55 protein-coding genes are annotated in these 55,267 nt (G+C 65.3%); 27 read left to right on the top strand and 28 right to left on the bottom strand.

Features of this window, described 5'->3' with window-relative positions; genetic code table 11:
* Positions 1–47 precede the first annotated feature (47 nt).
* The gene (locus QJT82_RS15375) at positions 48–1,451 is read right to left on the bottom strand and encodes a TAXI family TRAP transporter solute-binding subunit (RefSeq protein ID WP_245288719.1); all 1,404 of its coding nucleotides are present in this window, start codon (positions 1,449–1,451) and stop codon (positions 48–50) included.
* A gap of 211 nt (positions 1,452–1,662) precedes the next feature.
* On the opposite strand from QJT82_RS15375, the gene QJT82_RS15370 reads away from it, so the two are divergent.
* Both QJT82_RS15370 and QJT82_RS15365 read left to right on the top strand, forming a co-directional pair.
* On the top strand, positions 1,663–1,968 hold the full coding sequence (locus QJT82_RS15370; RefSeq protein ID WP_016847224.1) for a 4a-hydroxytetrahydrobiopterin dehydratase: 306 nt from the start codon (positions 1,663–1,665) through the stop codon (positions 1,966–1,968).
* Positions 1,969–2,059: 91 nt separating this feature from the next.
* Complete coding sequence (locus QJT82_RS15365) at positions 2,060–2,458, top strand: YkvA family protein (protein ID WP_028340892.1); 399 nt, start codon at positions 2,060–2,062, stop codon at positions 2,456–2,458.
* Positions 2,459–2,527: 69 nt separating this feature from the next.
* On the opposite strand, the gene QJT82_RS15360 is transcribed toward QJT82_RS15365, so the two are convergent.
* The 3 genes from QJT82_RS15360 to QJT82_RS15350 form a co-directional block, all read right to left on the bottom strand.
* The gene (locus tag QJT82_RS15360; RefSeq protein WP_028340891.1) at positions 2,528–3,700 is read right to left on the bottom strand and encodes a TAXI family TRAP transporter solute-binding subunit; all 1,173 of its coding nucleotides are present in this window, start codon (positions 3,698–3,700) and stop codon (positions 2,528–2,530) included.
* Between the two features lie 18 nt (positions 3,701–3,718).
* On the bottom strand, positions 3,719–4,540 hold the full coding sequence (locus QJT82_RS15355; protein WP_051447872.1) for a hypothetical protein: 822 nt from the start codon (positions 4,538–4,540) through the stop codon (positions 3,719–3,721).
* A 503-nt stretch (positions 4,541–5,043) separates the two neighbouring features.
* Positions 5,044–6,024, bottom strand: coding sequence for an NADPH:quinone oxidoreductase family protein (locus QJT82_RS15350; protein WP_028340889.1), 981 nt, complete (start codon positions 6,022–6,024; stop codon positions 5,044–5,046).
* Positions 6,025–6,129: 105 nt separating this feature from the next.
* On the opposite strand from QJT82_RS15350, the gene QJT82_RS15345 reads away from it, so the two are divergent.
* The 7 genes from QJT82_RS15345 (at position 6,130) to argG (ending at position 12,053) form a co-directional block, all read left to right on the top strand.
* Positions 6,130–6,966, top strand: coding sequence for an SDR family oxidoreductase (locus QJT82_RS15345; RefSeq protein WP_028340888.1), 837 nt, complete (start codon positions 6,130–6,132; stop codon positions 6,964–6,966).
* 154 nt (positions 6,967–7,120) lie between these two features.
* Positions 7,121–7,714 carry an invasion associated locus B family protein gene (locus QJT82_RS15340; RefSeq protein ID WP_051447874.1) on the top strand — a complete coding sequence of 198 codons (594 nt, stop codon included), beginning with the start codon at positions 7,121–7,123 and terminating at the stop codon, positions 7,712–7,714.
* 75 nt (positions 7,715–7,789) lie between these two features.
* Positions 7,790–9,004, top strand: coding sequence for a 23S rRNA (adenine(2503)-C(2))-methyltransferase RlmN (gene rlmN / locus QJT82_RS15335; protein ID WP_035631609.1), 1,215 nt, complete (start codon positions 7,790–7,792; stop codon positions 9,002–9,004).
* A gap of 4 nt (positions 9,005–9,008) precedes the next feature.
* Positions 9,009–9,494, top strand: coding sequence for a hypothetical protein (locus QJT82_RS15330; protein ID WP_028340885.1), 486 nt, complete (start codon positions 9,009–9,011; stop codon positions 9,492–9,494).
* Between the two features lie 19 nt (positions 9,495–9,513).
* Positions 9,514–9,816, top strand: coding sequence for a hypothetical protein (locus QJT82_RS15325; RefSeq protein ID WP_028340884.1), 303 nt, complete (start codon positions 9,514–9,516; stop codon positions 9,814–9,816).
* Positions 9,817–9,853: 37 nt separating this feature from the next.
* Complete coding sequence (locus QJT82_RS15320) at positions 9,854–10,636, top strand: phosphatase PAP2 family protein (protein ID WP_028340883.1); 783 nt, start codon at positions 9,854–9,856, stop codon at positions 10,634–10,636.
* 79 nt (positions 10,637–10,715) lie between these two features.
* Entirely contained in the window at positions 10,716–12,053 is a 1,338-nt protein-coding gene (argG, locus tag QJT82_RS15315; protein ID WP_028340882.1) for an argininosuccinate synthase, read from the top strand.
* A 168-nt stretch (positions 12,054–12,221) separates the two neighbouring features.
* On the opposite strand, the gene QJT82_RS15310 is transcribed toward argG, so the two are convergent.
* The gene (locus QJT82_RS15310) at positions 12,222–12,809 is read right to left on the bottom strand and encodes a TetR/AcrR family transcriptional regulator (protein WP_028340881.1); all 588 of its coding nucleotides are present in this window, start codon (positions 12,807–12,809) and stop codon (positions 12,222–12,224) included.
* A 95-nt stretch (positions 12,810–12,904) separates the two neighbouring features.
* Between QJT82_RS15310 and QJT82_RS15305 the strand changes: the two genes are divergently transcribed.
* Positions 12,905–13,270: a hypothetical protein gene (locus tag QJT82_RS15305; RefSeq protein ID WP_028340880.1), complete on the top strand. Its 366-nt coding sequence runs from the start codon at positions 12,905–12,907 to the stop codon at positions 13,268–13,270.
* A gap of 101 nt (positions 13,271–13,371) precedes the next feature.
* On the top strand, positions 13,372–15,129 hold the full coding sequence (locus QJT82_RS15300; RefSeq protein WP_028340879.1) for an alkaline phosphatase: 1,758 nt from the start codon (positions 13,372–13,374) through the stop codon (positions 15,127–15,129).
* Between the two features lie 256 nt (positions 15,130–15,385).
* Here QJT82_RS15300 and QJT82_RS15295 read toward each other — a convergent pair whose 3' ends face one another.
* From QJT82_RS15295 to QJT82_RS15270, 6 genes are all read right to left on the bottom strand, one after another.
* Complete coding sequence (locus QJT82_RS15295; RefSeq protein ID WP_080686755.1) at positions 15,386–17,665, bottom strand: OmpA family protein; 2,280 nt, start codon at positions 17,663–17,665, stop codon at positions 15,386–15,388.
* Between the two features lie 230 nt (positions 17,666–17,895).
* Entirely contained in the window at positions 17,896–18,129 is a 234-nt protein-coding gene (locus QJT82_RS15290; protein WP_080686756.1) for a hypothetical protein, read from the bottom strand.
* Positions 18,130–18,238: 109 nt separating this feature from the next.
* Entirely contained in the window at positions 18,239–18,625 is a 387-nt protein-coding gene (locus QJT82_RS15285) for a VOC family protein (RefSeq protein ID WP_028340876.1), read from the bottom strand.
* Between the two features lie 191 nt (positions 18,626–18,816).
* Positions 18,817–19,674, bottom strand: coding sequence for an FkbM family methyltransferase (locus QJT82_RS15280; RefSeq protein ID WP_155258503.1), 858 nt, complete (start codon positions 19,672–19,674; stop codon positions 18,817–18,819).
* A gap of 30 nt (positions 19,675–19,704) precedes the next feature.
* Positions 19,705–21,741: an ABC transporter ATP-binding protein/permease gene (locus QJT82_RS15275; RefSeq protein WP_028340874.1), complete on the bottom strand. Its 2,037-nt coding sequence runs from the start codon at positions 21,739–21,741 to the stop codon at positions 19,705–19,707.
* 344 nt (positions 21,742–22,085) lie between these two features.
* Entirely contained in the window at positions 22,086–24,230 is a 2,145-nt protein-coding gene (locus QJT82_RS15270; RefSeq protein ID WP_028340873.1) for a hybrid sensor histidine kinase/response regulator, read from the bottom strand.
* 333 nt (positions 24,231–24,563) lie between these two features.
* Between QJT82_RS15270 and QJT82_RS15265 the strand changes: the two genes are divergently transcribed.
* The 3 genes from QJT82_RS15265 (at position 24,564) to QJT82_RS15255 (ending at position 29,598) form a co-directional block, all read left to right on the top strand.
* A complete protein-coding gene (locus QJT82_RS15265) occupies positions 24,564–24,851 on the top strand; it encodes a FeoA family protein (protein ID WP_026192088.1) in 288 nt (95 codons plus the stop codon).
* Positions 24,848–26,722, top strand: a complete 1,875-nt coding sequence (locus tag QJT82_RS15260; RefSeq protein WP_028340872.1) for a ferrous iron transporter B — start codon at positions 24,848–24,850, stop codon at positions 26,720–26,722. The genes QJT82_RS15265 and QJT82_RS15260 overlap by 4 nt, the downstream gene beginning before the upstream one ends.
* A gap of 125 nt (positions 26,723–26,847) precedes the next feature.
* Entirely contained in the window at positions 26,848–29,598 is a 2,751-nt protein-coding gene (locus tag QJT82_RS15255; protein WP_028340871.1) for a bifunctional acetate--CoA ligase family protein/GNAT family N-acetyltransferase, read from the top strand.
* A gap of 27 nt (positions 29,599–29,625) precedes the next feature.
* Here QJT82_RS15255 and QJT82_RS15250 read toward each other — a convergent pair whose 3' ends face one another.
* The 5 genes from QJT82_RS15250 to QJT82_RS15230 form a co-directional block, all read right to left on the bottom strand.
* On the bottom strand, positions 29,626–30,411 hold the full coding sequence (locus QJT82_RS15250; protein WP_028340870.1) for a succinate dehydrogenase iron-sulfur subunit: 786 nt from the start codon (positions 30,409–30,411) through the stop codon (positions 29,626–29,628).
* 18 nt (positions 30,412–30,429) lie between these two features.
* Positions 30,430–32,268 carry a succinate dehydrogenase flavoprotein subunit gene (gene sdhA / locus QJT82_RS15245; RefSeq protein ID WP_028340869.1) on the bottom strand — a complete coding sequence of 613 codons (1,839 nt, stop codon included), beginning with the start codon at positions 32,266–32,268 and terminating at the stop codon, positions 30,430–30,432.
* Positions 32,269–32,271: 3 nt separating this feature from the next.
* On the bottom strand, positions 32,272–32,646 hold the full coding sequence (gene sdhD, locus QJT82_RS15240) for a succinate dehydrogenase, hydrophobic membrane anchor protein (RefSeq protein WP_085964893.1): 375 nt from the start codon (positions 32,644–32,646) through the stop codon (positions 32,272–32,274).
* 14 nt (positions 32,647–32,660) lie between these two features.
* Positions 32,661–33,059: a succinate dehydrogenase, cytochrome b556 subunit gene (gene sdhC, locus QJT82_RS15235; protein WP_028340868.1), complete on the bottom strand. Its 399-nt coding sequence runs from the start codon at positions 33,057–33,059 to the stop codon at positions 32,661–32,663.
* Positions 33,060–33,288: 229 nt separating this feature from the next.
* Complete coding sequence (locus QJT82_RS15230) at positions 33,289–34,191, bottom strand: LysR family transcriptional regulator (RefSeq protein ID WP_281446644.1); 903 nt, start codon at positions 34,189–34,191, stop codon at positions 33,289–33,291.
* 122 nt (positions 34,192–34,313) lie between these two features.
* Here QJT82_RS15230 and QJT82_RS15225 point away from each other — a divergent pair, with 122 nt between their 5' ends.
* Entirely contained in the window at positions 34,314–34,562 is a 249-nt protein-coding gene (locus QJT82_RS15225; protein ID WP_028340867.1) for a hypothetical protein, read from the top strand.
* 13 nt (positions 34,563–34,575) lie between these two features.
* Complete coding sequence (locus QJT82_RS15220) at positions 34,576–35,436, top strand: sulfite exporter TauE/SafE family protein (RefSeq protein WP_028340866.1); 861 nt, start codon at positions 34,576–34,578, stop codon at positions 35,434–35,436.
* Here the strand turns inward: QJT82_RS15220 and QJT82_RS15215 are convergent.
* Both QJT82_RS15215 and QJT82_RS15210 read right to left on the bottom strand, forming a co-directional pair.
* The gene (locus QJT82_RS15215) at positions 35,414–35,938 is read right to left on the bottom strand and encodes a DUF3658 domain-containing protein (RefSeq protein ID WP_035631603.1); all 525 of its coding nucleotides are present in this window, start codon (positions 35,936–35,938) and stop codon (positions 35,414–35,416) included. The two genes, QJT82_RS15220 and QJT82_RS15215, sit on opposite strands and share 23 nt — an antisense overlap.
* A 26-nt stretch (positions 35,939–35,964) precedes the next feature.
* On the bottom strand, positions 35,965–37,494 hold the full coding sequence (locus QJT82_RS15210; protein ID WP_028340865.1) for a malonyl-CoA synthase: 1,530 nt from the start codon (positions 37,492–37,494) through the stop codon (positions 35,965–35,967).
* An 86-nt stretch (positions 37,495–37,580) separates the two neighbouring features.
* Here QJT82_RS15210 and QJT82_RS15205 point away from each other — a divergent pair, with 86 nt between their 5' ends.
* Positions 37,581–38,342, top strand: coding sequence for an SDR family oxidoreductase (locus QJT82_RS15205; RefSeq protein WP_028340864.1), 762 nt, complete (start codon positions 37,581–37,583; stop codon positions 38,340–38,342).
* A 172-nt stretch (positions 38,343–38,514) separates the two neighbouring features.
* Here QJT82_RS15205 and QJT82_RS15200 read toward each other — a convergent pair whose 3' ends face one another.
* A complete protein-coding gene (locus tag QJT82_RS15200) occupies positions 38,515–39,915 on the bottom strand; it encodes an MFS transporter (protein WP_028340863.1) in 1,401 nt (466 codons plus the stop codon).
* Between the two features lie 326 nt (positions 39,916–40,241).
* On the opposite strand from QJT82_RS15200, the gene QJT82_RS15195 reads away from it, so the two are divergent.
* The 3 genes from QJT82_RS15195 to QJT82_RS15185 all read left to right on the top strand — a co-directional run bounded on the left by QJT82_RS15195 (position 40,242) and on the right by QJT82_RS15185 (position 42,407).
* Positions 40,242–40,796 carry a fasciclin domain-containing protein gene (locus QJT82_RS15195; RefSeq protein WP_028340862.1) on the top strand — a complete coding sequence of 185 codons (555 nt, stop codon included), beginning with the start codon at positions 40,242–40,244 and terminating at the stop codon, positions 40,794–40,796.
* Positions 40,797–40,977: 181 nt separating this feature from the next.
* On the top strand, positions 40,978–41,610 hold the full coding sequence (locus tag QJT82_RS15190) for a cytochrome b/b6 domain-containing protein (RefSeq protein WP_028340861.1): 633 nt from the start codon (positions 40,978–40,980) through the stop codon (positions 41,608–41,610).
* An 11-nt stretch (positions 41,611–41,621) separates the two neighbouring features.
* Entirely contained in the window at positions 41,622–42,407 is a 786-nt protein-coding gene (locus QJT82_RS15185) for a molybdopterin-binding protein (RefSeq protein ID WP_028340860.1), read from the top strand.
* Positions 42,408–42,537: 130 nt separating this feature from the next.
* On the opposite strand, the gene QJT82_RS15180 is transcribed toward QJT82_RS15185, so the two are convergent.
* Positions 42,538–43,716: a YbfB/YjiJ family MFS transporter gene (locus QJT82_RS15180; protein WP_051447871.1), complete on the bottom strand. Its 1,179-nt coding sequence runs from the start codon at positions 43,714–43,716 to the stop codon at positions 42,538–42,540.
* A gap of 89 nt (positions 43,717–43,805) precedes the next feature.
* Positions 43,806–44,669, bottom strand: a complete 864-nt coding sequence (locus QJT82_RS15175; RefSeq protein WP_028340858.1) for an EamA family transporter — start codon at positions 44,667–44,669, stop codon at positions 43,806–43,808.
* A gap of 275 nt (positions 44,670–44,944) precedes the next feature.
* Here QJT82_RS15175 and leuB point away from each other — a divergent pair, with 275 nt between their 5' ends.
* The gene (gene leuB / locus QJT82_RS15170) at positions 44,945–46,057 is read left to right on the top strand and encodes a 3-isopropylmalate dehydrogenase (RefSeq protein WP_028340857.1); all 1,113 of its coding nucleotides are present in this window, start codon (positions 44,945–44,947) and stop codon (positions 46,055–46,057) included.
* 262 nt (positions 46,058–46,319) lie between these two features.
* Here leuB and QJT82_RS15165 read toward each other — a convergent pair whose 3' ends face one another.
* Positions 46,320–46,724, bottom strand: coding sequence for a hypothetical protein (locus tag QJT82_RS15165; RefSeq protein ID WP_016847645.1), 405 nt, complete (start codon positions 46,722–46,724; stop codon positions 46,320–46,322).
* Positions 46,725–46,901: 177 nt separating this feature from the next.
* Positions 46,902–47,696 carry a hypothetical protein gene (locus QJT82_RS15160; RefSeq protein WP_028340856.1) on the bottom strand — a complete coding sequence of 265 codons (795 nt, stop codon included), beginning with the start codon at positions 47,694–47,696 and terminating at the stop codon, positions 46,902–46,904.
* 116 nt (positions 47,697–47,812) lie between these two features.
* Between QJT82_RS15160 and QJT82_RS15155 the strand changes: the two genes are divergently transcribed.
* Both QJT82_RS15155 and QJT82_RS15150 read left to right on the top strand, forming a co-directional pair.
* Complete coding sequence (locus QJT82_RS15155) at positions 47,813–48,847, top strand: aspartate-semialdehyde dehydrogenase (RefSeq protein WP_028340855.1); 1,035 nt, start codon at positions 47,813–47,815, stop codon at positions 48,845–48,847.
* Positions 48,848–48,872: 25 nt separating this feature from the next.
* Complete coding sequence (locus QJT82_RS15150; protein WP_028340854.1) at positions 48,873–49,433, top strand: TIGR00645 family protein; 561 nt, start codon at positions 48,873–48,875, stop codon at positions 49,431–49,433.
* Between the two features lie 106 nt (positions 49,434–49,539).
* Here the strand turns inward: QJT82_RS15150 and QJT82_RS15145 are convergent, their stop codons facing one another.
* The gene (locus QJT82_RS15145) at positions 49,540–50,196 is read right to left on the bottom strand and encodes a carbonic anhydrase (protein ID WP_028340853.1); all 657 of its coding nucleotides are present in this window, start codon (positions 50,194–50,196) and stop codon (positions 49,540–49,542) included.
* 142 nt (positions 50,197–50,338) lie between these two features.
* Between QJT82_RS15145 and QJT82_RS15140 the strand changes: the two genes are divergently transcribed.
* Positions 50,339–51,217, top strand: coding sequence for a CoA ester lyase (locus QJT82_RS15140; RefSeq protein ID WP_028340852.1), 879 nt, complete (start codon positions 50,339–50,341; stop codon positions 51,215–51,217).
* 364 nt (positions 51,218–51,581) lie between these two features.
* Here QJT82_RS15140 and QJT82_RS15135 read toward each other — a convergent pair whose 3' ends face one another.
* From QJT82_RS15135 to QJT82_RS15125, 3 genes are all read right to left on the bottom strand, one after another.
* Entirely contained in the window at positions 51,582–52,373 is a 792-nt protein-coding gene (locus QJT82_RS15135; RefSeq protein WP_028340851.1) for a hypothetical protein, read from the bottom strand.
* Positions 52,374–52,466: 93 nt separating this feature from the next.
* Positions 52,467–53,069 (bottom strand): 3-isopropylmalate dehydratase small subunit, encoded by a 603-nt coding sequence (gene leuD / locus QJT82_RS15130; protein ID WP_028340850.1) that lies wholly within the window; start codon positions 53,067–53,069, stop codon positions 52,467–52,469.
* Positions 53,070–53,156: 87 nt separating this feature from the next.
* Entirely contained in the window at positions 53,157–53,555 is a 399-nt protein-coding gene (locus QJT82_RS15125) for a metallopeptidase family protein (RefSeq protein ID WP_016847635.1), read from the bottom strand.
* Between the two features lie 115 nt (positions 53,556–53,670).
* Between QJT82_RS15125 and QJT82_RS15120 the strand changes: the two genes are divergently transcribed.
* Positions 53,671–53,997 carry a hypothetical protein gene (locus QJT82_RS15120; RefSeq protein WP_028340849.1) on the top strand — a complete coding sequence of 109 codons (327 nt, stop codon included), beginning with the start codon at positions 53,671–53,673 and terminating at the stop codon, positions 53,995–53,997.
* On the opposite strand, the gene QJT82_RS15115 is transcribed toward QJT82_RS15120, so the two are convergent.
* A complete protein-coding gene (locus QJT82_RS15115; RefSeq protein WP_264641747.1) occupies positions 53,994–54,218 on the bottom strand; it encodes a hypothetical protein in 225 nt (74 codons plus the stop codon). The genes QJT82_RS15120 and QJT82_RS15115 overlap by 4 nt on opposite strands.
* Before the next feature lie 340 nt (positions 54,219–54,558).
* Here QJT82_RS15115 and QJT82_RS15110 point away from each other — a divergent pair, with 340 nt between their 5' ends.
* Together QJT82_RS15110 and QJT82_RS15105 are read left to right on the top strand one after the other, a co-directional pair.
* On the top strand, positions 54,559–54,792 hold the full coding sequence (locus QJT82_RS15110) for a hypothetical protein (protein ID WP_016847632.1): 234 nt from the start codon (positions 54,559–54,561) through the stop codon (positions 54,790–54,792).
* Positions 54,793–54,919: 127 nt separating this feature from the next.
* Positions 54,920–55,258 carry a hypothetical protein gene (locus QJT82_RS15105; RefSeq protein ID WP_028340847.1) on the top strand — a complete coding sequence of 113 codons (339 nt, stop codon included), beginning with the start codon at positions 54,920–54,922 and terminating at the stop codon, positions 55,256–55,258.
* Positions 55,259–55,267: the final 9 nt, after the last annotated feature.

Below are 55,267 nucleotides of genomic sequence, written 5' to 3'. Positions count from 1 at the left end.
GAGGCGAAGGAAGTGCGCGGATAAAGGGAGCTTGCGTATAAGAAAACCTACGCCGTGCCCGCCGCCCTGAACTGCGTGGCAGTCCGTTGCAAATTTTGCGGCATGCTGAATAGCAGCGCCTTGCGGTCGGCGACGGCGTTATGAAGCTGCTCGAGCGCGATGTTGAACGCGGTCAGCGTACCTTCCTCGATCGCGCCGTGCTCGAAACAGTCCAGCGTGTGGCGCAGGATGTCGTCGGCCTCCGCCTGCATCTGGTCGAGTTCCTCGATTGAATCGCTTTGCCGTGCGGCCTTCAGCATCTCCAGCAGGCGTTCGCGCTGCGAGGTGTTGGTGTTGCGCTCGTCCTGTTTGAGATAGCCGGCGAACCACGCACCGGCCGAGCCCATCGCCGAGAACGCCATCAGGCTCCACCAGATGTAGTCGCTGTAGCGGTCGAGGAAGGTTTTTTCCTCGCCGTCGACAAAGGCGGCGGCGCCCGGATGCACCGGAATGGTGGCGTCCTTGTCGGTGTCCGGCGTCTCGATCTTGGCGGCAAGCGGGAAATCGGTCTTGAGCGACTGCCGGATCGCGAACAATTGCCGCGTGAACGCCGCGACCGTCGAGTCCGACAGGCCCTTCCGCGCAACGATGTGGTGCGAGAAGCTGATCGTCTTCACCTCATCGTCGGGCCGGTCGGCCGAGCCGAGCGAGCCGGCGGGGATTTCCGCGGCCTCATAGGCCGGATGGTTCTGCGCGATTGCCTCCGAGGCGTCGATCGCAAGGAAACTAGGCTCGCCGCCGTCGCGGACCGACGCCGTGATCGCGTCGATCGTGATCTTGCTGTTGGCCGGGCCGACCGCGAGATAGGCGTCGGCCTTCAGGTTCTTGATCGCTTCCGCCGCCTCATTGGCCGGGAATTGCACGATCTCGACCTTCATCGGGTCGACGCCGTATTGCGTCAGGATCAGCTTCAGCAAATTGACATTGGCCGGGGTGCGGCCGACGACGCCGATCTTGCGGCCGGCAAGCTGCGCGATCTTGGTGATCCGCGCGGATTTCCGGACCTTGCCCTTGGCGGGCGGAACCCACATCACCACGACATTCTTGCGCAGGGTCGCGACCGCCTGCGCATTCTTCGGCACTTCGAGATCGCCGCGGATGATGGCGAGATCGGCCTTGCCGTCGGCCAGCGTCTGCGCGCTGGCGGTGGCGCCCTCGGTCTGCACCGGCCTCAGCTTGACCTGGGTTTGCTGCTGGTTGTTGAAGGCCTGCGCCAGCGCCTGCACGACCTTGAGGTCATCGCTGTTGGCGGGACCGACCGCGATCCGCAGCGTCACCGGACGCACGGCGAAATAGTAACCGGCCAGCAGCGTGCCGATGATGGCCAGCGCGCCCGCGATCAAAACAAACATCAGCCGCCGCTTTGCCGAACGCAGCGGCTTGGGCGACATGCTGGCGGAGCCGTCTGTCATCGATCTCGCAAACAATCGTCGGGGCTCAATCTCGCAAAACTACCAACGCGCATACATCCCCTATGTGTAGCAAATTACTGAATGGACAGATGTTACAACTCCGTCATGGTTACCAGCGGCGATAGGACGCGATTTCGGCCTTAATTTGGGCGTGGATCCCATCCCGGAGGCCGGTTGTTAGGCTAAAGTCGGCGTTAAACGGGAGGTTACCATGGTCGAACGGCTGTCAGCGGAGGCAAGGAAGGCCGCCCTTTGGGAACTGGCCGGCTGGTCGGAAACGTCCGGCCGCGAGGCGATCGCCAAGACCTTCGTGTTCAAGGACTTCAACGAGGCCTTCGGGTTCATGGCCCGCGCCGCCCTGGTCGCCGAGAAGAGCGACCATCACCCCGAGTGGAAAAACGTCTACAAGACGGTCGAGGTGGTGCTGTCGACCCACGATGTCGGCGGGGTGACCAAGCGCGACATCGACCTCGCCAAGGCCATGAACGCGATCGCAAGGCAGCTTGGGGTCAGTTGAGCCCGGCGCGCGCAACCTTGCGCGGGTCCGCCGATATCCCCAGATTCGCATCGTCCGCCGCCGAACTGGCGCGGCGTCGAGGAACCTTGCGATGACATCGAGCGAACACGGCGTGGGATTTGGGCCTGCCGATCGGCTGGCACAGGACCCCGAAAGCGTGCGCCGCCGTTTCTGGATCAAGTTCAAGAAGGTGGTGGCGAGCCTGCCCTTCGCGGAGGACCTGCTGGCCGCCTATTACTGCGCCTTCGACCGGCAGACGCCGCGCCATGTGCAGGCGGCGCTGCTCGGGGCGATCGCCTATTTCATCCTGCCGTTCGATTTCGTGCCCGACATGCTGCCGATCCTCGGCTTCACCGATGACGCCGCAGTGCTCGCAACCGCGCTCCGCATTGTGGCAAGCCACATCACGCCGGAGCATCGCGATGCCGCCCGCGCCGCGCTGAAGCGCGGGGTGCCGGAGGGCGCGGAAAGTAGCCCGGATGAAGCGTAGCGTAATCCGTGGTCTTTCTCGCCGATCGATCGAGCGGGTTTCGCTGCGCCCGATCCGGGTCCGAGGAGTCTAGCGTTTCTCGCCGGCGCGCAGTTGGGCACGCGAGTTGTTTTCCGCTTCCCACGCCCGGAACTGCTTGAACAGCACCTCCTTGTCGGCGTCGCTCTGCAAGCGCGTCGCCGCCGGGCTCTGCTTCAGGAAATCATCGAAACGGGTGCGCGTGGCAGCTTCGACGCCGTGGCGGTCCAGCCATTGCTGGGCTACCGGCAGGCGTTGCCAGCCCGGCAGTGGCGCCGACAGCGAGACCTCCCGCCACTTCGGATGGAACGGCGGATTCTGGAACGTCGGAAATTTTGTGAAGAACGCATCCACGAAATTGGCCAGCTTGTTGTAGCGCTCCGTCTTCGGTGCCCAGTTGTAGGCCGCAAGCACGGCAGGAACGGCGATCGTGTCAACGCGCTCCTCGCCCGAAATCAGGTTGGGATAGTCCTTGGCCGACAGGCTCGCCGGCAGATAGTCGTCCTGCAACGGTTTCTCGTAGTTGACCGGCACCAGGTGGAACCGGTCGTCCTTGAAGCCGCTCACGGACTTGTAAGGCTTGCCGCCGCAGACGATCACCGCGTCGATTTCGCCGGCCTTCAGTTTCTCCAAGGCGATGCGCTGCTCGATATAGACGACCTTCGGCTTCATTCCGAGCCGCTCGAACACGGTCAGTGCAGTGACGAAGGTGCCGCCATTGGGAAGGTCGACGCTGACGGTCTTGCCTTCAAGCTCCCTGAGATTACGGATCGATTTCGACGCGATCACGTGCATCTCTTCGTTATAGAGCTTGGTCACGTATGTGAACTGTTTCTTGATGTCTTTCGCGATGCCCTTCCGCTCGAGATAGTCGAGCGTGTCAGATCGAACGATGCCGAGATCGACACCCTGCAGAAACAGTATGTCGGAGACGCTCTGCACCGAGCCGCGCCCGATGATCGGCAGGATGCGCAACTTATTGCCATCGTCGAGCACGGAGGCGAGATCGGCGCCGAACTGAACATAGGTGCCGCCGATCGTACCCGAGATCAGCGTGACCGTGTTGGCGTTGAGGCTCTGCTTGGTGCTTACGGAGCCGAACTGAAAGATCGCCTTCAGGCTGTCGCTGACCTTGGCCGGGTCGAATTCGGTCTGCTCGGCCCGTGCCGCCAGGCCGCAAATCATCATGCCTGTGCATAGTACCAATCCAAACAAGCGTCGCATGTGTCCCTCGAGATGAGCTTAGTTCTGCATTTGCGCGAGGCGCTGCTGCGCGGACTGCGAGCCGAGTTCGGCGGCCTTGCGATACCAGAGGCGCGCGGTCTCCGGATCGGGCGTGATGCTCCGCTTGTCCAAAGTCCCCAGCACGTCGGGGTCGTAGGTGCGCGCCAGCAACAGCGCCGCGTCCGCGTGCTGCGCATCCGCGGCCCGCTCGAGCAGGAGTCGCGCCGATACGATGTCGCCGATCGCAAGCAGGCTGTTGGCGCGCTTCAGAAGCGCCGCGACCGCATCCGGATCGAGGCGTCTTGCCTGTGGCGCCGCCGGTAATGGCTCGACCGGCGCAGCAGCGGGTACTTCGACCGCGACGATTTGGCTCTGAATCGCTTCCTGATAGGCGGCCGCGATCTCAGCGCGCGACGGCTGGCTCGCGATGGCGGGTGATGCTGGCGTTGCCACGGCGCGAACAGCCTCAGCAAGGTCCGCCCGGACCCCGACTGGCGAAACGCCGACCAATAAGGCCTTGGCGCTCAGGATCGTGTCGCGCGTGACGCCGGCGGACAACAGCGCGAAGACCGCCGCCGCGACAGCCGCGACGGCCGAAGCTGTCAGCAGGCCGATGCGAAGGCGCGAACGCGGAATCGTCGTGCGCCTTTCCCAATCCGCGTCGTACTCGTCAATTTGGCTTGAGAGAAAGAGCGGAGCTGGTTCGTCCGCGCCGAAGTCGATGCCTGCCCGATGCGATCGTCGGTAGCGATAATGCGCAAATCCGGGATCGTTGATATCTGCGTTGACTGCGCCGCGCGGCGGATCGTTGCCGTGAACGTGTCCTGAATTCCCCACCATGATGATGCTTCCCCGTTACTATGACGCAACAATCGGGCATCTCTGGTGTCTGGTTGTTATTCTTATTGGGGTACCTGAGCGCCCGTTACGGGTCCTTAATCGCCTTGCGATTGGGCCCAAAAAGCGGCCTCGGTCGCTGCGAATCGGGAGAAATTTGGGTTTGATTGCGGCAGCGCGCGCCAATTCAGAGGAAGTTCACAAGGTTTGCTCGCGTTGCGCGCGCAGCGCTGAAGCGTGGAGTGCCGACTGAGGAGTGAGGTCTGCGTTCTCCTCCCCCTGAAAGGGGGAAGGTCGGGATGGGGGTCAGCCGCAGACGCCGCTGTAAGTGGAGAGAGCAGATCCCCACCCGCTTTGCTCTGCGAGCAAAGCGACCTCCCCTTTTCAAGGGGAGGTTGGAGCATCCGTAGCCCGGATGCAGCGAAGCGTAATCCGGGGCTGCTCTAACCGCGGATGGTCTGGTCCCGGATTTCGCTGCGCTCCATCCGGGCTACGCATTCTCTTCCTCAGCTTCCCGGGTGCAGGATCACCTTGCCCATCGCCTTGCGGCCGGCGAGCACCTTCAAGGCTTCCGCGGTCTGCGACAGCGGGAAGGTACGGTCGACATGTGAGGAGATCTTGCCTTCCGCGGTCCACTGCACGAGCTTCTCGAGGTTCTTGCGGTTCTTGTCCGGGTTCTGCCGCGCCCAGGCGCCCCAGAACACGCCGCGGATATCGCAGCCCTTCAGCAGTGCGAGGTTGAGCGGGATCTTCGGAATCTCGCCGGCGGCAAAGCCGATCACCAGGAAGCGGCCTTCCCACGCGGTCGAACGCAGCGCAGCCTCGGCGTAGGCGCCGCCGACCGGATCGAACACGATGTCGGCGCCCTTGCCGTCGGTCAGCTTGCGCAGGCCTTCCTTGAGATCTTCCTTCGCATAGTTCAGCGTCAGCTCGGCGCCGTGTTGCTTGGCGAATGCCAGCTTCTCGTCCGACGAGGCGCAGGCAATCACCTTCAGGCCCATCAGTTTGCCGAGCTCGCACGCGGCAAGGCCGGTGCCACCGGCGGCCCCTAACACCGCGAGCGTCTCGCCCGGCTTCGGGCTTGCGCGATCTTCCAGCGCATGCAGCGCGGTGCCGTAGATGATGATGATGCCGGCGGCGCGGTCGTAATCGAGATTGTCGGGAATCTTCACGATCGAATTCGCCGGCAGCGCGATCTTGTCGCGTGCGCCGTTGTGGCCGCAGGACGCGACGACGCGATCGCCGACCTTCAGGTCAGTGACGCCTGCGCCGACGCTTTCGATCACGCCGGCAACTTCGGCGGCCGGCGAGAACGGGAACGGCGGCTTGATCTGGTACTTGCCCTGGATCATCAGGATGTCGAAGAAATTCAGCGCCGCCGCCTTGATCGCGATCACGGCTTCGCCGGGAGCCGCCACCGGATCGGGCACATCAGCCAGCACGAGATCGTCAGGTTGACAGTATTGCGAGCAGAGGATGGCTTTCATGGACACACCTGAGTTTCGGACGCAGAAAGAGCTGCAAGATCTTGGACTACAAGCTTCATGCCGGATTTGCGGCGGAGCGACAATACAGTGCGGAGGGATCAAACTATGTTTGAAAAAGGCCTGCTAGCGAAAAAGCGCATCCTGATCACCGGCGGCGGCTCCGGCCTCGGCGCGGCGATGGGCCGCCGCTTTGCCGAACTCGGCGCCGAATTGATCATCTGCGGGCGGCGCGAGGGGCTGCTGGAGGAAACCGCAGCGAAATTCCGCAGCGAACTCGGCGCCAAGGTTTCCACCGCGCGCTGCGATATCCGCGACGGCGCGGCGGTCGAAGCGATGATGGATCAGGTCTGGCAGGACGCGCCGATCGACGTTCTCGTCAACAATGCTGCCGCAACCTTTATTGCGCAGAGCGAACATTTGTCATTCCGCGCGGCGGACGCGATCCTCGCGCCGACGCTGCATGGCACGATGTACTGCACGCTCGCCGCCGGCCGCCACTGGATTGACGGCAAGCACAGGGGCGTGGTGCTCTCGATCCTGTCGACCTCGACCATCACCGGCCGCGCGTTCACGGTGCCGTCCTCGATGGCCAAGACCGCGGTGCTGGCGATGACCAAGAGCCTGGCGGTGGAGTGGGGCCCGAAGGGCATCCGCACCGTCGCGATCGCGCCCGGCGCGTTTCCGACCGCAGGTGCGACCGGGCAGTTGCGTCCCGAAGGGCGCAGCGAGACCTGGGCGCATCGCAATCCGCTCGGCCGCGCCGGCGAGCATTCGGAGCTCGCCGATCTCGCGACCTTCCTGATCTCGGATCAGGCCGGCTACATCAACGGCGAGATGGTGGTGCAGGATGGCGGCTCGCACTTACGCAGTTCCGGTGCCGAGGACCTGCTGCAATGGACCGATGCGCAGTGGGAGAGGCAGCGCGCTGCGCGCGCCAAGTGATAACGCGTCGCGATTACGCGCCCGACGGTGAGCGGCGTTCGCCTTTCGGCCTAACTGCCTTCCCAAAAAAGCGTTTCCCGGTTATCCATCCGAGCCGGCGGAGGGGAATCGCCGGGCCATCTTGCAGTCACAATGATGGGGGAACCAATTGGCCGTGCGGCAGATTCTGACATCACTGGTTGCTTGTATCCTGTGCGGGTTCATCACCCTCGCGCCGGTGCAGGCTGCGCCCAAGAAAGATACCGCGAAGGAAGCAGCCAAGCCGGCGCCTTCGGCCGCGGCGGCTGCGGCCGGCGGCGCGGAGCCGACGCTGATCGGCCAATTCGGCACCTGGGGCGCGTACTCGGCGTCGCCCAACGGCAAGAAGGTGTGCTTTGCGCTCGCCAAGCCTTCCTCGTCGAAGACCAATCCGGCGAACCGGCCGCGCGATCCGGCCTATGCCTTCATCTCCACCCGTCCGGCGGAGAAGGTCGTCAACGAAGTCTCGATCATGATCGGCTACACCGTGAAGCCGGGCTCCGAATCAACGGTTCAAGTCGGCGGCGGGACCTATGCGATGTACACGCAGGGCGACGGCCTCTGGATCAAGAATGCGGCCGAGGAGGAGCGGATGGTGGAATCCATGCGCAAATCGGCCGAACTGACGGTAAAAGCCGTCTCGGCCAAGGGCACCGAGACGACAGACACCTTCTCGCTGAAGGGCCTGGCGCAGGCGCTCGACCGGCTCGGGCAGGACTGCCGGCGCTAGAGAACCGGCTTAAGGCCTGAAATCGAGGTATTTGGTGGCTTTCCAGCACCGGCTGGAAGGCCTATTTGAGGTTTCATGACCGACACCGTGACCACCCATGCCGTTTCCGGCGCCAGCGCGCTCGTCGAGAAGGTTCCGCTCGAGACCTATGTGCCGCCGGCCAGGCCGTCGCTGATCGGGCTGTCGCGCGCCGAGATCGCCGATCGCCTGGGCGAGATCGGGGTGCAGGCCGGCCAGCGCAAGATGCGCACCCAGCAGCTCTGGAACTGGATGTATTTCCGCGGCGCCAAGAGCTTTGCCGAGATGACCAACGTCTCGAAGGACATGCGCGCCGAGCTCGAGAAGCATTTTACCGTCGACCGTCCCGAAGTGGTCGCCGAGCAGATCTCCAATGACGGCACCCGCAAATGGTTGCTGCGGCTGCCGAGCGGCGACAAGGTCGAGCGGCCGCACGAGGTCGAGTGCGTCTACATCCCCGAGACCGATCGCGGCACGCTGTGCGTTTCCTCGCAGGTCGGCTGCACGCTGAACTGCGCCTTCTGCCACACCGGCACGCAGCGGCTGGTGCGCAACCTCACCGCCGGCGAGATCGTCGGCCAGGTGATGGTGGCGCGCGACCGGCTGAACGACTGGGCCGACCGCGAGGACGGCACGCGCCGCGTCACAAACATCGTGATGATGGGGATGGGCGAGCCGCTCTACAATTTCGACGCGGTGCGCGATGCGCTGCTGATCGTCGCCGACAATGAGGGCATCGGCATTTCCCGCCGCCGCATCACGCTGTCGACCTCGGGCGTGGTACCGAACATCCAGCGCACCGGCGACGAGATCGGCGTGATGCTTGCGATCTCGCTGCATGCGGTGCGCGACGAGCTGCGCAACGAGCTGGTGCCGCTGAACCGCAAATATCCGATCAAGGAGCTGCTGCAGGCCTGCCGCGACTATCCCGGCGCCTCCAACGCCCGACGCATCACCTTCGAATATGTGATGCTCAAGGGCGTCAACGATTCGCTCGATGACGCAAAACTCCTGGTGAAGCTGCTGAAGGGCATTCCGGCGAAGATCAATTTGATCCCGTTCAATCCGTGGCCGGGCACTGCCTATGAATGCTCGGACTGGGAGCAGATCGAAAAGTTCTCCGAATATATCTTCAACGCCGGCTATTCCTCGCCGGTGCGCACCCCGCGCGGCCGCGACATCCTCGCCGCCTGCGGCCAGCTCAAGTCGGAGACCGAAAAGCTCTCCGCCCGCGAGCGCCAGGCGCTGCGCGCGATGGCGATGACGGACTAATTGGATGGCCTTGATCGGCCGCCTGTTCGTCGTCGCGTTCGGCTTCCTGATGGCCTGCTTCGTGGCAGGGATCATCGTGGTCGTCGCCGTGCTGTATCCCGAGATCAGCGATTTCGGCGGGCAGATTGACCAGAGCGCCGTCAACGTCGTGCTCGGCTTCGGTTTCATCTTCATATCAGGCTTCGCATTGTTGCCGGCGCTGATCGTGGTGCTGATCACCGAGGCGTTCTTCATCCGGAGCGTGCTGGCCTACGCCGTCGGCGGCGCCATCGTCGGCGCGGCCTGCTATCTCGGCCTGGTTCCGTTCGATCCCGATATGATGCAATTCCACGGCATCGTGCGCCGGCACATGGAGATCATGACCGGCGCCGGCATCGTCGCCGGCCTGGTCTACTGGCTGATCGCCGGCCGCACCGCCGGGGCCTGGCGCGAGCCGCCGCGTCCCTTGCCGCCGCCCCCGCCCTTGCCGTCGCAATCGCCGCGGCCGTGACCTCGTCCAGAGTGCCAACATGGATTCGAACCAGAGAGCCGCATCCGCAATCTTGGGAAGCGTGATAAGCGCGCAGTCGGGCAAATTGTCACTTCCCGAGCTTGAACGAGATATCCTCGCTCAATTGCCGGCGATCGACTCAACCTTGCCCAGAGCGATCCGGGAACTTCTGGATGGACTAGTATTGAGCGTTTTTCAGGCGCAGACGAAAAATGGTGCTGCAGCGCTCAATACTCCGCGGCAGTTTAACTACGACGAAAATGAAGGTGTCGATCGCCTGTTTGATCAAGCGGCAAATGCCCTTCGGGCTTACTTGAAATGATTGCGCCACCTCATCCGCCTCGGCTAAACCGCGCGCCATGAACCGGACCGGACTTTTCATCGCGCTGGCGCTGGCGCTCATCGTCGGCATCCTGTTCGGGATCTATCCCGAGCTCGACCTGAAGCTGGCGGCGCTGTTCTACGATGTGGCGCAGAAAACCTTCCCGATGAAGCTCGATGCGGTGGCGTCGTTCGCGCGCGATGCGGCGATGTGGATCGCCTGGGCGCTGGTGCTGCCGGCGATCGTGACCATCGTCTGGAAATTCATTCGGCCGGACCGGCCAATGCTGATGTCAGGCCGCGCCGCGGTGTTCCTGCTCACCACGATGCTGCTCTCGGCCGGTGTGCTCACCAATTTCACCTTCAAGAACTATTGGGGCCGGCCGCGGCCGGTGTTCGTGACGCAGTTCGGCGGCGACCTGCAATTCATGCCGTGGTGGGACCCGCGCGGCGGCTGCCCGCGCAACTGCTCGTTCTTCTCCGGCGAGGGCGCCACCGCGTTCTGGACCTATGCACCGGCGGCGCTGACGCCGCCCGCGTGGCGGCCGCTGGCCTTTGCCGGGGCCACCGTGTTCGGCATCGTCACCAGCGGGCTTCGCATGGCCTTTGGCGGCCATTTCTTCACCGACGTGGCGATCGCGGGCCTGGTGTCGTTCTTCACGGTCTGGCTGTTCTACGCGCTGATCTACCGCTGGGCAGCAACCCGGCTGACCGACGCCCAGGTCGATGCCGCGCTGACGCGGCTCGCAATGCCCGGCTACCGGCTGATGCAGCGCTGGCGCCGCGACGGCCAGGCACAGCCGAGCCAGCCCGAGGCGTGATTAAAGGCGTGCCCAGGCTCCGGAAATTTGATATTCGGCCTGCCTAATCACCACCGATTTCGACCGATTGGACCGTCCCATGAGTACGATTCTGAAAAGCCTGCCCACCGGCGAAAAAGTCGGCATCGCGTTCTCGGGCGGGCTCGACACCTCAGCGGCGCTGCTCTGGATGAAGCTGAAAGGCGCCAAGGTCTTCGCCTATACCGCCAATCTCGGTCAGCCCGACGAGGCCGACTACGACGCGATCCCGCGCAAGGCGATGGATTTCGGCGCCGAGAAGGCCCGCCTGGTCGATTGCCGCACCCAGCTGGTCCATGAAGGTATCGCCGCGATCCAGTCCGGCGCGTTCCACATCTCGACCGGCGGCATCACCTATTTCAACACCACGCCGCTCGGCCGCGCGGTGACCGGCACGATGCTGGTCGCGGCGATGCAGGAGGACGGCGTCAACATCTGGGGCGACGGCTCGACCTACAAGGGCAACGATATCGAGCGCTTCTATCGCTACGGCCTGCTGACCAACCCGAGCCTGCGGATTTACAAGCCCTGGCTCGACCAGCAGTTCATCGACGAGCTCGGCGGCCGCGCCGAGATGTCGGCGTTCATGACCGCGCAGGGCTTCGCCTACAAGATGAGCGCGGAGAAGGCCTATTCGACCGACAGCAATCTGCTCGGCGCGACGCATGAGGCCAAGGATCTCGAGAGCCTTGCGAGCGGCATCACCATCGTCAATCCGATCATGGGCGTGCCGTTCTGGCGCGCCGATTGCGACGTCAAGGCAGAGAAGGTCGTGGTGCGCTTCGAGGAAGGCCAGCCGGTCGCGCTGAACGGCAAGACGTTCGCCGATCCGGTCGCGCTGTTCCTGGAAGCGAATGTGATCGGCGGCCGGCACGGCCTCGGCATGAGCGACCAGATCGAGAACCGGATCATCGAAGCCAAGAGCCGCGGCATCTATGAGGCGCCGGGCATGGCGCTGCTGCACATCGCCTATGAGCGTCTCGTCACCGGCATTCATAACGAGGATACGATCGAGCAGTACCGCATCAGCGGCATGCGGCTCGGCCGCTTGCTCTATCAGGGCCGCTGGTTCGATTCGCAGGCCTTGATGCTGCGCGAGACCGCACAGCGCTGGGTGGCGCGCGCCGTCACCGGCGAGGTGACGCTCGAGTTGCGCCGCGGCAACGACTACTCCATCCTCAACACCGAGAGCCCGAATCTGACCTATGCGCCGGAGCGGCTCAGCATGGAGAAGGTCGAGGACGCCGCCTTCACGCCGGCCGACCGCATCGGCCAGCTGACGATGCGCAACCTCGATATCGCCGACACCCGCGCCAAGCTCGGCCTCTACAACAAGACCGGCCTCATCTCGAGCGGCGAGGGGGCGCAGATCTTCCAGCTCGAGAACGACAAGGACTGAGGCGGCACCCTCTCGCCTCGTCGTCCCGGGCAAGCGAAGCGCGACCCGGGACCCATAACCACCGGCCGTGGTTATGAAGTACGCTGGTGCTCCAGCGCGTTTCCACGACTCCTCCCTGTGGTTATGGGTCCCTGCTTTCGCAGGGACGACCCGGGGATGGATATCGGCCTACTTCACCCTGAGCGCATCAAGCAGCGAGCGGAATGCGCGCGCGTAATCGGTGCCGGTCTTGGCGATATCCGGCCCCGCGGAAACCGCGACCGCCGCCTCCGTCACCGCGCCGAGCAGCAGCCGCGCCAACGGCTCGATCGGTTGCCTGGCGATTACGCCGGCGTCCATCGCAGCGGCCAGCGCGCGCGGAAACTTGCCGCCGAAATGTTTCGCGTCGATCTCGCGCCAGCGCTCCCAGCCGAGCACGGCGGGACCATCGCGCAAGATGATCCGGCCGGTCGGGCCTTTCGAGCACGCCGCGAAATAGCCCTGCGTGCCCGCCGCCATCGCCGCCAGCGGATCGTTCTCGGCGCGCGAGATGCGGTCGAGATCGGCGACGAGGTCGAGCGACACCTGCTCAAACACCGCCTCGAACACCGCCTCCTTGGTCGCGAAGTGATGATAGACCGCGCCCTTGGCAACGCGCGCCCCAGCGGCGATGTCGTCCATCGTCGCAGCGGCAAAGCCGCGCTCGCCAAAAATGCGCCGCGCCGCCTTGACGATGGCGGCTCTGGTTTTCTCGCGCCGCTCGGCCTGGGTTGCCATGGCGCATCTCTAGCCCAGTTCCAGACGCAAGCCAATTGACTTACCGACTGCCAGTCGATAAATACCGACTATAAGTCGGTAAATGGAGAGTGCCCATGCCCTCGCTTAGGACGTTGCAAGCCTTCGCTGACACGGTGGAATCCAACGACCATGTCGGCGCGATCAGGAACTTCTATTCAGTGGATGCCCGCACCCAGGAGAATGACGGCGAGTGGCGGGTCGGCCGCGAGGCGCTGGCAGCGCGCGAGGCGGCGGTGCTGGCCGCGGTCGCCGGCGTCAAGACCACGCGGCTCGGGCCGCTCCTGCTCGACGGCGATCATTCGGCGATCTGCTGGCGCTTCGAATTCACCGGCAAGGACGGCAAGGTTCGCAGCATGGAGGAGGTCGCCTGGCAGACCTGGCGCGGCGAGGAGCTGGTCGAGGAGCGCTTCTTCTACGATCCGCAGCAGATGGCGCGCTGAAATCACGCCGGCCTTGCGGCAATACGCCCCGGCGCGCCTCATTGCGCCGTCATCCGCCGCAACTAGCCTCCGCTCCGATGCGCAAGGGCGGAGCATCGATCATGATCAAGCAAGTTGCCGGTATGGCCGTCACGCTGGTGTTGTCGGCAGCGCCGGCGTTCGCCCAGACGATCTATCCGATCGATCGCGCCGATATCCTCGTCGGCGCCAAATTCGACTTCAAGGTCGAGCTCCCGGGGCTGGTCGATCAAGCCAAGCTCAAGGTCACGCTGAACGGCGCGGACTATGCCGCGGTGTTCGGCCAGGGCGGCACATTCACCGCGCGCGAAGCCGGCCGGGAGCAGTCGGCGCTGTTGCTGCGCGATGTCTCGCTCGCCAAGCCCGGGCAGGTCGCCGTCGAAGTCAGCGACGGCACGCAGAGCCGCAAGGTGACCTGGACCGTCTATGACACCGGGGCACGCAAGGCCAGGAACGTGATCCTGTTCATTGGCGACGGGATGTCGCCTGCGCATCGCACCGCCGCGCGAATCCTTTCCAAGGGAATTGCGCAGGGCAAGAGCCGCGGCAAGCTCGCGATCGACGACATGCCGCATATGGCGCTGGTCGCGACCGCGGGCTCGGACTCGATCATCACCGATTCGGCGAACGCCGCGAGCGCCTACGCCACCGGCCACAAGGCCGCGGTCAATGCGCTCGGCGTCTACGCCGATCGCACGCCCGATCCGCTCGACGATCCGAGGGTCGAGACCATCGCGAGCCTCGCCAAGCGCCGGGCGGACCTCGCCGTCGGCATCGTCACCAACACCGAGGTCGAGGATGCGACGCCGGCTGCGATGGTTGCGCATACCCGCCGCCGCGCCGCCTATGACGCGATCGTCGCGCAATATTTCGACGCGAAGCCCGACGTGCTGATGGGCGGCGGTTCCGCGAACTTCCTGCCGCAATCCACGTCCGGGTCGAAACGCAAGGACGATATCGACTATCTGGCGCGCTTCCGCGACGCCGGCTATCCGGTCGCGACCACCGCAAGCGAGCTCGCCGCGCTCGCGGCCAATCCGGACACCCGCCAACTGCTCGGCCTGTTCGCCGCCGGCAACATGGACGGTGCGCTCGACCGCAAGTTCCTGAGGGGCGGCGGCGTCAGGAAATTCCCCGAGCAGCCGGACCTGACCGAGCAGGTCCAGGCCGCGCTCACGGTGCTGTCGAAACACGAGGCCGGTTTCTTCCTGATGGTCGAGTCCGGCCTGATCGACAAATACGCCCATCTGCTCGACATGGAGCGCGCGGTCTACGACACCATCATGTTCGACAATGCGGTGCGGCTCGCCAAGGACTGGGCGAAAGCGCGCAGCGGCGACACGCTGATCCTGGTCGTGGCCGACCACAACCATCCGAACAGCCTGGTCGGTACCATCAATGACGACATGGCGGCGACACCCAACGTGCCGCTGCGCGAGCGCGTCGGCGTCTACGAGAAAGCCGGGTTTCCGAATTATCCGGCGCCGGACGCCGAGGGTTATCCGTCACGCGTCGATGTCAGCCGGCGGCTTGCGATCTTCTCCGCCAGCCTGCCGGATCATTACGAGACGTTCCGCCCGAAACTCGACGATCCGAACGAGCCGACCGTGAAGGGCGACCAGCCCGACACGTTCAAGGCCAATGACAAGTACAAGGATGTCCCCGGCGTCGTGCTGCGCTTCGGCAATCTGCCGGCGATGATCGGCGCCAGCGTGCATTCCGGCGAGGATGTCATTCTCACCGCGACCGGCCCGGGCAGCGAGCGCGTCCACGGCTCGATGGACAACACCGAGGTATTCCGCGTGATGGTCGAGGCACTGGGACTGGGGGCGGAGAAGTAACGAATGATGAGATTGGGTCGATCAGCAGGCCCGCTGTACCTCTCCCGCTTGCGGGGCGACGCTTCTCCAACCTCCCCTTGAAAAGGGGAGGTCGCTTTGCTCGCCAGAGCAAAGCGGGTGGGGATCTGCTCTCTCCGCAAACAGTGTTGCCTGCGGCTGACCCCCATCCCGACCTTCCCCCTTTAAGGGGGAAGGAGAAGAAACAAAAATGGCCGGGATCGCTCCCGGCCATTTCGTCGCGTGATGTCGCGCCGGCTCAGCGCGGCGGGGCGGCGGAGGCGGTGCCGCCGTTGAGCAGCGGGGTGATGCGGCGGACGGTGACGCGCCGGTTGATGCGGCTCGGCCCGTCGGTCTGCTCCTTCAGATATTGCGAGCCGTAACCCTGCGAGGTCAGGTTCTCCGCCGGCACGCCGAACTGCTGCGTCAAGAGCTCGGCGGCGGATTGCGCACGGCGGTCCGACAGCGACAGATTGTCGGTGTCGTTGCCGGTCGCATCCGTATGGCCCTCGATCAGGAACACCTCGCGCGGATTGCGCTGGATGGCCCGATTGAGACCGTCGGCGATCACCTGCAGCCGCGCAGCCTGGTCTGGCGGGACGGTCCACGATCCGGAGTCGAAATTGATCGTGTTGACGTCGATGCTCGGCATCTGCATGCGGACATTGGGGCTGTAGCGGATCTCGTCGAGCGAGTAGCGCCGTTCGATCCGCTGCACCGGCGGTGCCTCCATGGTCTCGTAGATCACGTCGGGCGACGCGTCCTGAGCGTCGACGATGTAGCGATCGTAGGGAATGTTGACCACCGGCGGTGGCGCGTCGACATAGAAGCCGCCGACCGCCCGGGGATCGCGATAGCTGTTGTCGATGATGACGACCTCGCGTCCGCCAGTATCCCTGCGGATCCGGCGCAGCATCTGTCCGTCGGACCCGACCACCGTGATGATCTCGCTGCCGTCGGGACGAACCACGACCGTCCGCGTCTCGCCGCCGATCGTCTCGGTGCGGATATCGCGCGCGCCATAGCGGAAACGATAGACGTCGTCGCCGCGGACATAGGCCTGGCCGCCCGGATCGCGGATGATGACGCGGTCCGGCTCGGTGTAGATGGTGCGGCCGCCCTCGACGACCTCCTGCCGCTGGCTGTGCAGGTCGGCGATGCTGCCGCCGATGATGGCGCCGGCAACCACGCCGGCACCGACCGCGGCACCGATCGCGAGCGGCTTGATGTTGTCATGGCGCGGCGGCGGCGGCAGCGGTGCTGCGACGGCAGGCGCGGCGCGGAAGGCGGGCGCGACCGTCGGCGGGGCGTATTGCGCGCGGCCGGGCGGCGGCGTTGCGGCGGCCGAGCCGGGGACGACCGACGGTGCCGGCGCGCCCATGGCTGCTCCCTGGGCTGGCGATACGCCGGGCGCGACGCCCGGACGTGCTGCCGGCTGACCCGGAGCCGGGGCCGCGCCGGGCGCGCCCATCGCTGCGCCCGGGGTTGCCGGTGTTCCGGGCGGTGTCGCCGGACGTCCCTGCTGACCTGGCGCCGGTGGCGTCGGCGTCGCGCCGGGTGCCGGAGGCGTTGTTGCGGCAGGCGGGGTGCCTGGACGCGCGGGCTGTGCGCCGGCTGCCGGAGGTGTCGGCGTCGCACCGGGAGCTGTCGCGGCGGGCGGCGTGCCCGGTCGTGCCCCTGCTGCCGGCGGCGTTGTCGTTGCCGAAGGCGTGGGCGTTGACGTCGCCGCGGGCGGCGTGCCGGGAGGCTGCTTGGCGCCGCCAGGACGTTCACCGCGTTCGCCACCCGGACGATCACCAGGGCGGCGTTCGGCCGGCGCCGTTGTCGGAGCGCCCGGCGTTGCGGGCGTCGGTGTTGTCGCCGCGGGCGGGGTGCCGGGGCGTGCTGCCGGCGCGGCGCCGGGCGTTGGCGTCGGCGGCGTGTGCGCGGGACCTGCGCCGGGTGGCGGCGTGCCCGGTCGCTGCGGTGCTGCGGCTGGCGGCGGTGGAGTCGGCGTCGGATGTGCGGGGGCGGCCGCCGGCGGTGGCGGGGTCGGCTTCGCAGGCGCCGCCGCGGGCGGCTCGGGCCGTGCCGGTGCCGGCGATGGCTTCGCGGGCGCGGCCGCGGGCGGAGGCGGTGTGGGACGCGCGGGAGCAGCCGACGGCGGAGGCGTCGTCGGGCGCGCGGCAGGCGGCTCGGGCCGTGCCGGAGGCGGCGTCGGCTTTGCCGGTGCAGCTGCGGGCGGCTCGGGCCGGGCAGGTGCAGCAGGCGGGGTCGGCTTCGCAGGCGCTGCGGCCGGCGGCGGAGCAGGATGTGCGGGTGCCGCAGCGGGAGGTGGCGCCTGCGGATGCGGCGCGGCCGCCGGCGGTGCCGGACGTGCAGGAGCACCCGGTGCGCCCGGTGCCGGCCGCGCCTTCGGCTTTCCGTCAGGTCCGGTTTCTTCCTTCTGCTGCGCCTGTGCGACGACCAGAGGCGAAGTTTGGGCGTGCGACGCTGAGGTGGCGAATTGCATCACCGTCAGCGCAGTCGTGGCAAGCAGCACGAGACGAAGCTTTGTCATTGTCTAGGAGTCCCCGGCGGAAAGTCTGGGCAGGAAAGCAAAGTGAGAACCGAACAATTCGGCAGGACGATGAACCGCCAGCCGTTAGGCCGGATTGTGGCGAGCCACGAATCATCGGCGAAGTTTATTTCGACATTATAACGGGTTGCATGTGCGATTGTTCACCGCGCGTTCAGAAGAAACGCACCGACACATTTGCAATCGACGTGGAACCAAGGCGCAAGAGTGGCTCACCGGCCGGCGAGTCGATCCGTCGCAGGCTGTGGGCCGGACGGTCCGGGCGGTCCGCGCACCGGTGATTCGTCAGGTGTCTTGCCGGGCAACTCGTCCGGTCGCGGCGGCTCGCCGGGTTCGCGCACCGGCTCCGGAATCTCCGGTCGCGGACTGCCGGGTGGAATTCCCGGCGGCGGTTCGCTCGGGGTGCCCGGCGTCGTCGGCGGAACCTCGGGGGGCTCGATCGGCATCATGTCGAGACCCCGCGGCGGTTGCCGATGCCAGATCGCGTCGCGCGCATTGATCGCTCCATCGAAGTTCGCAGCGACAACGGATCGCGCGCCGCGGCGTTCCGATGTTTCACCCGGGCGTGTGACAGACCGCCTCGATATTGTGGCCGTCGGGATCGAGCACGAATGCGCCGTAATAGTTCGGGTGATAATGCGCGCGAATGCCGGGCGCGCCGTTGTCGCGGCCGCCGACCGCCATCGCAGCCTTGTAGAAGGCATCGACGGTGGCGCGGTCTTTGGCCGTGATGGCGATATGCACCGGCTTGTTCATCGCGCCTTCGCCGCCGATCCAGAAGTCCGGCTTGCCGTCGGCGCCGAAGCCCGCGGCGGGCGCGTGCCCGGTCACTTCCGCAGGCACTTCCATGATCAGGCCGTAGCCGAGCGGCGCCAGCGCCGTCTGGTAGAAAGCCTTCGCGCGTTGATAGTCGGAAACAGAAAAGCCGATATGGTCGATCATCGCGAGCCCCCCTTGTTGTGACGCTACATCCTCAGACTCGTTGCACCTCTCCCGCTTGCGGGGGAGGTCGGATTGCATCGAAGATGCAATCCGGGTGGGGGCTCTTTCCACAATATGACTCGTGGACATACCCCCACCCCGGCCCTCCCTCGCAAGCGGGAGAGGGAGCAGATCTCGGCCGCGGCCACGTCTCAACCCCGTACCAGCAGCGTGTTGCTCCGCGTCCGGCCCTGCTCGACGTAACCGCGCGCATGCATGTCCGCAATGCAGTCGTCGGTCCATTCGTCCTTCGACAGATGCTCGATCACCACCGCGTCGGGCCACAGCGACTGCGGCGCGTCGCGGAAAAAGCCGATCAGCACGCGGTCCTCGAAACCCTCGACGTCGATCTTGAGCGCGTCGACCTTGCTCGCGCCGGCCTCGTCGAGGATGCGTTGCAGCCGCAGCGACGGCACCTTGAACGCCTTGCCGGTGGGCGTGCCGGTGACGATGTGGCTGGCGCCCAGATTGTCGCCGTCGGTCTCGATCATCAGTTCGCCATCGGTCGGGCCAGCGGCCGCCGCAACCAGGCGCACCTGCGGAAAGCCGGAGGCCTCGGTGTTGAACTTGAGCCGTGCATGCGTCACCGGATGCGGCTCGATCGCGATCACCTTGCCGCCGGGCCCGACATCGCGCGCCAGCGCCAGCGCATAGGTGCCGACATTGGCGCCGAGATCGACGAAGGTGCCATTAGCGCCGACATGCGCCCGCAGGAAGGCGAGTTCTTCAAGGTTGTAATCGGGATTGAACAACGCGCCGCGCTCGGTCGCGCTTTGCTGATGATAGAAGCGGAACGATGCGCCCTGATAGGTCACGTCCAGCGGACCCGCGCCGAACAGATTGACCAGCTTCGACAGCCAGGGCCGGAACGCGCCGCGCTTCAATCCTGAGCCATGCGCCAGGCGGATGATGGCGGCCTGCGCCGCGTTGGGCGCGAAGGCGCCGAACGGCGCCGGCGATATGTCGTTGCTGGGGATCACGCATGGCCTCGTCAAAAGCGCGGCATGCATAGCCGGTTTTGACGGCAGCGCCAACGCCCGTTACGCCGCCTTGCCCGCTGCCTGCCGTTGCCGCAGGAAGCGGCCGAGCAGCCTTCGCTTGCCCTTGCGCGGGATCAGATCGACGTCGCTGACCAGTTTGGCGCCGCCCTTGCGGCGCTCCAGCACGATCTTGCGGCTATGGAACGCTTCGAGCTCGACGCGATGGGCGACGCTGACGATGGTCGCCTTCGGCAGTTCCGTCGTCACCATTTCCATCATCTTGTCCTGGCTCTTCTCGTCGAGTGCGGACGTCGCCTCGTCGAGCACCACGATGTCGGGCGCGTGCAGCAGCAGTCGGGCAAAGGCGAGCCGCTGCTTCTCGCCGCCGGACAGGGTCTGGTCCCACGGCGCGTCCTCCTCGATCTTGTCCTTGAGATGGTCGAGGCCGACCTTGTGCAGGGCACGGCTGATCTCATCGACGCTCCAGTCCTCCGCCGCGCCGGGATAGGCCACCGCGCGCCGCAGCGTGCCCGAGGGCACGTAGGGCTTTTGCGGCAGCATGAACAGTCGGCGGTCCGCGTGCAGGCCGACACTGCCGCCGCCCCACGGCCACAGCCCGGCGATGGCGCGCACCAGCGTGCTCTTGCCGGTGCCGGATTCGCCGGCGACCAATAGCCGCTCCCCCGGTTCGATCACCACTTCGGTCTCGCCGACCACGGCGGTGCCGTCGTCGAGCGTGACGGAGAGATCGTTGAGGCTCAGCATGGCCTCGCCCTCGGTCTCGCCGCGCTCGATGCGGCCGAAGCCGTCGCCGGTCTCGGCGCGTTCGAGCCCGTCAAGCGACATCATCAGCGAGGCGATGCGCCGTGCGCAGGCGTTCCAGTCGGCGAGCCGCGGATAGTTGTCGACCAGCCAGCCGAACGCCGTCTGCACGATGGTGAAGGCCGAGGCCGCCTGCATCACCTGGCCGAGCGACATGCTGCCGTCGAGGAATTTTGGCGCGCACAGCAGCAAGGGTACCACCGGCGCAATGAGATTCGATCCCTGCGACACCAGCGTCGTGCGCATGTGCTGCCCGGCGAGCCGCGCCCATTGCCGCAACACGTTCGAGAACGTCTTGTCGATGCCGTCGCGCTCCTCGGTTTCGCCGCCGAGCAGCGCGATGCTTTCGCCATTCTCGCGCACGCGGGTCAGGATGTAGCGGAATTCCGCTTCCGCCTGGTTCTTGTCCTCGGAGATCTGCACGAAGCTGCGGCCGATCGCCGTGATCGAGCCCGACGCGATCGCCGCATAGATGATCGCGGCAATGACCAGGAAGCCCGGGATGCTGATGGACGAGCCGCCGAGCGTCACCGTCAGCGCGCCGCCGATGGTCCAGAGCACGACGATGAAGGTGACGGCCGAGAGCAGCGCCGACGTCACGCCGGCGATGAAGTCGACCGGAGAATCGGTCGCGATCCGCAGATCCTCCGCGATCCGGTACTCCGGATTCTTGTGATCTCCGTCGACGAGGTTGAGCTGGTAGTAGCGGCCGTTGGTCAGCCAGCGCGACACGACGGCGTTGGTCAGCCAGGCGCGCCAGCGCCGCTGGATGCCCATGCGGCCGAACACCTGCGCAACGCCCAGCAGCACGCTGCCGATCGCGAGCGGAAAGAAGATGGCGGTCAGGTGGAAGACACTGGCCGAATCGCGCTTCTCGATCGCATCGAAGATCGCGCGATTCCAGACATTGATTCCGTATTGAACGGCGACATTGGCGACGATCAACAGCAGCAGGCCGATCGTGAACAGCCATGCCAGCCGGTCGCCGCTCCGGCCCCAATAGCCGCGCGCGCTGATCCAGAACCGCGTCAGCAAATAGTCCTTGCGCGCCTCTTCGGCCTCTTCGGCCGACAGCTCGGGATCGGGTTCGACGATTTCAGGCGGCGGCGGTTCGACATGGTCGCCGCCTTCGGCAGTCACCTCGACAAATTCCGACTTCTCATCCGCTTCGCTTGCCGCGGGATCCTTGCGCTCTTGATCAGCCGGCTTTGCGCTCGCTTTCCGACGCGATGCGGTTTTGGCCGACGATTGGGATTTTGCCTCAGCTTTGCCCATGGCACGATAACGCCAGGCAAATTACCCGGTTCCGCACTGGGACCGGTGGTCAGCTGCGCCCTCTGTTCAAGAGAGGGCGAAACGAGATGCAAAGCTCGGACAAATTATGTCGCGAGAAAGCTGAGCTATGTCCTCATCCTCATCTGTCATCGCCCGGCTCGACCGGGCGATCCAGTACGCCGCGGCCTCTCGGCTCAAGCGCTGGCGCCTCTGGAATACTGGATCACCCGCATGCGCGGGTGATGACACCGCGCGGTGTGACATCTGGAATTGCGACTCATCCTCACTGTCGTCCTGGCTTTCGCCAGGACGACAGCGTGCTTGAGATGTGCCACGCAATCACCTCACTCCGCCGGCGCCTGATCGCGCCTCAGCCGGCGCGACCGGGTCGCTTTGTGCAGCACGCGCGCGAGCTGTTCGGCCGAATACGGTTTCTGCAGCAGCTCGAAGCCGCCGCTGCCCTGTTGCGACAGCACCTGGCTGTAGCCAGAGGCGAGCACGATCGGCAGATCGAGCCGCTGCCGGCGGATCTCTTCCGCAAGCTCGATGCCGCTCATGCCGGGCATCACGACATCGGTGAACACCAGGTCGAACCGGTCAGCGTCGACGGCGAGCTCCTCCAGCGCGTGGGTGGCGTTGTCCACCAGCACGCAGGTGCAGCCGAGCTGGGTCAGCGTGTCGGCGGCAAACTTTCCGACTTCGGCATTGTCCTCGACGATCAGGACCGATGCGCCGGTCCGATCGACCGAGGGCGCGTCCTCGGTGCGCTGCGCCCGCGCGCCATGCCCGCCGACGACGCGCGGCAGATACAGCGTGAATGTCGCACCCTTGCCGACTTCGCTGGTGACGGTCACCTCGCCGCCGGACTGCTTGGCGAAGCCGAACACCTGGGACAGGCCGAGGCCGGTGCCGTGACCGACCTCCTTGGTGGTGTAAAACGGCTCGAAGATGCGGCCGAACAGCTCCTGCGGAATTCCGACGCCGGTGTCGGTCACCGACACCGCGACATGGCCGGGCGAGTTCGGCGGCGTGCCGGTCGCGGACGGCAGTCTGTCCACGGCGCGGACCGCGATCGTGAGGCGGCCGACGCCGTCCATGGCGTCGCGCGCGTTCACCGCCATATTGATGATGGCGGTCTCGAACTGGCCGGCATCGGCGTTGACGAGACAGGTCTCGTCCGGCACTTGCGCCGTGATCTCGATGCGCGCGCCGATCAGGGTTGCGATCATCTCGCTCAGGGTGCGGACATTCTGGCAGGCGTCGAACACCTCGGGCTTGAGGGTTTGCCGCCGCGCGAATGCAAGCAGCTGGTTGGTCAGCTTGGCGGCACGGTTCACGGTGTTGGAGATCGCATCGATGTAGCGCTGCCGCCGCGGCTCCGGCAGGTCCGGCCGCCGCAACATGTCGACCGACGCGCGGATCACGGTGAGCAGGTTGTTGAAGTCGTGCGCGACGCCGCCGGTGAGCTGCCCGAGTGCCTCGAGCCGCTGGCCGTGCCGCAATGCCTCCTCGGCCTCGATGCGCCGGTTGGCCTCCTCCTGCAGGCGCTGGGTTCGCCGGAAGGCGAGCGCGAGCAGGCCGAACAGCAGGCCGGTGGCCGGGATCCCGAAGATCAGGTGCTGGGCCATGGTCGACATCCAGCGCGACTGGATCGCCGAGGTTTCGAGGCCGGCACTGACATAGACCGGGTATCCCGCCAGCCGCTGATAGCGCATGCGCCGCTCGATGCCGTCGGCCGGGGAACGGATCGTCATTGTCCCGGCCTCGGGATTGGCGACGATCTGCCGCCCGAGCGGGCCGCTCGGCTCGAACCGGACGTCGCGGTTGACGGTAGGGAAGTGCGCCAGCACTGCGCCATCGGTCCGGATCAGCGCCAGGAAGCTGCCGGGCTCGCGGCCGATCCTGGCGTAGAAATTCTCGAAATATTCCGGAAGCACGGAGGCCTGGATCACGCCGGCAAAGCTGCCGTCGTCGCCGTTGCGGCGCCGGCCGACGCTGAAGAACCGCGAGCCCAGATAGGGCGGCCGCGGCGTCAGCACCTCGCCGATATAGGTGCCGATGTCGCCCTGGGCATGAATCCGGAAGTAATCCCGGTCCGAGAAGTCGATGTCGGGGGCCGGCTGCACCAGGCTGTTGACGAGGGCGCGGCCGTTGGCGTCGAACACCCAGACCGATTTCACCTGGGGAAGCGCCATGGCGACCTGGCGCAGCCGCTCATGCAGGCTCTTCTCGCGCGCGCCGATATCGGCATCGCCCATGCCGCGGACGACCTCGGTGACCTCGGCCAGGCCGCGATCGATGGTCTCGAACACCTTCAGCGCGTGCTCATGGGCGACATCGAGCGTGCGCTGGATCTCCTGGTCGGCGGCCTCGCTGGTCGAGATCCAGGACATTGCGGAGGCAAAAACGAACAGCGCCAGCGGAAGGGCCAGCGCGGCGGCCATCATCCATTGCAGCAGTCTCAGCGAATTGCGTTGTGCGGTCTGCACGGGCGCTCCGGCTCCGCAGGAACCATAACGCAAACCGTTGCGCGGGAGGAAGCGAAACGGCGCCGCCGGGCTCGGTGCGGACGCTCGTTCGCCATTCCGCGATCGGTCAAGGTTACCGGAGGCCAACCCGGATCGATCAATTCGCAGCCGGCTCGCGTCCGGGGCCGCGCGGGGCGGCTGCGGCACCGTGGCATCACGACCTCGTTAGCGCCTCGCCGGCAGTCAAGCGGAAAATCGGCCTGGATGGCGCTTCCGGGCGCTGTTTTTAGGAGTTCTAAAACCTCTCACGGGCAAACGCTTGACCCTGTGACTACCTGCTGAAAAACAGGCCGCATGACAGGCGATCCAAACAGCTCCCGGGATAATTTGCAGGATGTCCGGCTCGGACATGCGGATCGCGGTTTTGTCGGAAAGATCATCAGGCTCGATGCGCTCGTGACGGGCTCATCGCTGTCTCCACAGGAACTGGAGCAGCGCCTGGTCGAGATGGGATTTGTCGAGGGCGCCCGCGTGGAAATCCTGCATGAAGGCACGATCCGGAAGGACCCGATCGCGGTGCGCGTCGACAACATCACGATCGCGCTGCGCCGGAGCGAAGCCATGGCTGTGATCGTCGAATGACCACTGCATCCCTGCGCCTGGCGCTGGTCGGCGCGCCGAACACCGGCAAGACGTCGCTGTTCAACAGCCTGACCGGCAGCCGTCAGAAGGTCGCCAACTACCCGGGCGTCACGGTCGAGCGCAAGTCCGGCGGCTTCGTCACGCCGGAGGGCCGCAGCGTGACCGTGCTTGACCTGCCCGGCACCTATTCGTTGCGCGGCCGCAGCCCGGACGAGGAGATCACCCGCGACATCGTGCTGGGCCGCTTCGACGGCGAGGCGGTGCCCGATCTCGTGCTCTGCGTCGCGGACGCCACCAATCTGCGGCTGACCTTGCGGCTGGTGCTCGAGTTAAAGCGCGTCGGCCGGCCGATGATGCTGGTGCTCAACATGATCGATATCGCCCGGCGCCGCGGTGTCACGATCGACATCGACCGGATGTCGCAGGAGCTGGGGCTACCGATCGTGACCTCGGTCGCGGTCCGCAAGGGCGGCATCGACGAGCTCCTGAAGCGGACCGACGAATTCCTGGCGAAGTCGCATGAGGCGGCGGCCAGCGAGTGGACGACGCCGACGATCGCCGACCTCAAGGCGGCGCAGCGCGAGGCGGACCGCATCATCGCCGCGGCGGTGACGCTGCCGACCAAGCCCGACACGCTGACCAACCGGATCGATTCGGTCGTGCTGCATCCGGTCTGGGGTCTCGTGATCCTGGCCGTGATCCTGTTCGTGATGTTCCAGGCGGTGTTCACCTGGGCGCAGCCGGCGATGGAATTTCTCTCGGACAGCTTCGCCGCGCTCGGGCAGCTGATCCACGGCGTGCTGCCGGAAAGCTGGAGCCTGTTGCAGAGCTTCCTGCAGAACGGCGTGATCTCCGGCGTCGGCAGCGTGATCGTGTTCCTGCCGCAGATCATCATCATCTTCCTGTTCATCCTGCTGTTGGAAGATTTCGGCTACATGGCGCGCGCCGCGTTCCTGATGGACCGCATCATGGGCGGCGCCGGGCTGCATGGCCGCGCCTTCATTCCGCTGTTGTCGAGTTTTGCCTGCGCGATTCCCGGAATCATGGCAACGCGCGTCATCGACAACCGCCGCGACCGCCTGACCACGATCCTGATCGCGCCGCTGATGACCTGCTCGGCGCGCATTCCGGTCTACACGCTGATCATTTCCGCCTTCGTTCCGGCGACCACGCTGTGGGGTTTCGTCAATCTGCAGGGGCTCGTGATGTTCGGCCTCTATGCCGCTGGCATCACCAGCGCGCTGACGGTCTCGGCGATCGCGAAATTCTTCCTGTGGCGTGATCGCGCGCCGGCGCCGTTCATGCTGGAATTACCCGATTACAAGATGCCGCGACTGCGCAGCATCGCGATCGGCGTGTTCACCCGCGCCAAGATGTTCCTGTACCGGGCCGGCACCACGATCCTGTCGATGATGGTGCTGATCTGGTTCCTGGCCTCGTTCCCGCAGGCGCCGGCCGGCGCCGAGGGGCCGGCGATCAATTACAGCTTTGCGGCGATGATCGGCCATGCGCTCGAGCCGCTGCTGCGGCCGATCGGGTTCAACTGGCAGATCGCGGTGGCGCTGATTCCGGGCATGGCGGCGCGCGAGGTCGCGGTGGCGGCGCTCGGCACCGTCTATTCGATCGAGGGCGGCAAGGAGGCGGCGGACCAGATCGGCCAGGTGCTGGCGCAGAAATGGACGCTGGCGACCGCGCTGTCGCTGCTGGTCTGGTACATCTTCGCCCCGCAATGCGCCTCGACGCTCGCGGTGATCCGCCGCGAGACCGGCGGCGCGAAGTGGATGGTGGTGACGTTCATCTACATGCTCGCGCTGGCCTATGTCGCGAGCTTCCTGACCTTCAACCTGGCGCAGGCGCTCGGCCTGCATTGATCGGCAACGCAGTTTCATCATTTCGACTCGAAACTGCGATAGGTGCATGCAGCCAAGCGAAGCAGTAGAGTTGGTCGAGGGCGCATGAAGCGGGCGCCTCCGCGTGTTCCCTGCGAGACCATGCAATGTCGACGTACGGCCTGGAGCGGCTATTTTCGCCTCGAAGCATCGCAATCGTCGGCGGCAGCCCGCGTCAGTCGTCGCTCGGCGCGGCGGTGCTCAGGAACATCAAAGCGAGCGGCTTCACCGGCCGCGTCGGCGTCGTCAATCGGAACTATGCTGACGTCGATGGTGCGCCGACCGTCCCCGAACTGAAGTCGCTGCCATTCGTTCCGGATCTCGTCGTCATCAGCGCGCCGGCGGCGGCGGTTCCGGAGATCGTCGCGGAGGCGGCTTCGGCCGGCGTTGCCGGCGCGGCGATCCTGTCGGCCGGTCTTGGCCATGGCGCGGGCTCGCTCGCGGAGACCGTGGGGCAGACGGCGCGACGGCATGGCATGCGCCTGATCGGGCCGAATTGCCTCGGCGTCATGGTGCCGCGTGTGAAGCTCAATGCGAGCTTCGCCTCGCATCAGCCGTCCGACGGGCACGTTGCCCTGATCTCGCAGTCCGGCGCGGTCGCGTCGGCGATGATCGAATGGGCGCCGGAGCGGCGGCTCGGCTTCTCCGGCATCGCGTCGATCGGCGACCAGCTCGACGTCGACGTCGCCGACCTCCTCGATTATTTCGCGCTCGACGACCACACCAGCGCGATCCTGATCTATCTCGAAGCCGTCAAGGACGCGCGCAAGTTCATGTCGGCGGCGCGCGCCGCGGCGCGGTTGAAGCCGGTCGTCATCGTCAAGTCGGGACGGATGGCGCAGGGCGCGAAGGCCGCCGCGACCCACACTGGCGCGCTGGCAGGCTCCGATGCGGTCTACGACGCCGCATTCCGCCGCGCCGGCATGCTGCGTGTCTACGACCTGCGCCAGCTGTTCGATTGCGCCGAGCTGCTCGGCCGCGGCTTCATCCCGCGCGGCAACCGGCTCGCCATCCTGACCAATGGCGGCGGGCTCGGCATCCTCGCGACCGACCGGCTGGCCGAGCTCGGCGGCGTTCCCGCGACACTGACCGCGGAGACCATCGAACGGCTCGACAAGGTGTTGCCGCCGGGCTGGTCCTACGCCAATCCGGTCGACATCGCGGGCGATGCCGATGCCGACCGCTACGTGGTGGCGCTCAACGCACTGCTCGATGATGCCAACAGCGACGCGGTGCTGGTCGCGAACGTGGAAACCGCGGTGGCGCCGGCCCAGGGGATTGCCGAGGCGGTGGCGCAATGCGTGCGCGACCGCAGGACGAAGCGGAGTGCGGTAGCGGCATTGGTGCTCGCGGCCTGGGTCGGCGCCGACGAACGCACCGGCGCGATCTTCGAGGCGGCGCGGATTCCGCATTTCCCGACCGAGGACGATGCGGTACGCGCCTTCATGTATCTGGTGCGCTATCGCGAGGCCTCGACCGCGCTCGCCGCAACCCCGCCTGGCGTCGCATCGGTGTTCACGCCGGAGACGGCGGCGGCGCGGCACGTCGTCGTGAACGCGCTGTCGGAAGGGCGCGCCTGGCTCGATCCGGCCGAGATCGTCGCCCTGTTCGCGGCCTATCATATTCCGATCGTGACGACGCTCGTCGTCGAGACCGCCGAGGACGCCGCCGCGAAGGCGGCGCCGTTCCTCGCCGAGGGACATGCGATCGTGGTCAGGGTCTTCTCACGCGACATCCGGCACGCCTCCGACGTCGGCGGCGTGATCCTCGACCTGCGCACGAAAGACAGCGTCGTTGAAGCTGCGCGGACGGTCATGGCGCGGGCACGAAGTGCGCGGCCCGATGCCATCCTGCAAGGCGTGACGATCCAGCCGATGATCGTGCGGCGCGCGGCGCGTGAGCTGATCCTCGGCATCGCCGAAGATCCGACCTTCGGTCCGGTGATCGTGTTCGGGCGTGGCGGCCCCGCGGTCGAGGTGATCAACGACAAGGCGCTGGCGCTGCCGCCGCTCGACATGAATCTCGCCCGCGAGCTGATCGGACGCACCCGCGTCTCGCGGCTGCTCGGCGGCTATGGCGATGTGCCGGCGGTCCCGGCCGATGTGGTGCCGCTCACCCTTGTCAAGCTGGCGCAGATGGCGGCCGACATTCCCGAGGTCGCCGAGCTCGACATCAACCCGATGCTGGCGGACGAGAACGGCGTGCTCGCGCTCGATGCGCGCGTCGCGATCCGCAAACCCACTCGGCTGTTCGCCGGCCACACCCGGCTCGCGGTCAGGCCGTATCCGTCGCAATGGGAGGGTGAGCTTGCGCTGCGCGACGGCTCGCGCGTCACGGTGCGCCCGATGCGGCCGGAGGACGAGCCGATGGTCAGCGATTTCTTCAAGCGCGTCACCGCCGAAGACCTCAGGCTGCGCTTCTTCCATGCGATGAAGGAATTCTCGCACGCCTTCATCGCGCGCCTGACCCAGCTCGACTATGCGCGCGCGATGGCCTTTGTGGCGCTCGATCCGAACACCGGCGAGATGATGGGTGCGGTCCGGCTGCACTCGGATTCGCTGTATGAGAATGCCGAATACGCGATCCTGCTGCAGTCCGATCTCAAGGGCAAAGGCCTCGGCTGGGCGCTGATGCAGCTCCTGATCCACTATGCGCGGTCGGAGGGATTGAAGCGCCTGTCCGGCCAGGTGCTGACCGAGAACACCACGATGATCGGGATGTGCCGCGATCTCGGCTTCACCGTCACGATGGATCCGGAGGATCACAGCATCGTCGATGTCGTGCTCGATCTCGACCGATCCACGGTCGATGCGGTCGGCGCCGATATCCTGATCCGGCCTGCTGCGGCTGGGCGCTGACGACGCGCCAGCCGCGGCCGTGTCGGATCAGATCTGGCGTTCGACCAGCTTGAACTTGAGCTCGGCGATCGCTTCGGAGGGATTGAGGCCCTTCGGGCACGCCTTGGCGCAGTTCATGATGGTATGGCAGCGATAGAGGCGGAACGGATCCTCGAGATTGTCGAGCCGCTCGCCGGTCGCTTCGTCACGGGAGTCGGTGACCCAGCGGTTTGCCTGCAGCAGCGCGGCGGGGCCGAGGAAGCGTTCGCTGTTCCACCAGTAGCTCGGGCAGGAGGTCGAGCAGCAGGCGCAGAGGATGCACTCGTAGAGGCCGTCGAGCTTCTCGCGGTCCTCGTGGCTCTGCCTCCACTCCTTCTGCGGCGTCGGCGTCGTGGTCTTCAGCCACGGCTCGATCGAGGCATACTGGGCGTAGAAATTGGTCAGGTCGGGGACCAGGTCCTTCACCACCGGCTGGTGCGGCAGCGGATTGACCTTCACCGCGCCGCCCGCGCCGACGTCGTGCATCGACTTGGTGCAGGCCAGCGTGTTCTGGCCGTCGATGTTCATTGCGCAGGAGCCGCAGACGCCTTCGCGGCAGGAGCGGCGGAAGGTCAGCGTCGGGTCGATGTGGTTCTTGATCCAGATCAGACCGTCCAGCACCATCGGACCGCAATCGTGGGTGTCGACATAATAGGTGTCGACGCTCGGATTCTTGCCGTCGTCCGGGTTCCAGCGATACACCCGGAATTCGCGCGTCTCGGCGGCACCGGCCGGCTTCGGCCAGGTCTTGCCGCCGGAAATCTTCGAATTCTTCGGAAGTGCGAATTCAACCATGCTTGCTCGCCTTCGTTCTCAGTAGACCCGCGCCTTCGGCGGGATGTACTGCACGTCATTGGTCATCGTGTAGCTGTGCACCGGACGGTACTCGACCGCGGTCTTGCCGGCCGGATCGATCCAGGTCAGCGTGTGCTTCATCCAGTTCTTGTCGTCGCGGTCCGGGAAATCCTCGCGCGCATGCGCGCCGCGGCTTTCGGTGCGGTTGGCCGCCGAATCCATCGTCACGACCGCCTGCACGATCAGATTGTCGAATTCCAGCGTCTCGATCAGGTCGGAATTCCACACCAGCGAGCGGTCCGACACCGAGATGTCGCCGACGCCGCCATAGACCTTGTGGATCAGGTTCTGGCCTTCCTGCAGCACGTCGCCGGTGCGGAACACCGCGCAATTGTTCTGCATCACATGCTGCATGCTGTCGCGCAGCTTCGCGGTCGGCGTGCCGCCGGACGCGTGGCGGAAGTGGTCGAGCCGGCCGAGCGCGAGGTCGGACGAATCCTTCGGCAGCTCCGGCTGCTTGGCGTTCGCGGTCAGCTTGTCGGCAAGGCGCAGCGCCGCGGCGCGGCCGAACACCACGAGATCGATCAGCGAGTTGGAGCCGAGGCGGTTGGCGCCATGCACCGAGACGCAGGCCGCTTCGCCGATCGCCATCAGGCCCGGCACCACCGAATTGTCGTCGCCATTGCGCTTGGTCAGCACCTCGGCGTGATAGTTCGTGGCGATGCCGCCCATGTTGTAGTGCACGGTCGGCACGATCGGGATCGGCTCGCGGGTGACGTCGACATTGGCGAAGATCTTCGCCGATTCGGAGATGCCCGGCAGCCGCTCATGCAGCACCTTCGGATCGAGGTGATCGAGGTGCAGGAAGATGTGGTCCTTCTTCTTGCCGACGCCGCGACCTTCGCGGATCTCGATCGTCATCGCGCGCGAGACGACGTCGCGCGAGGCGAGGTCCTTGGCCGACGGCGCATAGCGCTCCATGAAGCGCTCGCCCTCGGAGTTGACGAGATAGCCGCCTTCGCCGCGGGCGCCTTCGGTGACGAGACAGCCCGAGCCGTAGATGCCGGTCGGGTGGAACTGGACGAATTCCATGTCCTGCAGCGGCAGGCCGGCGCGCAGCACCATGCCGCCGCCGTCGCCGGTGCAGGTGTGCGCCGAGGTGCAGGAGGCATAGGCGCGACCATAGCCGCCGGTCGCCAGGATCGTGGTCTGGGCGCGGAAGCGGTGCAGCGTGCCGTCGTCGAGCTTGAGTGCGATCACGCCGCGGCAGACGCCCTGGTCGTCCATGATCAGGTCGATGGCGAAGAACTCGATGAAGAACTCGGCCGAGTGGCGCAGCGACTGGCCGTACATCGTGTGCAGCATGGCGTGACCGGTGCGGTCGGCGGCGGCGCAGGTGCGCTGCGCCTGGCTCTTGCCGAAGTCGATGGTCATGCCGCCGAACGGGCGCTGATAGATCTTGCCGTCCTCGGTGCGCGAGAACGGAACGCCCCAATGCTCGAGCTCGTAGACCGCGTCGGGCGCGTTGCGCACCATGTATTCGATCGCGTCCTGGTCGCCGAGCCAGTCCGACCCCTTCACGGTGTCGTACATGTGCCAGCGCCAGTCGTCCTGATGCATGTTGCCGAGCGAGGCCGAGATGCCGCCCTGCGCCGCCACCGTGTGCGAGCGGGTCGGGAACACCTTGGTGATGCAGGCGGTGCGCAGCCCGGCTTCCGAGCAGCCGACCACGGCGCGCAGGCCGGCGCCGCCGGCGCCGACCACGACGACGTCGTAGGTATGGTCCTGGATCGGGTAGGCCTTGCCGTTCGTGGCCGGGCCACCGTTGGTGGCCTTGCCGTTTCCTTCACCGGCCATGGATCAAACTCCCGACGACAATTTGAGGATTGCGTAGATCGAGGCCAATGCGACCGCGACGCAGAAGAAGTTGTTCGCCATCACGCTGGCGATCTTCAGCTTCTCGTTGTGGATGTAGTCTTCGATCACGACCTGCATGCCGATCTTCATGTGCCAGGTGCTGGCGATGATGAAGAGCAGCAGGATGATGGCGATCGGGATCGAGCCGAGGATCTGCGCCGCGCCGGCATGGTTGCGGCCGATCAGCGTGATCACCACGACGATCACGGGAACGATCAGCAGTGTCATCGCAACTGCGGTGAGGCGCTGGCGCCAGAAATCGCCCGTGCCGGTGTGCGCGGAGCCGAGGCCGCGGACGCGCTCCAGCGGCGTGCGCATCGAAGAGGGGCCGCTCATCGTCCACCTCCCACGGCGTAAGCGATGATCCAGATCAGCACGGTCAGCGCGATGCCGGCGACCAGCGCGCCCCAGGTCAGGGCTTCGCGCTCATTGGCCTTGAAGCCGTAGCCGAGGTCCCAGACGAAATGCCGGATGCCGCTGCACAGATGGTGCATCAGCGCCCACGTGTAGCCGAACACGATCAGCTTGCCGATCGCGCTGCCGGTGAAGGCCTGGACGTTGGCGTAAGCCGAGGGGCCGGAGGCGGCGGCGATCAGCCACCAAGCCAGCAGCAGCGTGCCGAAATAGAGGGCCAAACCTGTGGCGCGGTGGACGATGGACAGCGCCATCGTCAGCGTCCACCGATAGGTCTGCAAATGGGGTGAAAGCGGTCGTTCGATCCTGGCGGTCATCGGCGGGCTTTGTGTTGTGAGGGACCGCGGCCGGCCCATCGGGGAACGCGGTAGAGGAGTTCTATTTACGGACTAGGATCACCCCGCGCAACGGCCAAATAGCCTTCGGTCGAACCGAAGTTCATTGTTAGACTTGCCGAATTCTGGTTGATCCGCAGTGTGGTATACCAGATGCAAGGTCGAGCGAACCAAGTAGTGAATCATGATACTCGCGGATCGATAGGCGCGCTCAGCCGCCCGCAAACGGGGTCCGCAAGGCATCGATTCTGCCCCACTGTTCCACCAGATAATCGACAAATGCCCTGATCTTAGGCGATGCGAGACGTGACGGCTGAAGCATCAGATGCAGCGGCGTCGGTGCCGGCTCGTGGTCGATCAGCAGGCGCGTCAAGCGACCGTCGGCGAGCTCGGACTGCACTTGCCAGGACGGCACGCGGACGATGCCGGCGCCCTCCCGCGCTGCACTGACCAGCGCGTCGAGGCTATTCATCCAGAGCCGACCGGATATGCGGATTTTGCGACCCGTCTTGCTGCCGTCGGCAAAGCGCCACTCCGCGCTGCCGGGCGAATCGGAAAACACCAGGCAGTCATGCCCGGCAAGATCATCCGGTGTCTGCGGCGCGCCGCGCCGGGCCAGATAGTCCGGCGACGCGCATACGATCATCTGCAGATCGGTGAGCTTGCGCGCCACGAGCAGCGAGTCGCGCAAGCGGCCGATGCGTATAGCCAGATGGATATCCTCCTCGACCATGTCCACCGCGCGGTCGATCAACAGCAAGTCGACGGACAGCGCTGGATAGCGGCGCAGAAACTCGACCAGCAAGGGCGCGATCACGAGCCGCCCGATCAGACTCGGCGAGCTGACGCGGATCCGCCCCGATGGCTGATGCGGGTCGCGCGCCAGCGCCGCCTCGATCTCCCTGACCTCGCCGAGGATCGATTTCGCGCGCTCGTAGAGGATGCGTCCGTCGTCGGTCAGCGCGAGCTGGCGGGTGGTACGCAGCAGCAGGCGGGTGCCGAAATGCTCCTCCAGCGCGCTGATCTGCCGGCTCACCGAGGTCAGCGAGCTCGGCAGCGCGCGCGCGGCCGCCGACAGGCTGCCGCTCTCGACCGCGCGAACAAAGGCCGCCATCGCCGCAAGCTGGTCCAAGCTCGATCCTTCCGCATTTCGCAAGAGAGCCTGCTCATTTGCAGCAATACCCCCGTCTTTCAGAAGGGTCTAGCCTGACGGCTCCACGATTTGAGGAGTTCGCCTTGGCCTCAACGTCCATCCCTCCGAATTCGCTCGAGCGGCGCAGACGTGCCGGCCGCGCCGGTGTCGACGATCCGATCCTCCTGCTTGTTTTCTCCTGCGTCGGACTGTTAATCGACGTGCTGACGTTGCCGATGCAGGGCGCGACGTCCTCGATCCCTCTCCGCTTTGCCTTGATTGCGGTCGCTGCTCCCGTCGCAGCGTCGGTCGCGCTGTGGTTGGCCGACCGCACCGAGGCGGGCGTCTCATGACGATGCGAAGGACATGATGGCCGGCCTCGATCCCAAGGAATTGCTCGAGCTTGCGCTGCTGCTGATCGCGGTCGCCGCGCTGTCCGGCTTTCTCGCAGGGCTGTTCGGCATCGGCGGCGGCGCGATCCTGGTGCCGGTGTTCTACGAATGCTTTCGCCTCGCCGGCGTGCCGCTCGAAGTGCGGATGCCGCTGTGCATCGGCACCTCGCTCGCGATCATCATCCCGACCTCGCTGAGCTCGTTCCGCGCCCATTATCGCCGCGGCGCGGTCGATATGGAGATCCTGAAGCGCTGGTGGCTGCCGATTGTGATCGGCGTCGCCGCCGGCAGCGTCACCGCGCGCTTCGCGCCGGAGCGGCTGTTCAAGATCGTGTTCGTGCTGGTGGCGTGGTCGGCAGCCGCACGATTGCTGCTGGCGCGCGAGACCTGGAAGTTCGGCGACGATGTGCCGAAGGGCTTTTTGATGCGCGTCTATGGCTTCTTCGTCGGCCTGCTCTCGACGCTGATGGGCATCGGCGGCGGCCTGTTTGCCAACCTCTTAATGACCTTCTACGGCCGGCCGATCCATCAGGCGGTTGCGACTTCTTCCGCGCTTGCGGTGCTGATCTCGATTCCCGGCGCGCTGGGCTACGTCTATGCCGGCTGGCCCGCCGCCGCGCGCTTTCCCGACGTCGCCGCGCTGCAACTGCCGTTCGCGCTCGGTTACGTCTCGCTGATCGGTGCGCTGCTGGTGATGCCGACCACGCTCGTCACCGCGCCGCTCGGCGTCAAGGTCGCGCACGCGCTGTCGAAGCGGGCGCTGGAGGTGGCGTTCGGGGCCTATCTCTTCATTGTCGGCGGGCGGTTCGTGATCAGCCTCGCCGGAGGGCACTGATCGGCTCGTCCTTCAGCCGTACTTCGCTGTGACCCCACCGTCGGAGGTCTCCGACACCCTCGATCCGATCGGCGTGGGACAGGAATCGCAAGCGTGCTCCGATCATTTCAGGAGCTATTGGCAATTTCAGTTTCTCGCAGTCTGCCATCGCGATCCCTATAATCCTCGCGACCTTTTGCCATCGCGATGTCAGGGCCGACATGATGACGTCGTCGAGCGCAGCTTCCGTAGCGCCACGGGGGAGACGCACGTCACTCCACTTCAGTTCGGAGCTCGGAGCAGGGAGTTCTTCGTGCAACTCCAGCTTCATCAGGTCGCGAAACTGTTCGTAGAGCGGTAGCATCACCTGCCATTCCAGCTCGAGCAGGAGGTCATAAAGCGGGCCATCCAATTCAAGCCGCTCCTGCTTTCCGAGCTCCGCAATCGCGATTCGAGCCTTCTTCATCGCCTCGTGCGCGATGACGAGTTGATCGTTAATCTGGATAGCCTGCTCCCGCTCCATCTACCCCTCACGACGTTCTTGCGGCTTCATCCCTTCGCGTAAATATCCTTATACGTATCGCGCAAAATATTCTTCTGCACCTTGCCCATTGCGTTGCGCGGCAATTCGTCGACGACGAAGACGCGCTTGGGCATCTTGAACTTCGCCAGCCGCCCGTCGAGCGCCTTCAGCACCGAGGCCTCGCTGACATCGGCGCCCTTGCTGCAAACCAAAACGGCGGTGACGCCTTCGCCGAAATCGGCATGCGGCACGCCGATCACGGCGGATTCGATCACCCCGGGCATGGCGTCGATCTCGCTCTCGATTTCCTTCGGGTAGACGTTGAAGCCGCCCGAGATCACGAGATCCTTGCCGCGCCCGAGGATGTGGACATAGCCCTTGTCGTCGATCTTGCCGAGATCGCCGGTGATGAAAAAGCCGTCGCCACGGAATTCGGCCTTGGTCTTCTCCGGCATCCGCCAGTAGCCCTGGAACACGTTCGGGCCCTTGACCTCGATCATGCCGATGGTCTCGCGCGCAAGCTCCTTGCCGCTCTCGGGATCGGTGACCCGCACCGAGACGCCGGGCAGCGCGAAGCCGACCGCGCCGGGCACGCGGTCGCCGTCATAGGGGTTGCTCGTGTTCATGTTGGTCTCGGTCATGCCGTAGCGCTCGAGCACGGCATGCCCAGTGCGTGCTGACCATTCGCGATGGGTGTCGGCGAGCAGCGGCGCCGAGCCCGAGATGAACAGCCGCATGTGCCTGGTGGCGTCCTTGTTCAGGCCGGGATTCTGCAGCAGGCGGGTATAGAAGGTCGGCACGCCCATCATCACGGTGGCGCGCGCCATCAGCTTGATGATCACGTCCGGATCGAACTTCGGCAGGAAGATCATCGAGGCGCGCGCGAATAGCGTCACATTGCTGGCCACGAACAGGCCGTGGGTATGATAGATCGGCAGCGCGTGGATCAGCACGTCCTTGTCGGTGAAGCGCCAGTAGTCGACCAGCGAATACGAGTTCGAGGCCAGATTGTCGTGCGACAGCATCGCGCCCTTGGAGCGGCCGGTGGTGCCCGACGTGTAGAGGATCGCGGCGAGATCGTTGTTGCCGCGCGGCACCGTGGCGAATTCCGTCGCCGCCTTGTCGGCGGCCTCGGTCAGCGAACCCTTGCCGCTGGCACCGAGCGTCTCGACCTTGGCGCCCACCTTGGCTGCGATCGCCTTGATGCCGTCCTGCTTGGAAGGATCGCAGACCACCAGCGCCGGCTCGGCATCGGTGATGAAGTATTCGAGCTCGTTCAGCGTATAGGCGGTGTTCAGCGGCAGGTAGACGCCGCCGGCGCGCACGGTGGCGAGATACAGCACCAGGGCCGAAACCGACTTCTCGGTCTGCGCCGCGACGCGGTCGCCCGGCTTGACGCCGCGCTCAACCAGCACATTCGCCATCTGGCCTGCGCGCGCGATCAAATCGCCATAGGAGATGCGGCTGCCGTCGAGCTGCTCGATCGCGAGCCGGCCGGGGTCGTCGAGGCCGTCGAACAGGCGGGAAAACAGATTGGCGTTGGTGGTCGTGTTCATGCAAAGATTCCCCGAGGGGCGAAGGGCCGGAAGATTTCGGCTGGATTAGCAAAAACGCCCTTCAGAAAGCAACGGAGACAGTTTGCATGACAAATAATGGGAAACGCGTGGCTTGGGTCACCGGCGGCGGCACCGGAATCGGCGAATCCGGGGCGGAATTCCTGGCTACGGACGGCTGGACGGTGGTGGTCTCCGGCCGCCGCAGGCAAGAGCTCGACCGCGTGGTGGCCAGCATCACGAAAAAGGGCGGCAATGCCGAGGCGATCCCGCTCGATGTCAGCAACAAGGCCGATGTCAACAAGGCCGCCGAGGCGATCGTCGCCAAGCACGGCCGCATCGACCTTTTGGTCAACAGCGCCGGCATCAATGTGCCGAAGCGCAGCTGGGCCGACATGGAACTGGAAGGCTGGGACAAACTCGTCGAGATCAACCTCAACGGCGTGCTCTACTGCATGCGCGCGGTGCTGCCGACGATGCGCAAGCAGAAGGACGGCTGCATCATCAATGTCGCCTCCTGGGCCGGCCGCCACGTCTCGAAGATGCCGGGCCCGGCCTACACCACGACCAAGCACGCGGTGCTGGCACTGACCCATTCCTTCAACATGGACGAATGCGTCAACGGCCTGCGCGCCTGCTGCTTGTCGCCGGGCGAGGTCGCCACCCCGATCCTGAAGCAGCGGCCGGTGGTGCCGAGCGAAGCCGAGCAGGCCAAGATGCTGCAGCCGGAGGATTGCGGCCGCACCATCGCCTTCGTCGCCAGCATGCCGGCGCGGGTCTGCATGAACGAGATCCTGATCAGCCCGACGCACAACCGCGGTTTTATTCAGACGCCGGCGAACCGGGATTAGAGTAGCTCTCACAACGGTCGTCCCGGCGAAAGCCGGGACCCATAACCACAGGGTCGGATTGTTGGGCGCGCTGTGGCTCCAGCGACGCCCGATAACGGCCGTTCGTGGTTATGGGTCCCGGCTCGCGCTTCGCTTGGCCGGGACGACGGCGTGGATGGTTGTGCGATCTACGTCACTCGATGATCTCGTTCAATTCCTTGCCGGTATGCTCCGGCACGAACAGGTACACGCCGATCGCCATCGCGATCATCAGCACGGGGATGCAGAGGAACGACAGCGCGAACGAGCCGGTATGCTGCTGGAGCGCGATCGAGACGAAGGGGAACAGCACGAAGCCGACGAAATAGGCGATCGCCCAGACCACGCCGTTGGCGGCGCCGCGGATCCGGGTCGGGAAGATCTCCGCGGTCAGCGTCGTGCTCGGCCCCCAGAAGCCGAGGAAGCCGAGACACCAGGCCAGCCCGAACGCCCACAGCAGCACGCGGTCCTCGGAATAGACCCAGAGCGTCATGAAGATCGCGCCCTCGATCAGGGTGATGATGAAGGTGCGGCGGCGGCCGATCTTGTCGATCAGCCAGCCGACCAGGCACAGTCCGAGGAAGCCGCACAGCCCGTAGAACACGTAGAACAGGCTGTATTCGGCGGTCGACCAGTGCTTCTCGGTCGACAGGTATAGCGGCATCCAGGCGCCGACCGTGCCGTAGATGCATGTGCTGGCACAGGCGACGAACAGCGCGACAAGCGTGGCGGGCAGCACGTCGGGCATGAACACCTGGCGGATGCCGACCGACTTGGCCTTGCCGAACCAGGCGCTGTCCTCGGCGCTGACCGTGCCGCCGCGCGCCAGCGTCTCCGAGATGCGCCGCTTGCGGTCCTGCGCGCGCACCCAATAGGGCGATTCCGGGCAGGTGGAGCGGATATAGATCGCGAGCAGCGCGATCACGCCGGGCACCATCACGGCGATGCGCCAGCCGAAATTGGCGGCCACGAGCCCGGTGATCGCGCCGGCGAGCGTGGCGCCGAGGCACCAGGCCGAGCGGGTGATGCTGATGACGCGGCCGCGGAGCCGGGCCGGCCACGTCTCCGCCACCAGCATCGAGCCGAGCGACCATTCGCCGTTGAGCGCGAAGAACAACAGCGAGCGCGCGATCACGAACACCGCGAAGGTCGGCGACATCGCCGCGACCGGCATCAGGAGCGAGAACAGCGCGATATTGACGGCGAGCAGCGTGCGGCGACCGTAGCGGTCGGCGAGCCATGGCCAGAAGTAAAGCCCCGCGATGCCGACGAACAGCGCGATCTGCATGCCGGAGCGGTACTCCGGCAGGCTCAGCGAAAATTCCTTGATCACCATCGGCGAGATCAGCGCGAAGATCACGCCGTCCATGCCGTCGAAGCCCCAGCCGAGCGCGTTGGCGGTGGCGATGTGCCAATGCGTTTTCGTGATCTCGGTTGTGTCCGCAACCGCGCGGTAGTTGGCGTATTGCAGGTGCTTCTGCTCGAGCGGACCGATGTCGATGCTTGCATCGCTCACCGCAGGTGCGGCGTGGCCGTCAGCCGTGATGCTGCTCATGATGCCTCCCCGCGGCCGCTTTCTGCGAAGCCGTGCCGCAACCTCAAGCTGAACCAATCGGCTAGTGGCGGCAAGCAAATTGCTCGCGGCAGCGCACGCGTCCATTCCGCTGAATGGAATGCGTGGCGGGTTGCGCGAGGCGTCGTGTGTACGCAGCGCGCGCCGGCCGGTTTCAACAATCACAAAGAATTATTTCCGGAAACCGTCCGGAAAACCTGCCGTAGCTCGGCCAACGACGACGCATTCATCAACCAGCACGCGGCGTTGTTGCCCCTTCAACGCCGGCGAAGCCTCGCCGGTCGGCCTACTCATCGGGAGACGAAACCATGTCGAAGCGTATTGCCTATCTCACCGCCGCCGCCTTCAGCGCGCTCGCGATCACGGCCACTGTCGTGGCGCCGGTCCGCGCCGAGGAAAAGACCGTGATGGTCGGTGGCGCCGCGATGTTCCCGTCGAAGAACATCGTGCAGAACGCCGTCAATTCGAAGGATCACACCACGCTCGTCGCCGCGGTGAAGGCCGCGGGCCTGGTCAGCACGCTGGAAGGCAAGGGCCCGTTCACGGTGTTCGCGCCGACCAATGCCGCGTTCGGCAAGCTGCCGGCCGGAACCGTCGACAGCCTGGTCAAGCCCGAGAACAAGGCGACGCTGACCAAGATCCTCACCTACCATGTGGTGCCGGGCAAGCTCGAGGCCTCCGACCTCACCGACGGCAAGAAGCTGAAGACCGCCGAGGGCGAGGAACTGACCGTGAAGAAGCAGGACGGCAAGGTCTGGATCGTCGATGCCAAGGGCGGCAGCTCGATGGTGACGATCTCCAACGTCAACCAGTCGAACGGCGTCATCCATGTGGTCGACACCGTGCTGATGCCGGCGACGTAACACCTGGCGGCCTGATTTAGTCCCTCAAAGGACCCGCGACATAGCGAGCCGGCGCCTCGCCCCGGCTCGCATTTTTGTGACTATATCAAGTGGCGTAGATCAAACTGATGGTGCGCGACCCCGTAACGGAACGCCGGTTCCGGGCGTATAACCCGGTAACGACCACGAGCAGAGATATCCCATGACGAGCCTTGCCGTCAGCGACCACCAGACAGAGACCGCGGCGCCCGCGAAGGCGATCCAGCCGGTCTGGGTGCGCATGGTGCACTGGATCAACGCCTTCGCGATGATCCTGATGATCATGTCCGGCTGGCAGATCTACAACGCCTCGCCGCTGTTTGGCTTCACCTTCTCGCGGAGCATCACGCTCGGCGGCTGGCTCGGCGGTGCGCTGCTCTGGCACTTCGCGGCGATGTGGCTGTTGATGGTCAACGGCCTGGTCTATCTGGCGCTGGGTTTTGCCACCGGCCGCTTCCGCAAGAAGCTGCTGCCGATCACCCCCGGCGGCGTGATTGCCGACACCAAGGCGGCGCTGACCTTCAAGCTGTCGCATGACGATCTCAGCAAATACAATTCCGTGCAGAAATTGCTCTATGCCGGCATCATCATCGTCGGCGTCGTGATCGTGCTGTCCGGCCTGTCGATGTGGAAGCCGGTGCAGTTGCATTGGCTGGTGTCGCTGTTCGGCGGCTACGATTTCGCCCGTTATGTTCACTTCACCTGCATGGCGCTGATCGTCGCCTTCCTGGTGATCCATGTCGCGCTCGCGCTGCTGGTGCCGAAGAGCCTGCGCGCCATGATCATCGGACGCTGAGGGAGGTAGTCATGGGTCGTCTCCGCAAGCTCCTGATCCCCGGTGTCGACAAGAAGCTGCTCGTGCGCGATGCGGTGAAGACGATGCCGGAGCTGACGCGCCGCCGCTTCATCACGGCGGGGACCAGCCTCGGCGCGCTGACGCTGCTCACCGGCTGCGACGTGGTTGATTCGTCGTCGGCCGAGGAAATGCTGAAGCAGGTCTCGAAGTTCAACGACGCGGTGCAGGCCTGGATGTTCAATCCGGATGCGCTGGCGCCGACCTTTCCCGAGAGCATGATCACCAAGCCGTTCCCGTTCAACGCCTATTACGATCTTGACGACGCGCCTGAGATCGCAGGCGCCGACTGGAAGCTCGAGGTGCGCGGGCTGGTCGAGAACAAGAAGTCGTGGACGCTCGACGAATTGTACAAGCTGCCGCAGGTCAAGCAGGTGACGCGCCACATCTGCGTCGAGGGCTGGAGCGCGATCGGCAGCTGGACCGGCACGCCCTTGCGCGATTTCCTCAAGCTGGTCGGCGCCGACACCCGCGCCAAATATGTCTGGTTCCAGTGCGCCGACAAGGACGGCTACAACTCGCCGCTTGACATGCGCTCGGCGCTGCACCCGCAGACCCAGATGACGTTCAAATTCGGCGACGAAATCCTGCCGCGCGCCTACGGTTTTCCGATGAAGATCCGGGTCCCGACCAAGCTCGGCTTCAAGAACCCGAAATACGTGCTCTCGATGGAAGTCACGAACGACTACAAGGGCGGCTACTGGGAAGACCAGGGCTACAATTCGTTCAGCGGGAGCTAACTTGCTGTCGTCCCGGCGAAGGCCGGGACCCATACTCCGCAGCCGCGGGAATAGGTACGAGGGGAGACGCTCCCTTCCATCACAACCAGTTGTGGTTATGGGTCCCGGCCTTCGCCGGGACGACGGGGGATTACGATCCCACCTTCCTCTGAAACGCCGACAGCAGCGCGCCGAGCGCGAGCATCGCGGCCGAGACGTTCAACGCGAACGACAGGCTGCCGACCGCGTCGGTGATGGCGCCGACCACGATCGGTCCGAGCGTCTGGCCGATGCCGAAGGCGATGGTCATCGCCGCGATCGCGGTCGGCCAGGATTGCGGCGGGTAGTTGAAACGCACGAAGGCGGTGGTCGAGCCGACCACAGCGAAGAAGGCGACGCCGAACACCAGCGCCGAGATCGCCAGCAGCAGCGGCGAATGCCCGAAGATCGGTAGAGCCGCGCCGAGCGCGTTGACGCCGAGGATGATGGTGGTGGCGAGCCCGCCGCGGTCGAGCGCCAGCACCCGCCCCCAGACCCAGGGCGTGACGAATGCGCTGACGCCGATCAGGCTCCAGAACGCGCTCTGTGCAGCCGCGCCGCCGCCGCCGTCGCGGACATAGGCGATCATGAAGGTCATGTAGGCGATGTAGCCGGCACCGAACAGGAAATAGGCGGCGAGGTAGATCAGGACCGGCATCACAGCGAATTGGGTCCGCACGATGCCGCCGGCGGCGGCATTGGCGTGGAGCGGCGCCAGCATCAGCGGCACGGTCATGATCGCGGAAAGCAGCGTCATCGCCCACCACACGATCCACCACGAGCCGGCGCCGAAACCCTGCAGCACGAAGGGCGCGATCAATCCGGATGCGAGGATGCCGACGCCCGGCCCGGCATAGAACAGGCTGAGCAGGAAGTTCGCGCGTTCCGGGCGCGATTGCGCGATGGTTGCCGCGAGCGCGCCGCCGCCGACGAAGCCGATCGCGGCGGCGAAGCCGACCAGCAGGCGGGCAAAACTCAGCACCACGAAATTGCCCGAGAGGGCGCAAAGCGCCAGCGACAGCGCGCAGGCCAGCGTCGACCATCGCACCGATGCGGTAAGCCCGAAGCGCTCAATCAGGCGCGAGGCGAGCAGCGCGCCGGCCAGATAGCCGGCGGCATTGATCGTGTTCATGAAGCCGGCGGCCGAATAGGACCAGGCCAGCGAGTCGCGCATGTCGGGCAGCACCAGCGAATAGGCAAACCGGCCGATGCCGAGACCGACCGTCGGTGCGAGCGACAGAATAAGGATCAGCCGCGCGGGATGCGGGTAGGACGGGGCGGGGGCTCTCACAATTCACTCCGGCAATGCCCGCATTGTGACAGGCCGCGGCGGCGCTGCCCAGCGCCGATGCCCGCAACACTGTCTTGCATATCAGGCAATCAGGCGATCAGGACCAGCGCGACGCCGATCACGGTCAGCAGGGTGCCGCCGACGATCCGCGCGGTAATCTCGACATGCTTGAGCATCATCGCGCTCATCACCACGGTGACCAGCGGATAGATCGCGGCGAGCGGCGCCACCAGCGTGATCGGGCCGTTGCGGACCGCGGCGAACAGGCTGAGCGCGCTGAGCCCGTTGCTGATCCCGGTCAGCGCAAACCAGAATCGGCCCTCGCGCGGCGCCTGCACCATGAAGCTGCCCTTGCGGACCCGTTGCACAATCAGCACCACCAGCGAGGACATGACGTAGCCGACCAGGCAGGCCCATAGCGGGCTTGGCCAGATCGCAAGGCCGAGCTTGGCGATCGGCGGCACGATGCCGCGCACCAGCGCGCTGGCGAGCGGCAGCAGCAGGGCCCAGTTGCGCCAATGGCCGAGGTCGCGCGGCCTCGTCACGGTGATGATGGCGGCGCCCGCGACCGCGACGACGAGCCCGATGAGCTGCTGCGGCAGCAAGGGCTCGTGCAGCAGCACCACGGCGGCGGTGACCGCAAACAGCGGCGCCAGATTGCCCAAGGTCGAGGTGATGACTGGTCCCAGTGCCCGGTTCGACGCAAAGGTCAGGAGCGTCAGCGAGGCCGGGAAGAACAGCCCGATCGCCATGAAGATCGGCAGGGCGCGCCAGACCACCGGCTCGCCATGCAGGATCAGCGGCGACAGCACCAGGAACAACAGGGTGAAAGAGGGCACGCTGATCGCGGCGCCCGACAGCGGCTCGACGGTGCGCAGGCCGAGCTGCGCCAGCACCACCCCGGCGCCGAGGAAAATCGCCGAGGCGAAGGCGTAGACGATGGCTGCGGTCATGAGGTCCGTCTTGTTGGCTTCTTGTTAGCTTCTTGGGGCGCGGGTTGCTCGTTGGGGCCATTCTGGGCCGATCCGGGGTGCCTTGCCAATCCGGCTCCGGCGTTTTAGCACTCCGGCCGGATTTCCCCCGCTCGTCATGCCCGGGCTCGACCCGGGCATCCATCCATCTTCAGAGAGGTCTTTCGAAGCGGGATGGATTGCCGGGTGATCTGTGCGAGGACGCGCTTCGCGCTCTTGCCCGGCAACGACAACAACGATTAGTTCGAGGTAACACCATGGCGACCCATAAACTGCTGCTTCTCCCCGGCGACGGCATCGGCCCCGAAGTGATGGCCGAGGTGCAACGCGTGATCGACTGGCTGAATGCGCAGGGCATCGCGAAGTTCGAGACCGAGCAGGGCCTGGTCGGCGGCTCCGCCTATGACGCCCACAAGGTGTCGATCTCCGAGGGCGACATGGCCAAGGCGATGGCGGCGGACGCCGTGATCTTCGGCGCGGTCGGCGGCCCGAAGTGGGACAACGTGCCCTATGAGGTCCGCCCCGAGGCCGGCCTGCTGCGGCTGCGCAAGGATCTCGGCCTGTTCGCCAATCTGCGTCCGGCGGTGTGCTACCCGGCGCTCGCCGAGGCCTCGAGCCTGAAGCGCGACGTGGTCGAGGGTCTCGACATCATGATCGTGCGCGAGCTCACCGGCGGCGTCTATTTCGGCGAACCGAAGACCATCACCGATCTCGGCAACGGCCAGAAGCGCGCGGTCGACACCCAGGTCTACGACACCTACGAGATCGAGCGCATCGGCCGCGTCGCCTTCGACCTGGCGCGCAAGCGCCGCAACAAGGTGACGTCGATGGAGAAGCGCAACGTCATGAAGTCGGGCGTGCTCTGGAACGAGGTCATGACCCAGGTCCATGCGCGCGAATACAAGGACGTCACGCTCGAGCACCAGCTCGCCGATTCCGGCGGCATGAACCTCGTCAAGGCGCCGAAGCAGTTCGACGTCATCGTGACAGACAATCTGTTCGGCGACATGCTGTCCGACATCGCGGCGATGCTGACCGGCTCGCTCGGCATGCTGCCGTCGGCCTCGCTCGGTGAAGTCGACTCGAAGACGAAGAAGCGGCACTCGCTGTTCGAGCCGGTGCACGGCTCGGCGCCCGACATCGCAGGCCGAGGCCTCGCCAACCCGATCGCGATGATCTCGTCGTTCGGCATGGCGCTGCGCTATTCCTTCGACATGGGCGAACTCGCCGACAAGGTCGATGCCGCGATCGCGGCCGTGCTCGCCAGCGGCTTGCGCACCGCCGACATCAAGTCGGAAGGCACCACGCCGGCCAGCACGAGCCAGATGGGCGAGGCGATCCTGAAGGAATTGCAGAAGCTGCACGCGTGATGGCGCGCGGCTGACACAAACACGATGTCGTCCCGGCGAAGGCCGGGACCCATACGCCGCGGCTTCTCAATCTGAAGCGACTGGCAGACGAGCGTCATAACCAACAGCAGTGGTTATGGGTCCCGGCCTTCGCCGGGACGACGCAGGACGTTGAACATCAGTAAGCTGGGCAAAGCGAAAGCGCGCCCACCCTACACTTTGATCCAAATAAAAATGCCCGGCCGGAGCCGGGCATTTTCGTATCGGCTGCTCGCCGAAATTCTCAATACAGCGGGAAATTCCGCGGATAGCCGCCGAGATCGGCCGGCGTGCTGAGCGGCTGGCGATCGATCGGGCGGTTGTTGTTCTCGCGTGCGAACGTGGGGTAGCCGATCTCCGGCGGGTACGCGTAGTCGTTAAACTTGCGATCGCCCGGCAGCACTTCGGTGCCGGCGTCGAGCCACGAGCGCGTGGTGACGTAAACGCGGGTGCGCGGACCCTGCTGATAGACGCGGTTCGGACCCTGCGCGCCGTAATAGCGGCGGCCGTCGCGATCATACTGCTCCTGCTGCTTGCGCTTGGCCGGGCTCTGCGCGCTGGCCGCGGTCATGCCGAACGCGGTTGCGGTGACGGCAGCCGCGGCAAGCAACACCACGAGCTTGTTCGCGGCAGGGAATTTCAAGGTCATCGCATCCTCGTCATTACGGCCCCGTCGGGGGCTGGCGCGTCCGCCAAAATCACTTGGAACACATTGTAGCCATGGTGGGGAGGCCGTCACTAGGTCAATTGCGCCACACCGGCTGAGATAATGCGTGTCCAAGCGCAAAAGTTTCATGAAAACCAGTGCCTTGCCACGGTCTCGCCATCAAAGGGCGCCGCGCAGCCGTGGGTTCTCGCTGCCCATGACCCAGTCGGCCGACAGGGCCGGCGCGCCGGAGGTAACGCAGTCGGTGCGCTTGAGCTCGGCATGCGCGAACAGGGCGGCGAGCCGCGGATCGTTGCCCGCGGCCAGCAGGGTCAGGCGGTTCAGCATGCAGACGATCGCGGCGCGCCGGGCCGGCAGGCTGGTGCCCTGGCAGGTCCAGCCGGAGATCCGGAGGTCAGGCGCGTCGGCCTGCTTGAGGAAGCCGAGGCAGGCGCGGTCGCCGTCCTGCCGCGCCGGGCGCAGCAAGGTGACGCTGCCGAACTTGCTGTCGACGATGCCGGCCGCCTCGAGCTCGCGGACGCCGCTCGGGTCGAGCCGCCCGGCAATCTCGGTGACCGCAGGCCCCATGGCCTCGCCGCCGGGGCGGTAGATTTCCAGCTCGGCAACCGGTGCACCGTTGGCATCGGCCCAGCGGAAGACGTCCTTGCGGCCGCCTTCGGGGTGCCGGAGGATCTCATAAGTCTCTGTTTTATCTCGCAGATCGAGCCGGCTCACGGCAAACGCCGGCGCCAGGCGGCCGGCCGGGCTCCAGCCCACGGCGGCAGGGGCCGCCATCGCCGTTGCGTCGGGCAGCTGCTTCCATAGATAGTTGCCGAGGACGACGAACAGGGCGAGCACGGCGACATAGGCGAACAGCCGGGAGAGCGTGGCGTACACCTCGTCGACGAAGCTCGTCAGCGCTGACGGAATTCTCGTATGATGGGGCGCGGCCGGATCGGCCCGAAATAAACGCATCAAAACGCTCAAAAGCTACGCAACGTTGTCTTGATGGGGTTTCTCGCATAGAAGCGCTGCCTCTTCCCTTTCCGCAGCTTGCGGGGGAACGGGCATTTTTCGTCGGAGAGTGAACGATGGGTTACAAAGTCGCGGTGGTCGGAGCGACCGGCAATGTCGGGCGCGAAATGCTCAACATTCTCGACGAGCGCAAATTCCCCGCCGACGAGGTCGTCGTGCTGGCCTCGCGCCGCAGCGTCGGCATCGAGGTCTCCTATGGCGACCGCACGCTGAAAGTGAAGGCGCTCGAGCATTATGACTTCTCCGACATCGACATCTGCCTGATGTCGGCCGGCGGCTCGGTCTCCAAGGAGTGGTCGCCCAAGATCGGCGCCGCCGGCGCGGTCGTGATCGACAATTCCTCGGCCTGGCGGATGGACCCTGACGTGCCGCTGATCGTGCCGGAGGTCAACGCGGATGCGGCCGCCGGCTTCACCAAGAAGAACATCATCGCCAACCCGAACTGCTCGACGGCGCAGCTCGTGGTCGCGCTGAAGCCGCTGCACGACAAGGCGACGATCACGCGCGTCGTGGTTTCGACCTATCAATCGGTGTCGGGCGCCGGCAAGGACGCGATGGACGAGCTGTTCTCGCAGACCAAGGCCGTCTACACCAATGACGAGCTGGTCAATAAGAAGTTTCCGAAGCGCATCGCCTTCAACATCATTCCGCAGATCGACGTCTTCATGGAAGACGGCTTCACCAAGGAAGAGTGGAAGATGATGGTGGAGACGAAGAAGATCCTCGATCCCAAGATCAAGTTGACCGCGACCTGCGTGCGCGTACCGGTCTTCGTCAGTCACTCCGAGGCCGTGAACGTCGAGTTCGCCAACCCGATCACGGCGGACGAGGCGCGCAACATCCTGCGCAATGCGCCGGGCTGCCTCGTGATCGACAAGCACGAGCCGGGCGGCTACGTCACGCCCTATGAGGCCGCCGGCGAGGACGCGACCTATATCAGCCGCATCCGCGAGGATGCGACGGTGGAGAACGGCCTATCGTTCTGGTGCGTGTCGGACAATCTGCGCAAGGGCGCGGCGCTGAACGCCGTGCAGATCGCCGAGGTCCTGATCAACCGCAAGCTGATCACCGCGAAGCAGAAAGCGGCCTAGCAGCGGAAATCGGGAAGCGCGTGCCATGGCGGAAGCGGAAGAACCGGCGACCTACCGGCCCAATCCGACGCTGAAGCGCGTCGAAAGAAGCTTCGAAAGCCTGCTCTTCAACAGCCGCTGGCTGATGGCGCCATTCTATTTCGGCCTCGTCATCAGCCTCGCGGCATTGCTGCTCAAGTTCTGCATGGAGCTGTGGCACTTCATCCTGCATGTGCCGCAGGCCAAGGAATCCGACATCATCCTCGGCGTGCTCGCCCTGATCGACATCTCGCTGACCGGCAATCTGATCCTGATCGTGGTGTTTTCCGGTTACGAGAATTTCGTCTCGAAGATCGATCCGGAAGGGCACCCGGATTGGCCGGACTGGATGACCAAGGTCGATTTCGGCGGCCTGAAGCAAAAGCTGCTGGCGTCGATCGTCGCGATCTCGGCCATTCAGGTGCTGAAGGCGTTCATGAACATCGATACCATCTTCGATCCCAGCAAGCTCGCCTGGCTCGTCGGCGTGCACCTGGTGTTCGTGGTCTCGGCCTTCATGCTCGCGATCTCCGACCGCTGGGGCAGCGGCCATCACGGCGGGGAGTAGATGCTAGAGCGTTTTCGGTTCTGATTGAATCAGAACCGAAGCTCTAGATTCTTGTCTTGACGCGTTTTCTTCACGCGAACCGGTGTCCACTTCGCTCGAAAACGCTCTACCCGCCTGATTTCAGCTCGTCGCGGACGCTGATGAATTCCTTCGCGACCCGGTCGAGCACGAACAGCGAGCCTTCGGCAACGCCGAAATAGGCGCCGTGCAGCTGCATCTCGCCGCTCTCCACGCGCTCGCGCACGAACGGGAAGGTCATCAGGTTCTCCAGCGAGCGGAACACCGCGGCCTTCTCGATGCGGACGACGAAATCCTGCATCGTCTCATGCTCGCGTTGCTCGACGACCTCGCCGGGCTTGATGAACATCTGCATCCATTTGCCGATGAAGTCGCCGGGCGTGAGCGGCTTGATCTTGTCGACGAAGGCACGGATGCCGCCGCACTGGGCGTGGCCCAGCACCACGATGTTCTTCACCTTCAAAACGGTCACGGCATATTCCAGCGCGGCCGAGACGCCGTGGGCGTTGCTGTCGGGCTGATAGACCGGAACCAAATTGGCGATGTTGCGGACCACGAACAACTCGCCGGGGCCGGCGTCGAAGATCACCTCCGGCGAGACGCGGGAATCGCAGCAGCCGATCACCATGGTCTCGGGAAACTGGCCGCGCTCCGACAGGTCGCGGTAGCGCGACTGTTCGGTCGGCAGCCGCTGGGTCGCGAACGTCCGGTAGCCGTCGATCAACTGCTTCGGAAAGAATTTCATGGCCTCTGGCTAACCACATGCGGGTAACGGGAACAAGACTTTCGGCGTGTGGCCTGAGATGATACGGCAGCGTTGAAGAATGGTTCCGCCCGATGCCTAAACAATGGACACTGGCGGAGCCCAAGCCCCCAGGAGAATGTCGATGACCCGTCCGCGCCGCAGCCTGTTGTTCATGCCGGGATCGAATGCACGGGCGCTGGAAAAGGCCCGGACGCTGGCGGCGGACGGCATTATCCTCGACCTGGAGGATTCCGTGGCTCCCGACGCCAAGGCCACAGCCCGGGAGCAGATCGCCAAGGCGGTCGCGGCCAGGGGCTTTGGCAAGCGCGAGGTCCTGATCCGCATCAACGCGCTCGACACGCCCTGGTGGGTCGACGACATCGGCATGGCCGGCAAGTCGCAGCCCGACGGCATCCTGGTTCCCAAGATCTCGACCGTCGCCGATCTCAATGCCGTCGCCGATCGCCTCAGCGACATCAATGCGCCTGCCTCGATCCGGGTCTGGGCGATGATCGAGACCGCGCGCGCGGTGCTCGACGCCGACAAGCTGGCCGCGGCATCGAAGGATTCCGAAACCCGGCTCGCCGGCTTCGTGTTCGGGCCGAACGACATTGCGCGCGAAACCCGGATCCGGATGAAGCCGGGCCGCGCGGCGATGATCCCGATGATCACGCATTGCATCCTGGCGACCCGCGCGCACGGGCTCGAGATCCTCGACGGGCCCTACAGCGACATCAGCAATGTCGACGGCTTCGCCGAGGAATGCGCGCAGGGCCGCGATCTCGGCTTCGACGGCAAGACGCTGATCCATCCGAGCCACATCGATGCCTGCAACGCGATCTTCACGCCGCCGGAGACCGAAGTCGCCGAGGCGCGCAAGATCATTGCCGCCTTCGAGAAGCCGGAGAACGCCTCGCGCGGCGCGATCCAGCTCGACGGCCGCATGGTCGAGCGCCTGCACGCCGAAATGGCCAGGCGCACCATCGCGATCGCCGATGCAATCGCCGCGATGGGGCATTAGCCCAGCGAAGCGTCTTCCCTTCTCCCCCTGTGGGAGAAGGTGGCGCGAAGCGCCGGATGAGGGGTTGTCTCCGCTAGCGAGATTTATCCGTGCGGAGAGAAACCCCTCACCCGCACTCGCTTCGCGAGCGCATCCTCTCTCACAAGGAGAGAGGGTAAGACCGCGCCTGTATCAGCTGCCAAACCTCTCCGACGCCCATGATATGCCATAGCCGCGGGGCGGTCGCATGATTTCTGAATAATAGAAGAGTGCCGCTGATTTGCCCGACGAGTCAAGCTGCCATGTCGAGCGCCGGCAGCCGCCGGCTACTTTGCATGGGGTTGTTTTCGATATTTTGGCGGTGCGCCCCTCCAGGGGAGGGTGATTATCGCGTCCCAAACCTCTCCGCCGCCCACGCGTAGAGGCTGCCCGGGATCGGCGCCTCCTTGCCGCGTCCCTTCGGCGAGATGTGCAGGCCGATGATCCCGGGATCATTCAGGTAGCGCGAAAAATCCGACGGTTCGAAGAACAGTCTCGGCTCGGCGTGCACGGCGTAGAATGATCGCTTCGGCAGCGCGTGCTGCAATTCGCCAGCGCGACGCGCCAGCGCGGTGAGCGCCGCCGGGCCGTAGATCGCGACGCGGATGTCGGCGAGGCGGCTGGATTTGCCGCGCAGCCGGCGCATCGCAAAGGTCAGGCGGTGGCGCAGCGCCAGCCAGTCCGGGATCAGTTCGTCCTGCTGCATCAGCGCCTCGAACGCGCGCACGATCGGATCGTCGGGCGGCAGATACAGCACGGAGTTGCCGAGCTGCCGCGGCCGCTCCCAGGCGAAATATGGCTTTGCCGGATCGAGCTCGACGCCTTTCAGCAGCAGCACGTCGGCGTCGAGCCAGAGGCCGGCGCGCTGCGCCATCAGCCGCATGCGGAAGAAGTCGCTGAACTGCAGCATGGTCCAGTCGCGCCACGAGCCGTCGGGCTCCGCCGGGCGCAGCTTCTCCGCGAACGAATGCGGCAGCACGGCCTCGGCTTCGGCATTGCCGATACCGTCGGGCAAGCCGGGAATCGGATCGAAGCTGTAGACGGTGACCTTGTGCCCCGCCGCCAGCTGCGAGCGCAGGCAGGTCTGGCGCAGCGCGTCCATCGAGCCGTGCCAGAAGGTGACGATGTCAGGCAGCATGCGCGTCAGCTATCAGCGGGTTTGCGGCGAGCGAATTCGGCAAAGAAAAGCCCCGGCGCCTGACGGCACCGGGGCACGATGATGCGCTGAGCCTCAAGCCCAGGCGCGTTCCTTGAGCTTGGTCTCGTAGCTGTCGATCGACTTCTTCTTCTCCATCGTCAGGCCGATGTCGTCGAGGCCGTTGATCAGGCAGTGCTTGCGGAACGGATCGATCTCGAACTTGACCGTGCCGCCGTCGGGGCCGCGGATCTCCTGGTTGGGGAGATCGATGGTCAGCGTCGCGTTGGCGCCGCGCTCGGCGTCGTCGAACAGCTTGTCGAGGTCCTCCTGCGACACGCGGATCGGCAGGATGCCGTTCTTGAAGCAGTTGTTGTAGAAGATGTCGCCGAACGAGGTCGAGATCACGCAGCGGATGCCGAAGTCGAGCAGCGCCCAGGGCGCGTGCTCGCGGCTCGAGCCGCAGCCGAAATTGTCGCCGGCGACCAGCACCTTCGCGTTGCGATAGGCGGGCTGGTTGAGGACGAAATCGGGGTTCTCGCTGCCGTCATCCTTGTAGCGCTGCTCGGAGAAAAGCCCCTTGCCAAGGCCGGTGCGCTTGATGGTCTTGAGGTACTGCTTCGGAATGATCATGTCGGTGTCGACATTGATGATCTTCAGCGGCGCCGCGACGCCTTCCAGCGTGGTGAACTTGTCCATCGGTGCTCTTCCCGGGCAAAAAATAGCGGATATCGGCCGGATGTTTATCGCGAATGTGACAGCGGTAAAAGGGCCATTTCTGCAGGGCTAGCCCGCATCGGCCTCAATCGCCTCCATATCGGCGTCGGAGAGGCCGAAATGGTGCCCGATCTCATGGATCAGCACGTGGCGGACGATGTGGCCGAGGGTCTCGTCGTGCTCCGCCCAGTAATCCAGGATCGGCCGGCGGTACAGCCAGACCAGGTTGGGCAGCCGGGCCACGTCGCTATGGCTCTGCTGCGGCAGGCCGATGCCCTGAAACAGGCCGAGCAGGTCGAACTCGCTCTCGGCCTGCATCTCGTCGAGCACCTCGTCGGTCGGGAAATCATCGACGCGGATGATCAGGCCCTCGCAGAGGGCCCGGAACGTCTTGGGCAGGCGCTCGAAAACCTCGTGCGCCATGGCCTCCATCTCGGCGAGCGAGGGGGCTTTTTCTGTGGTCCACATGACACTCCTTTAGCGCGAGTGCCATCGGCGGCGCCAGCGCAGTTGACCTTGGCGGCGCAATGGGAGACCGTGCCGCCCACGAATGGGGCTCAAGAATCGAGCTTGGGTGGGCGTAATGAAACGGATCGTGGCGGCAGCGTCGTTGGCTGTAGCAGTCGGGCTCTCGCTCCCGGCGACGGAGGCGCAGGCACAGAGCGCGGCAGCTGAGGCGCGCGTCGGGCAGGCGGCACCGGTCGTGCGCGAGCGCGTCGTCGAGCGCCGCCGGCTGAAGCGTGTGCCGATCTACCGGTCCCGGCCCGATCATTGGGAACCCGATGTCATCCCGCGCTACAATCCCGGTCCGAACGCCGTCCGCGACTGCACCGCGACCTATGTGCAGGAGCACCGGCCGAGCGGTACCGTGATCACGCCGCGCATGAACTGCTTCTGGCGGCCGGGCTAGTTACGCGTATGTCGGCGCGTTGCGCCGATCATCGCAACAGCCGCGATCAATCCTGTCGTCCCATAGACCACCGCCGCCATCAGCATCCGCGTGCGATGGCATGCGGTGCCCATGCCGCCGCTCGGTCCTTGCGAGGCGAGCGCGACATCGATTGAAATGATGGAACCGCCGAGCGCTGCTGCGCCGAGTGCCAACCATTTGCGCGGGCCTTGTTGTGCCATTGGCGATGTCCTGCGAGAGGCACCTCACAACATGCGACCATAGTCTATGCCGGATTTACGCATCGACACGAAAAATCCTGCGGCTGTGGCGGAACCTGAAGCGCGCTCGCAGCATTCATGATCGTGGCGCAGTTATTCACTTCCCATTCACGTCGTCCGCATTCTGCTTGCGATCTGCGTCGCGGCAACGGGGGTCGATTCGAAAGCTCAAGCGTTTTCCAGCGGAGCCTGTCCCGCACGTGAAGCGGGATGGACGTCGGCTCGCGTGACGAAAACGCGTCAAAGCAAGATCTGATCGTTCGTTGCAAGACGTGACTTAAAGGGATCAAGGAGACAATTCATGAAGGCGATGAAGGTTCTGGGACTGGCGGCCGTCGGTGCCGTGTTGGTGTTGGCGGCGCCGGCCGAGCGTGCAAGCGCGATGTCGCTCGCCACGCCGGGCACAGCCGCAACGGTTCAGGACAACGCGAACCAGACGACCACGCAGGTACGCTGGGGCGGGCGCGGCTGGCATCGTGGCTGGCATCGCGGACATCACCGCGGCTGGGGGCATCGTCGCCACTGGCGCCGTTGATCGCGCGGCGTATCAGCGCAGATGAGACACAGGCCCGTGAGCAGCGGGCCTGTTGTCGTTCTCAGCCATCAAACCGGCAGATTCGCTCACGCGAGATGATATCAATCGCAATCTGCAGGAGTTGATCATGATGAGATGGATCGGTGTTGCGGCTGTCGCTTGTGCATTCGCGTTGACAGCGCCGGCATCGGCAACCGCCGCGGCATCAGCCAAGCCGCAGGCCGCGGCACCACAGCGGCAAGCAGGCAAGGCGACTGATATCAGCGCGCAACGCCATCATCACCACTACCACCGTCGCCACTATCACCACGGCTACCGTCCCTATTACCGGCCGTACTACCGGCCCTATTCCCATTATCGGCCGTACGGCTCCTATTATTACGGGAGGCCCTATTACTATCGGCCGTACCCATATGCCGCGCCGGCGCCATTCACCTTCGGCTTCGGGTTCGGCCCGTTCTGGTAATGCGCGCCG

It is taken from the genome of Bradyrhizobium sp. Mp19 (genome assembly GCF_029952935.1).
GTDB lineage: Bacteria > Pseudomonadota > Alphaproteobacteria > Rhizobiales > Xanthobacteraceae > Bradyrhizobium > Bradyrhizobium elkanii.
Note: the sequence above shows the minus strand (reverse complement) of the source record. Positions and strands in the feature narration are given on the sequence as shown.

What these genes read in the sequence shown, in the direction of transcription:
- QJT82_RS15375 (WP_245288719.1), bottom strand. Translation starts at nt 1,451, where the DNA reads ATGACAGACGGCTCCGCCAGCATGTCGCCCAAGCCGCTGCGTTCGGCA.
- QJT82_RS15370 (WP_016847224.1), top strand. Translation starts at nt 1,663, where the DNA reads ATGGTCGAACGGCTGTCAGCGGAGGCAAGGAAGGCCGCCCTTTGGGAA.
- QJT82_RS15365 (WP_028340892.1), top strand. Translation starts at nt 2,060, where the DNA reads ATGACATCGAGCGAACACGGCGTGGGATTTGGGCCTGCCGATCGGCTG.
- QJT82_RS15360 (WP_028340891.1), bottom strand. Translation starts at nt 3,700, where the DNA reads ATGCGACGCTTGTTTGGATTGGTACTATGCACAGGCATGATGATTTGC.
- QJT82_RS15355 (WP_051447872.1), bottom strand. Translation starts at nt 4,540, where the DNA reads ATGGTGGGGAATTCAGGACACGTTCACGGCAACGATCCGCCGCGCGGC.
- QJT82_RS15350 (WP_028340889.1), bottom strand. Translation starts at nt 6,024, where the DNA reads ATGAAAGCCATCCTCTGCTCGCAATACTGTCAACCTGACGATCTCGTG.
- QJT82_RS15345 (WP_028340888.1), top strand. Translation starts at nt 6,130, where the DNA reads ATGTTTGAAAAAGGCCTGCTAGCGAAAAAGCGCATCCTGATCACCGGC.
- rlmN (WP_035631609.1), top strand. Translation starts at nt 7,790, where the DNA reads ATGACCGACACCGTGACCACCCATGCCGTTTCCGGCGCCAGCGCGCTC.
- QJT82_RS15330 (WP_028340885.1), top strand. Translation starts at nt 9,009, where the DNA reads ATGGCCTTGATCGGCCGCCTGTTCGTCGTCGCGTTCGGCTTCCTGATG.
- QJT82_RS15325 (WP_028340884.1), top strand. Translation starts at nt 9,514, where the DNA reads ATGGATTCGAACCAGAGAGCCGCATCCGCAATCTTGGGAAGCGTGATA.
- QJT82_RS15320 (WP_028340883.1), top strand. Translation starts at nt 9,854, where the DNA reads ATGAACCGGACCGGACTTTTCATCGCGCTGGCGCTGGCGCTCATCGTC.
- argG (WP_028340882.1), top strand. Translation starts at nt 10,716, where the DNA reads ATGAGTACGATTCTGAAAAGCCTGCCCACCGGCGAAAAAGTCGGCATC.
- QJT82_RS15310 (WP_028340881.1), bottom strand. Translation starts at nt 12,809, where the DNA reads ATGGCAACCCAGGCCGAGCGGCGCGAGAAAACCAGAGCCGCCATCGTC.
- QJT82_RS15305 (WP_028340880.1), top strand. Translation starts at nt 12,905, where the DNA reads ATGCCCTCGCTTAGGACGTTGCAAGCCTTCGCTGACACGGTGGAATCC.
- QJT82_RS15300 (WP_028340879.1), top strand. Translation starts at nt 13,372, where the DNA reads ATGATCAAGCAAGTTGCCGGTATGGCCGTCACGCTGGTGTTGTCGGCA.
- QJT82_RS15295 (WP_080686755.1), bottom strand. Translation starts at nt 17,665, where the DNA reads ATGACAAAGCTTCGTCTCGTGCTGCTTGCCACGACTGCGCTGACGGTG.
- QJT82_RS15290 (WP_080686756.1), bottom strand. Translation starts at nt 18,129, where the DNA reads ATGCCGATCGAGCCCCCCGAGGTTCCGCCGACGACGCCGGGCACCCCG.
- QJT82_RS15285 (WP_028340876.1), bottom strand. Translation starts at nt 18,625, where the DNA reads ATGATCGACCATATCGGCTTTTCTGTTTCCGACTATCAACGCGCGAAG.
- QJT82_RS15280 (WP_155258503.1), bottom strand. Translation starts at nt 19,674, where the DNA reads ATGCATGCCGCGCTTTTGACGAGGCCATGCGTGATCCCCAGCAACGAC.
- QJT82_RS15275 (WP_028340874.1), bottom strand. Translation starts at nt 21,741, where the DNA reads ATGGGCAAAGCTGAGGCAAAATCCCAATCGTCGGCCAAAACCGCATCG.
- QJT82_RS15265 (WP_026192088.1), top strand. Translation starts at nt 24,564, where the DNA reads ATGACAGGCGATCCAAACAGCTCCCGGGATAATTTGCAGGATGTCCGG.
- QJT82_RS15260 (WP_028340872.1), top strand. Translation starts at nt 24,848, where the DNA reads ATGACCACTGCATCCCTGCGCCTGGCGCTGGTCGGCGCGCCGAACACC.
- QJT82_RS15255 (WP_028340871.1), top strand. Translation starts at nt 26,848, where the DNA reads ATGTCGACGTACGGCCTGGAGCGGCTATTTTCGCCTCGAAGCATCGCA.
- QJT82_RS15250 (WP_028340870.1), bottom strand. Translation starts at nt 30,411, where the DNA reads ATGGTTGAATTCGCACTTCCGAAGAATTCGAAGATTTCCGGCGGCAAG.
- sdhA (WP_028340869.1), bottom strand. Translation starts at nt 32,268, where the DNA reads ATGGCCGGTGAAGGAAACGGCAAGGCCACCAACGGTGGCCCGGCCACG.
- sdhD (WP_085964893.1), bottom strand. Translation starts at nt 32,646, where the DNA reads ATGCGCACGCCGCTGGAGCGCGTCCGCGGCCTCGGCTCCGCGCACACC.
- sdhC (WP_028340868.1), bottom strand. Translation starts at nt 33,059, where the DNA reads ATGACCGCCAGGATCGAACGACCGCTTTCACCCCATTTGCAGACCTAT.
- QJT82_RS15230 (WP_281446644.1), bottom strand. Translation starts at nt 34,191, where the DNA reads ATGGCGGCCTTTGTTCGCGCGGTCGAGAGCGGCAGCCTGTCGGCGGCC.
- QJT82_RS15220 (WP_028340866.1), top strand. Translation starts at nt 34,576, where the DNA reads ATGATGGCCGGCCTCGATCCCAAGGAATTGCTCGAGCTTGCGCTGCTG.
- QJT82_RS15215 (WP_035631603.1), bottom strand. Translation starts at nt 35,938, where the DNA reads ATGGAGCGGGAGCAGGCTATCCAGATTAACGATCAACTCGTCATCGCG.
- QJT82_RS15210 (WP_028340865.1), bottom strand. Translation starts at nt 37,494, where the DNA reads ATGAACACGACCACCAACGCCAATCTGTTTTCCCGCCTGTTCGACGGC.
- QJT82_RS15205 (WP_028340864.1), top strand. Translation starts at nt 37,581, where the DNA reads ATGACAAATAATGGGAAACGCGTGGCTTGGGTCACCGGCGGCGGCACC.
- QJT82_RS15200 (WP_028340863.1), bottom strand. Translation starts at nt 39,915, where the DNA reads ATGAGCAGCATCACGGCTGACGGCCACGCCGCACCTGCGGTGAGCGAT.
- QJT82_RS15195 (WP_028340862.1), top strand. Translation starts at nt 40,242, where the DNA reads ATGTCGAAGCGTATTGCCTATCTCACCGCCGCCGCCTTCAGCGCGCTC.
- QJT82_RS15190 (WP_028340861.1), top strand. Translation starts at nt 40,978, where the DNA reads ATGACGAGCCTTGCCGTCAGCGACCACCAGACAGAGACCGCGGCGCCC.
- QJT82_RS15185 (WP_028340860.1), top strand. Translation starts at nt 41,622, where the DNA reads ATGGGTCGTCTCCGCAAGCTCCTGATCCCCGGTGTCGACAAGAAGCTG.
- QJT82_RS15175 (WP_028340858.1), bottom strand. Translation starts at nt 44,669, where the DNA reads ATGACCGCAGCCATCGTCTACGCCTTCGCCTCGGCGATTTTCCTCGGC.
- leuB (WP_028340857.1), top strand. Translation starts at nt 44,945, where the DNA reads ATGGCGACCCATAAACTGCTGCTTCTCCCCGGCGACGGCATCGGCCCC.
- QJT82_RS15165 (WP_016847645.1), bottom strand. Translation starts at nt 46,724, where the DNA reads ATGACCTTGAAATTCCCTGCCGCGAACAAGCTCGTGGTGTTGCTTGCC.
- QJT82_RS15160 (WP_028340856.1), bottom strand. Translation starts at nt 47,696, where the DNA reads ATGCGTTTATTTCGGGCCGATCCGGCCGCGCCCCATCATACGAGAATT.
- QJT82_RS15155 (WP_028340855.1), top strand. Translation starts at nt 47,813, where the DNA reads ATGGGTTACAAAGTCGCGGTGGTCGGAGCGACCGGCAATGTCGGGCGC.
- QJT82_RS15150 (WP_028340854.1), top strand. Translation starts at nt 48,873, where the DNA reads ATGGCGGAAGCGGAAGAACCGGCGACCTACCGGCCCAATCCGACGCTG.
- QJT82_RS15145 (WP_028340853.1), bottom strand. Translation starts at nt 50,196, where the DNA reads ATGAAATTCTTTCCGAAGCAGTTGATCGACGGCTACCGGACGTTCGCG.
- QJT82_RS15140 (WP_028340852.1), top strand. Translation starts at nt 50,339, where the DNA reads ATGACCCGTCCGCGCCGCAGCCTGTTGTTCATGCCGGGATCGAATGCA.
- QJT82_RS15135 (WP_028340851.1), bottom strand. Translation starts at nt 52,373, where the DNA reads ATGCTGCCTGACATCGTCACCTTCTGGCACGGCTCGATGGACGCGCTG.
- leuD (WP_028340850.1), bottom strand. Translation starts at nt 53,069, where the DNA reads ATGGACAAGTTCACCACGCTGGAAGGCGTCGCGGCGCCGCTGAAGATC.
- QJT82_RS15125 (WP_016847635.1), bottom strand. Translation starts at nt 53,555, where the DNA reads ATGTGGACCACAGAAAAAGCCCCCTCGCTCGCCGAGATGGAGGCCATG.
- QJT82_RS15120 (WP_028340849.1), top strand. Translation starts at nt 53,671, where the DNA reads ATGAAACGGATCGTGGCGGCAGCGTCGTTGGCTGTAGCAGTCGGGCTC.
- QJT82_RS15115 (WP_264641747.1), bottom strand. Translation starts at nt 54,218, where the DNA reads ATGGCACAACAAGGCCCGCGCAAATGGTTGGCACTCGGCGCAGCAGCG.
- QJT82_RS15110 (WP_016847632.1), top strand. Translation starts at nt 54,559, where the DNA reads ATGAAGGCGATGAAGGTTCTGGGACTGGCGGCCGTCGGTGCCGTGTTG.
- QJT82_RS15105 (WP_028340847.1), top strand. Translation starts at nt 54,920, where the DNA reads ATGATGAGATGGATCGGTGTTGCGGCTGTCGCTTGTGCATTCGCGTTG.